The 55,812-nt window shown below is 68.0% G+C and carries 52 protein-coding genes, 1 rRNA gene and 2 pseudogenes; 29 read left to right on the forward strand and 26 right to left on the reverse strand.

The window, feature by feature from the left end; translation table 11 throughout:
- Positions 1-70: ribosomal RNA gene (locus tag ACZ54P_RS25450) — 16S ribosomal RNA — on the reverse strand; the annotation flags it as partial.
- A gap of 454 nt (positions 71-524) precedes the next feature.
- Between ACZ54P_RS25450 and ACZ54P_RS25455 the strand changes: the two genes are divergently transcribed.
- Entirely contained in the window at positions 525-1,322 is a 798-nt protein-coding gene (locus ACZ54P_RS25455; RefSeq protein WP_465464074.1) for an alpha/beta fold hydrolase, read from the forward strand.
- Between the two features lie 8 nt (positions 1,323-1,330).
- Positions 1,331-2,089 (forward strand): SDR family oxidoreductase, encoded by a 759-nt coding sequence (locus ACZ54P_RS25460; RefSeq protein ID WP_465464075.1) that lies wholly within the window; start codon positions 1,331-1,333, stop codon positions 2,087-2,089.
- Here ACZ54P_RS25460 and ACZ54P_RS25465 read toward each other — a convergent pair.
- Positions 2,028-3,629, reverse strand: coding sequence for an IS1634 family transposase (locus ACZ54P_RS25465; protein WP_465464076.1), 1,602 nt, complete (start codon positions 3,627-3,629; stop codon positions 2,028-2,030). The two genes, ACZ54P_RS25460 and ACZ54P_RS25465, sit on opposite strands and share 62 nt — an antisense overlap.
- Before the next feature lie 184 nt (positions 3,630-3,813).
- Here ACZ54P_RS25465 and ACZ54P_RS25470 point away from each other — a divergent pair, with 184 nt between their 5' ends.
- The 4 genes from ACZ54P_RS25470 to ACZ54P_RS25485 all read left to right on the forward strand — a co-directional run bounded on the left by ACZ54P_RS25470 (position 3,814) and on the right by ACZ54P_RS25485 (position 10,005).
- Positions 3,814-6,369, forward strand: coding sequence for a bifunctional FO biosynthesis protein CofGH (locus ACZ54P_RS25470; protein WP_465464259.1), 2,556 nt, complete (start codon positions 3,814-3,816; stop codon positions 6,367-6,369).
- Positions 6,370-6,518: 149 nt separating this feature from the next.
- Positions 6,519-7,370 (forward strand): HalD/BesD family halogenase, encoded by an 852-nt coding sequence (locus ACZ54P_RS25475; RefSeq protein ID WP_465464077.1) that lies wholly within the window; start codon positions 6,519-6,521, stop codon positions 7,368-7,370.
- A gap of 23 nt (positions 7,371-7,393) precedes the next feature.
- On the forward strand, positions 7,394-8,230 hold the full coding sequence (locus tag ACZ54P_RS25480; RefSeq protein WP_465464260.1) for a class I SAM-dependent methyltransferase: 837 nt from the start codon (positions 7,394-7,396) through the stop codon (positions 8,228-8,230).
- The gene (locus ACZ54P_RS25485; RefSeq protein WP_465464078.1) at positions 8,227-10,005 is read left to right on the forward strand and encodes a choline/carnitine O-acyltransferase; all 1,779 of its coding nucleotides are present in this window, start codon (positions 8,227-8,229) and stop codon (positions 10,003-10,005) included. The genes ACZ54P_RS25480 and ACZ54P_RS25485 overlap by 4 nt, the downstream gene beginning before the upstream one ends.
- Positions 10,006-10,439: 434 nt before the next feature.
- On the opposite strand, the gene ACZ54P_RS25490 is transcribed toward ACZ54P_RS25485, so the two are convergent.
- Both ACZ54P_RS25490 and ACZ54P_RS25495 read right to left on the reverse strand, forming a co-directional pair.
- A complete protein-coding gene (locus ACZ54P_RS25490) occupies positions 10,440-10,883 on the reverse strand; it encodes a hypothetical protein (RefSeq protein ID WP_465464079.1) in 444 nt (147 codons plus the stop codon).
- 14 nt (positions 10,884-10,897) lie between these two features.
- Positions 10,898-12,235, reverse strand: coding sequence for an LVIVD repeat-containing protein (locus tag ACZ54P_RS25495; protein ID WP_465464080.1), 1,338 nt, complete (start codon positions 12,233-12,235; stop codon positions 10,898-10,900).
- Between the two features lie 99 nt (positions 12,236-12,334).
- Between ACZ54P_RS25495 and ACZ54P_RS25500 the strand changes: the two genes are divergently transcribed.
- Positions 12,335-13,780 (forward strand): peptide ABC transporter substrate-binding protein, encoded by a 1,446-nt coding sequence (locus ACZ54P_RS25500; RefSeq protein WP_465464261.1) that lies wholly within the window; start codon positions 12,335-12,337, stop codon positions 13,778-13,780.
- On the opposite strand, the gene ACZ54P_RS25505 is transcribed toward ACZ54P_RS25500, so the two are convergent.
- Entirely contained in the window at positions 13,760-14,659 is a 900-nt protein-coding gene (locus ACZ54P_RS25505; protein WP_465464081.1) for a LysR family transcriptional regulator, read from the reverse strand. The two genes, ACZ54P_RS25500 and ACZ54P_RS25505, sit on opposite strands and share 21 nt — an antisense overlap.
- 71 nt (positions 14,660-14,730) lie before the next feature.
- On the opposite strand from ACZ54P_RS25505, the pseudogene ACZ54P_RS25510 reads away from it, so the two are divergent.
- Positions 14,731-15,724 (forward strand): annotated as a pseudogene (locus ACZ54P_RS25510) (SDR family oxidoreductase).
- Here ACZ54P_RS25510 and ACZ54P_RS25515 read toward each other — a convergent pair.
- From ACZ54P_RS25515 to ACZ54P_RS25525, 3 genes are all read right to left on the reverse strand, one after another.
- Positions 15,721-16,461 carry an SDR family oxidoreductase gene (locus ACZ54P_RS25515; protein ID WP_465464082.1) on the reverse strand — a complete coding sequence of 247 codons (741 nt, stop codon included), beginning with the start codon at positions 16,459-16,461 and terminating at the stop codon, positions 15,721-15,723. The pseudogene ACZ54P_RS25510 and the gene ACZ54P_RS25515 overlap by 4 nt on opposite strands.
- A 551-nt stretch (positions 16,462-17,012) precedes the next feature.
- Positions 17,013-18,908: a S8 family peptidase gene (locus ACZ54P_RS25520; RefSeq protein ID WP_465464083.1), complete on the reverse strand. Its 1,896-nt coding sequence runs from the start codon at positions 18,906-18,908 to the stop codon at positions 17,013-17,015.
- Positions 18,909-19,166: 258 nt separating this feature from the next.
- Complete coding sequence (locus ACZ54P_RS25525) at positions 19,167-20,057, reverse strand: alpha/beta fold hydrolase (RefSeq protein WP_465464084.1); 891 nt, start codon at positions 20,055-20,057, stop codon at positions 19,167-19,169.
- A gap of 73 nt (positions 20,058-20,130) precedes the next feature.
- On the opposite strand from ACZ54P_RS25525, the gene ACZ54P_RS25530 reads away from it, so the two are divergent.
- The gene (locus ACZ54P_RS25530) at positions 20,131-20,757 is read left to right on the forward strand and encodes a winged helix-turn-helix transcriptional regulator (RefSeq protein ID WP_465464085.1); all 627 of its coding nucleotides are present in this window, start codon (positions 20,131-20,133) and stop codon (positions 20,755-20,757) included.
- A gap of 50 nt (positions 20,758-20,807) precedes the next feature.
- Here ACZ54P_RS25530 and ACZ54P_RS25535 read toward each other — a convergent pair whose 3' ends face one another.
- Entirely contained in the window at positions 20,808-21,719 is a 912-nt protein-coding gene (locus ACZ54P_RS25535) for an NADP-dependent oxidoreductase (protein ID WP_465464086.1), read from the reverse strand.
- 100 nt (positions 21,720-21,819) lie between these two features.
- Between ACZ54P_RS25535 and ACZ54P_RS25540 the strand changes: the two genes are divergently transcribed.
- A complete protein-coding gene (locus ACZ54P_RS25540) occupies positions 21,820-22,281 on the forward strand; it encodes a GNAT family N-acetyltransferase (protein ID WP_465464087.1) in 462 nt (153 codons plus the stop codon).
- Here the strand turns inward: ACZ54P_RS25540 and ACZ54P_RS25545 are convergent.
- Positions 22,259-23,212, reverse strand: coding sequence for a helix-turn-helix transcriptional regulator (locus tag ACZ54P_RS25545; protein WP_465464088.1), 954 nt, complete (start codon positions 23,210-23,212; stop codon positions 22,259-22,261). The genes ACZ54P_RS25540 and ACZ54P_RS25545 overlap by 23 nt on opposite strands.
- A 63-nt stretch (positions 23,213-23,275) precedes the next feature.
- Between ACZ54P_RS25545 and ACZ54P_RS25550 the strand changes: the two genes are divergently transcribed.
- From ACZ54P_RS25550 to ACZ54P_RS25565, 4 genes are all read left to right on the forward strand, one after another.
- On the forward strand, positions 23,276-24,406 hold the full coding sequence (locus ACZ54P_RS25550; protein WP_465464089.1) for an epoxide hydrolase family protein: 1,131 nt from the start codon (positions 23,276-23,278) through the stop codon (positions 24,404-24,406).
- Positions 24,406-25,491: a winged helix DNA-binding domain-containing protein gene (locus ACZ54P_RS25555; RefSeq protein WP_465464090.1), complete on the forward strand. Its 1,086-nt coding sequence runs from the start codon at positions 24,406-24,408 to the stop codon at positions 25,489-25,491. Before ACZ54P_RS25550 ends, ACZ54P_RS25555 begins: the two co-directional genes overlap by 1 nt.
- Positions 25,492-25,567: 76 nt before the next feature.
- Positions 25,568-25,864 (forward strand): hypothetical protein, encoded by a 297-nt coding sequence (locus ACZ54P_RS25560; RefSeq protein WP_061981541.1) that lies wholly within the window; start codon positions 25,568-25,570, stop codon positions 25,862-25,864.
- Positions 25,865-25,916: 52 nt separating this feature from the next.
- Positions 25,917-26,291, forward strand: a complete 375-nt coding sequence (locus tag ACZ54P_RS25565; protein ID WP_465464091.1) for a PH domain-containing protein — start codon at positions 25,917-25,919, stop codon at positions 26,289-26,291.
- A gap of 516 nt (positions 26,292-26,807) precedes the next feature.
- Here ACZ54P_RS25565 and ACZ54P_RS25570 read toward each other — a convergent pair.
- Positions 26,808-26,990 carry a hypothetical protein gene (locus tag ACZ54P_RS25570; protein WP_457956910.1) on the reverse strand — a complete coding sequence of 61 codons (183 nt, stop codon included), beginning with the start codon at positions 26,988-26,990 and terminating at the stop codon, positions 26,808-26,810.
- A 50-nt stretch (positions 26,991-27,040) separates the two neighbouring features.
- On the opposite strand from ACZ54P_RS25570, the gene ACZ54P_RS25575 reads away from it, so the two are divergent.
- The gene (locus tag ACZ54P_RS25575; protein WP_465464092.1) at positions 27,041-28,510 is read left to right on the forward strand and encodes a P-loop ATPase, Sll1717 family; all 1,470 of its coding nucleotides are present in this window, start codon (positions 27,041-27,043) and stop codon (positions 28,508-28,510) included.
- A gap of 12 nt (positions 28,511-28,522) precedes the next feature.
- On the opposite strand, the gene ACZ54P_RS25580 is transcribed toward ACZ54P_RS25575, so the two are convergent.
- A complete protein-coding gene (locus ACZ54P_RS25580) occupies positions 28,523-28,993 on the reverse strand; it encodes an NUDIX hydrolase (RefSeq protein WP_465464093.1) in 471 nt (156 codons plus the stop codon).
- Between the two features lie 10 nt (positions 28,994-29,003).
- The gene (locus tag ACZ54P_RS25585; protein WP_465464094.1) at positions 29,004-29,747 is read right to left on the reverse strand and encodes a DUF5919 domain-containing protein; all 744 of its coding nucleotides are present in this window, start codon (positions 29,745-29,747) and stop codon (positions 29,004-29,006) included.
- A gap of 120 nt (positions 29,748-29,867) precedes the next feature.
- Between ACZ54P_RS25585 and ACZ54P_RS25590 the strand changes: the two genes are divergently transcribed.
- Positions 29,868-30,116 (forward strand): AMED_5909 family protein, encoded by a 249-nt coding sequence (locus tag ACZ54P_RS25590; RefSeq protein ID WP_465464095.1) that lies wholly within the window; start codon positions 29,868-29,870, stop codon positions 30,114-30,116.
- A gap of 41 nt (positions 30,117-30,157) precedes the next feature.
- Here the strand turns inward: ACZ54P_RS25590 and lpdA are convergent, their stop codons facing one another.
- From lpdA to pip, 4 genes and pseudogenes are all read right to left on the reverse strand, one after another.
- A complete protein-coding gene (gene lpdA, locus ACZ54P_RS25595) occupies positions 30,158-31,543 on the reverse strand; it encodes a dihydrolipoyl dehydrogenase (RefSeq protein WP_465464096.1) in 1,386 nt (461 codons plus the stop codon).
- Between the two features lie 50 nt (positions 31,544-31,593).
- Positions 31,594-32,367: a lysophospholipid acyltransferase family protein gene (locus tag ACZ54P_RS25600; protein ID WP_465464097.1), complete on the reverse strand. Its 774-nt coding sequence runs from the start codon at positions 32,365-32,367 to the stop codon at positions 31,594-31,596.
- 63 nt (positions 32,368-32,430) lie between these two features.
- A complete protein-coding gene (locus ACZ54P_RS25605; RefSeq protein WP_465464262.1) occupies positions 32,431-32,838 on the reverse strand; it encodes a nitroreductase family deazaflavin-dependent oxidoreductase in 408 nt (135 codons plus the stop codon).
- 66 nt (positions 32,839-32,904) lie between these two features.
- Positions 32,905-33,843: pseudogene (gene pip, locus ACZ54P_RS25610) on the reverse strand (prolyl aminopeptidase); the annotation flags it as partial.
- A 38-nt stretch (positions 33,844-33,881) separates the two neighbouring features.
- Here pip and ACZ54P_RS25615 point away from each other — a divergent pair.
- The 5 genes from ACZ54P_RS25615 to ACZ54P_RS25635 all read left to right on the forward strand — a co-directional run bounded on the left by ACZ54P_RS25615 (position 33,882) and on the right by ACZ54P_RS25635 (position 39,412).
- A complete protein-coding gene (locus tag ACZ54P_RS25615) occupies positions 33,882-34,922 on the forward strand; it encodes a LacI family DNA-binding transcriptional regulator (protein ID WP_465464098.1) in 1,041 nt (346 codons plus the stop codon).
- Between the two features lie 78 nt (positions 34,923-35,000).
- Positions 35,001-36,152: a dihydrodipicolinate synthase family protein gene (locus ACZ54P_RS25620; protein ID WP_465464099.1), complete on the forward strand. Its 1,152-nt coding sequence runs from the start codon at positions 35,001-35,003 to the stop codon at positions 36,150-36,152.
- Entirely contained in the window at positions 36,152-36,958 is an 807-nt protein-coding gene (locus tag ACZ54P_RS25625) for a sugar phosphate isomerase/epimerase family protein (RefSeq protein ID WP_465464100.1), read from the forward strand. The genes ACZ54P_RS25620 and ACZ54P_RS25625 overlap by 1 nt, the downstream gene beginning before the upstream one ends.
- Positions 36,959-37,161: 203 nt before the next feature.
- On the forward strand, positions 37,162-38,634 hold the full coding sequence (locus tag ACZ54P_RS25630; RefSeq protein WP_465464101.1) for an apolipoprotein N-acyltransferase: 1,473 nt from the start codon (positions 37,162-37,164) through the stop codon (positions 38,632-38,634).
- Between the two features lie 76 nt (positions 38,635-38,710).
- The gene (locus ACZ54P_RS25635; RefSeq protein ID WP_465464102.1) at positions 38,711-39,412 is read left to right on the forward strand and encodes a response regulator transcription factor; all 702 of its coding nucleotides are present in this window, start codon (positions 38,711-38,713) and stop codon (positions 39,410-39,412) included.
- 13 nt (positions 39,413-39,425) lie between these two features.
- Here the strand turns inward: ACZ54P_RS25635 and ACZ54P_RS25640 are convergent, their stop codons facing one another.
- The 3 genes from ACZ54P_RS25640 to ACZ54P_RS25650 are packed head-to-tail and all read right to left on the reverse strand — an operon-like array spanning position 39,426 to position 41,709.
- A complete protein-coding gene (locus ACZ54P_RS25640) occupies positions 39,426-40,541 on the reverse strand; it encodes an FtsX-like permease family protein (RefSeq protein ID WP_465464103.1) in 1,116 nt (371 codons plus the stop codon).
- Entirely contained in the window at positions 40,538-41,197 is a 660-nt protein-coding gene (locus ACZ54P_RS25645; RefSeq protein WP_465464104.1) for an ATP-binding cassette domain-containing protein, read from the reverse strand. The genes ACZ54P_RS25640 and ACZ54P_RS25645 overlap by 4 nt, the downstream gene beginning before the upstream one ends.
- On the reverse strand, positions 41,194-41,709 hold the full coding sequence (locus ACZ54P_RS25650; protein WP_465464105.1) for a P-loop NTPase family protein: 516 nt from the start codon (positions 41,707-41,709) through the stop codon (positions 41,194-41,196). The genes ACZ54P_RS25645 and ACZ54P_RS25650 overlap by 4 nt, the downstream gene beginning before the upstream one ends.
- Before the next feature lie 77 nt (positions 41,710-41,786).
- On the opposite strand from ACZ54P_RS25650, the gene ACZ54P_RS25655 reads away from it, so the two are divergent.
- Positions 41,787-43,160, forward strand: coding sequence for a sensor histidine kinase (locus ACZ54P_RS25655; RefSeq protein WP_465464106.1), 1,374 nt, complete (start codon positions 41,787-41,789; stop codon positions 43,158-43,160).
- Between the two features lie 220 nt (positions 43,161-43,380).
- Positions 43,381-44,013, forward strand: coding sequence for a TetR/AcrR family transcriptional regulator (locus tag ACZ54P_RS25660; protein ID WP_465464107.1), 633 nt, complete (start codon positions 43,381-43,383; stop codon positions 44,011-44,013).
- A 99-nt stretch (positions 44,014-44,112) separates the two neighbouring features.
- On the opposite strand, the gene ACZ54P_RS25665 is transcribed toward ACZ54P_RS25660, so the two are convergent.
- On the reverse strand, positions 44,113-44,850 hold the full coding sequence (locus ACZ54P_RS25665) for a TetR/AcrR family transcriptional regulator (protein ID WP_465464108.1): 738 nt from the start codon (positions 44,848-44,850) through the stop codon (positions 44,113-44,115).
- A 64-nt stretch (positions 44,851-44,914) separates the two neighbouring features.
- Between ACZ54P_RS25665 and ACZ54P_RS25670 the strand changes: the two genes are divergently transcribed.
- Complete coding sequence (locus tag ACZ54P_RS25670) at positions 44,915-45,793, forward strand: alpha/beta fold hydrolase (RefSeq protein ID WP_465464109.1); 879 nt, start codon at positions 44,915-44,917, stop codon at positions 45,791-45,793.
- Between the two features lie 367 nt (positions 45,794-46,160).
- Positions 46,161-46,349: a DUF5302 domain-containing protein gene (locus ACZ54P_RS25675; protein WP_126735540.1), complete on the forward strand. Its 189-nt coding sequence runs from the start codon at positions 46,161-46,163 to the stop codon at positions 46,347-46,349.
- A 616-nt stretch (positions 46,350-46,965) separates the two neighbouring features.
- Here ACZ54P_RS25675 and ACZ54P_RS25680 read toward each other — a convergent pair.
- From ACZ54P_RS25680 to ACZ54P_RS25695, 4 genes are all read right to left on the reverse strand, one after another.
- Entirely contained in the window at positions 46,966-48,036 is a 1,071-nt protein-coding gene (locus ACZ54P_RS25680) for a Glu/Leu/Phe/Val family dehydrogenase (RefSeq protein ID WP_465464110.1), read from the reverse strand.
- Between the two features lie 172 nt (positions 48,037-48,208).
- A complete protein-coding gene (locus ACZ54P_RS25685; protein ID WP_465464111.1) occupies positions 48,209-49,402 on the reverse strand; it encodes a DegT/DnrJ/EryC1/StrS family aminotransferase in 1,194 nt (397 codons plus the stop codon).
- Positions 49,399-50,181, reverse strand: coding sequence for a tryptophan 2,3-dioxygenase (locus tag ACZ54P_RS25690; protein ID WP_465464112.1), 783 nt, complete (start codon positions 50,179-50,181; stop codon positions 49,399-49,401). The genes ACZ54P_RS25685 and ACZ54P_RS25690 overlap by 4 nt, the downstream gene beginning before the upstream one ends.
- Positions 50,178-50,999, reverse strand: coding sequence for a PaaX family transcriptional regulator (locus ACZ54P_RS25695; protein ID WP_465464113.1), 822 nt, complete (start codon positions 50,997-50,999; stop codon positions 50,178-50,180). The genes ACZ54P_RS25690 and ACZ54P_RS25695 overlap by 4 nt, the downstream gene beginning before the upstream one ends.
- A 48-nt stretch (positions 51,000-51,047) precedes the next feature.
- Between ACZ54P_RS25695 and ACZ54P_RS25700 the strand changes: the two genes are divergently transcribed.
- From ACZ54P_RS25700 to ACZ54P_RS25715, 4 genes are read left to right on the forward strand one after another with little or no spacing between them, the layout of a single operon-like run.
- The gene (locus ACZ54P_RS25700) at positions 51,048-51,791 is read left to right on the forward strand and encodes a creatininase family protein (RefSeq protein ID WP_465464114.1); all 744 of its coding nucleotides are present in this window, start codon (positions 51,048-51,050) and stop codon (positions 51,789-51,791) included.
- A complete protein-coding gene (locus tag ACZ54P_RS25705; protein ID WP_465464115.1) occupies positions 51,788-53,290 on the forward strand; it encodes a benzoate-CoA ligase family protein in 1,503 nt (500 codons plus the stop codon). The genes ACZ54P_RS25700 and ACZ54P_RS25705 overlap by 4 nt, the downstream gene beginning before the upstream one ends.
- Positions 53,287-53,979 (forward strand): SDR family NAD(P)-dependent oxidoreductase, encoded by a 693-nt coding sequence (locus tag ACZ54P_RS25710; protein WP_465464116.1) that lies wholly within the window; start codon positions 53,287-53,289, stop codon positions 53,977-53,979. The genes ACZ54P_RS25705 and ACZ54P_RS25710 overlap by 4 nt, the downstream gene beginning before the upstream one ends.
- Positions 53,976-54,803, forward strand: a complete 828-nt coding sequence (locus tag ACZ54P_RS25715; RefSeq protein ID WP_465464117.1) for an enoyl-CoA hydratase family protein — start codon at positions 53,976-53,978, stop codon at positions 54,801-54,803. The genes ACZ54P_RS25710 and ACZ54P_RS25715 overlap by 4 nt, the downstream gene beginning before the upstream one ends.
- Positions 54,804-54,852: 49 nt before the next feature.
- Here ACZ54P_RS25715 and ACZ54P_RS25720 read toward each other — a convergent pair whose 3' ends face one another.
- Positions 54,853-55,791 (reverse strand): helix-turn-helix transcriptional regulator, encoded by a 939-nt coding sequence (locus ACZ54P_RS25720; RefSeq protein WP_465464263.1) that lies wholly within the window; start codon positions 55,789-55,791, stop codon positions 54,853-54,855.
- Positions 55,792-55,812: the final 21 nt, after the last annotated feature.

Genomic DNA, 55,812 nt, shown 5'->3' on the forward strand with positions numbered 1-55,812 from the left:
ATCGTTCGACTTGCATGTGTTAAGCACGCCGCCAGCGTTCGTCCTGAGCCAGGATCAAACTCTCCAACAATGTCTTCGAATTCAATCGAGGCAAAATTTTCTTGCACTCAAAGGAACCTCAAACGAGGTTCAAATACATAAGCTCTACTGGCTTAGTTCACTAGCACACTGTTGAGTTCTCAAGCAACACACCCCAGATCGCACCACAATCAAGCGGCCTTATCCGAAGCAGTCATTCCTAGCAGTTTTTGGTAGGACACCCACTCAATCGCGGTGAGCGAGAGCTTGGTTCGTGTCCCGGTCGGCCACCCGGTTTCCCTGGCGACTTGGAGAACTTTACATGGCCGGAAACCCCCGAAAACAGGGGGGTACCTTAACTGCGTTTCCGCAGGTCAAGGGCCCGAAACGGGCCCCGCCCCGGTGATCAGCCCGGGGTCGGGTCGGTGAACACCCGGAGAAGAACATTGCTCCGAGTACATTGCACCGTATTGATCTCGAATATTGCTCCGATTAGCTTCGGTCCCATGAGCACTGCGGAACTCGACGGCATCTCCGTCGCCTACGACGACCTCGGCACCGGTTTGCCCGTCGTCCTTGTCCACGGTCACCCCTTCAACCGCACGATGTGGCGTCCGCAGGCGGAACACTTCAGCCGGGAGGGCTATCGGGTCGTCACGGCGGACCTTCGCGGGTACGGCGAGACCTCGGTGGTCCCCGGTAAGACCGGCCTCGACGTCTTCGCCGCCGACATCGCCCGGCTCGCCGATCACCTCGGCCTCGAACGCTTCGTGCTCGGCGGCCTCTCCATGGGCGGGCAGATCGTCATGGAGTTCCAGCGCACCTACCCCCAGCGCGTCGCCGGTCTCCTGCTCGCCGACACCTCCCCTCAAGAAGAGACAGGGGAGGGCAAGCGCGTCCGCAACGCGATGGCCGACCGAGTCCTGGCCGAGGGCATCGGCCCGTACGCGGACGAGGTGCTGACGAAGATGGTCTCGCCGGAGAACGTGCGCACGATGCCGGACGTGGCGGCGCACGTCTTGGGGATGATGCGGACGACTCCGAAGGAAGGAGCGGCGGCGGCCCTCCGGGGCCGGGCCGAACGGCCCGACTATCGGGAGACCCTCGCGAAGGTCACCGTGCCGAGCCTGATCGTCGTCGGCACCGAGGACGAGTACACGCCCGTCTCGGACGCCGAGCTGATGCACGAACTCGTCCCCGGCTCCACCCTGGCGGTGATCGAGGGCGCCGCCCACCTGCCTAACCTGGAGCGCGAGGCCGAGTTCAACGCCGTCTTCGCACGGTTCTTGAAAGAAATCAGGTGATCGTCTCCATGTCCCACAAGACCGTCTTCGTGACCGGAGCCAGCGCGGGGTTCGGCGTCGAGATCGTCCGCCGGTTCGCCGCCGACGGCGCCAAGGTCGTCGCGGCCGCCCGCAGCAAGGACAAGCTCGCCAAGCTGGCCGACGAACTCGGCGAGAACGTACTGCCCTTCGCACTGGACGTCCGTGACGCCGACGCGGTGGCCGCGCTGCCGGAGTCCTTGCCCGAGGAGTTCGCCGAGGTCGATCTCCTGGTCAACAACGCCGGTCTCGCCAAGGGGCTTGAGCCCGCCCACCGGGCGAAGCTCGACGACTGGAACCAGATGATCGACACGAACATCACCGGCCTGGTGCACCTCACCCGCGCACTGCTGCCCGGAATGGTCGAGCGCGGCCGCGGGCACGTGATCAACATCGGTTCGATCGCGGGCACCTACCCCTACCCCGGTGGCAACACCTACGGCGCGACCAAGGCGTTCGTGCACCAGTTCAGCCTGAACCTGCGCGCGGACCTGCACGGCACCGGCGTCCGGGTGACCAACGTCGAACCCGGCATGGTCGGTGGCACGGAGTTCTCCGTCGTCCGGTTCGAGGGCGATCAGAGCAAGGCCGACAACGTCTACAAGGGCACGACGCCGCTGACGGCCACCGACGTGGCCGAGTCCGTCTTCTGGGCGGCTTCGCAGCCCGAGCACGTGAACATCAACGTCATCGAGCTGATGCCGGTGGTGCAGAGCTTCTCGCCGCTGCAGATCCATCGGGCGGAGTAGAGAGCCCGAAGAGGTCGAAGAGCGCCTGCTGCTCCGGGCTCCGCTCGGTCAGCAGGCGCCGCGTCCGCGGGCGGCCGCCGGTCGACGGGTAGCGCAGCACCGTCTCGCCGATCCCGGCCAGGTTGTCCATCAGTTCGCGGACCGAGAGGTTCATCCCGGCGCGGTCGGCCTCGCGCCGCATGAGGTGCGTGACCGTCGACGCGAGCACCGTGACCAGGGTGTGCACGGCGATCCGGTGCGGGGTCCAGGTCCAGCGTGGTGACGGCCCGGCGACGGCGGTGCCGGTCAGCCAGCGGAACGTCGAATCGAGGTGGGTTCGCGCGCGGTAGGCGGTGACGACCTCCGCGACCGGCCAGTCGTGGTCGGTGACCAGCACCTGTTTGCCGAAGAACTCCTCGCGCAGCCGGGAGACGGCGGCGGCGTCGACCTTCCAGGTCAGCCGGATCTCCCCCGGCCTGGTCCCGGTCAGCGAAGGTGAGAGCACCCGCTCGACCCGGCGGCCACGCGTGATCCTGGCGATTTCGGCGTTCACCTGGCTCCGGTCGCCCCGATAGGTACCGGTGGCCAGCGCGGCGTCGAGGCCGGCGAGTTCGCGGGTCGCGGTGCCGAGTTCGTCGCCGAACGCGCGGGCCTGCGCGTTGTGCAGGGTTTCCGAATGGGTCAGGATCACGCGCCGCCGCACGCCGGCGACCATCGCCCTGGTGTCGAGGGCGGTCAGCCCGGCGAAGCGTTCGGGGTCGACGGGTTTGCGCGCGGACGACGGTTTCGCCAGCAGGTCCGGATGGTCCGACAGGGGCAGGGCGCCGACGAAGTGCCGTCCGAGATCCACCTGCGCGGCCTGGCCCGCGGTGAAGACCAACGTGACGGGGTACAGCGAGCGGAGTTCCTCGGCGAGCACGGCGAACGGCGGGGCCCCTTCTCGCGGATAGCTGCGCGACGCGAGCGGGATCGCGCCGTCCTTGGTCACCACCAGGCCGAGTCCGGCGAGTTCGCAGCGGCAGGGGTCCGCCGTGGTGAAGGTGGCGAACTGCGGCACGTCGACGGCGAGCGCGGCGTTCCCCGTGCCCAGCCAAGCGAGTACGGCGTCGGCGACCGTGGTCTCGACGCGCGCGATCCGTTCCGGGGTGAGCCGGTGCAGTGCCCGCCAGTGGTTCGCCAGGTCGGCCTTGACGAATTCCCGCGCGACACCGTCCTCCCACCAGGTGGCCAAGGGTGTCTCCGGCGCGGTCGCCCGGTGCAGGACGGCGAGGGCGAGATGTGTCCCCAAGGTGGTCGCGGCGCGTTGGGCGCCGACGGCGTCGTCCACTCGGCGGACGAAGTCGAGCCGGTTCAGCGTCGTCCAGACCGCCGCGACGTCGCCGAAGGTGCGATGCCGCGCTTCGGCGGGGGCGGCGGTCTCGCCGTCCATCGCGCGCCCGATCTCCTCAGCCGTGCCGAGGTAGCGCTGGGACACCACGCGAGGCTCGCCGTCGACCCGCGCGGAGGTGACGAGGTAGTAGTACGTCCGTCCGCCGACCTTCTTGCCGATCACCGAAGCCACCTTTAGGTAATACACTCCGGCTCACTGATCGGCAACCAAGATCGGCCGCTGACCTGCGCGAACAGTGATCACAGCCACGTAAGTGAGGTGGTGGCCGGATGCACACTGGCCGCTGGAGCGAGTCCGGCCATAGCGTGCGGGAATGGCATCCGACGCTGACGCGACCGCCCCCACCACCTCGGCGATGCGCCGGGCGCTCGCCAGGGCGCGCGACGGGAAGACCCTCGACCTCACCGAGGCCGCGATCCTGCTCCAGGCGCGCGGCGACGATCTCAAGACGCTGTCCGACCACGCTTCCCGGGTCCGTGACGCCGGCCTCGTCGCGGCGGGCCGTCCCGGTGTGGTCACCTACAGCCGTTCGGTTTTCATCCCGCTGACCCGCCTGTGCCGGGATCGGTGCGGCTATTGCACTTTCGCGACCGTCCCCGGCCGGGTCGAGTCGCCGTTCCTCTCCCCCGACGAGGTCCTCGACATCGCCCGAAAGGGTGCCGCGATGGGCGTCAAGGAGGCGCTGTTCACCCTCGGCGACCGTCCCGAAGACCGCTGGAAGGCGGCGAAGGACTGGCTCGACGCGCACGGGTACGACGACACGCTCTCCTACGTCCGCGCGATGGCGATCCGGGTGCTGGAGGAGACCGGTGTCCTGCCGCACCTCAACCCCGGTGTGCTGACCTGGCAGGATTTCCAGCGGCTGAAGCCGGTCTCGGCGTCGATGGGCATGATGCTGGAGACGACCGCGAAGCGGCTCTACACCGAGAAGGGCGGCCCTCACTACGGCTCGCCCGACAAGGACCCCGACGTCCGCCTGCGCGTGCTGGAGGACGCCGGCCGCAGTTCGGTGCCTTTCACCACCGGCATCCTGATCGGCATCGGCGAGAACTTCGAGGAACGGGCCGACTCGCTGTTCGCGATCCGCAAGGTCGCCAAGACCTACGGCGGCATTCAGGAAGTCATCGTCCAGAACTTCCGCGCGAAGCCGGACACGAAGATGCGCGCGACCCCGGACGCCGATCTCGAAGAACTCGCCGCGACCATCGCCGTCGCGCGGCTCGTGCTCGGGCCGAAGATGCGCATCCAGGCGCCGCCGAATCTCATCGGCCAGCAGTACGAACTGATGCTGAACGCGGGGATCGACGACTGGGGCGGCGTCTCCCCGCTGACCCCCGACCACGTGAACCCCGAGCGCGCGTGGCCGCAGATCGACGAACTCAAGCGCCGCACCGAAGCGCTCGGGTTCACCGTGCGCGAGCGGCTGCCGATCTACCCGGAGTACGTCAAGACCGGTGAGCCGTGGCTGGACCCGCGGATGAACGCGCATCTCGCGCCGCTCACCGACGCGGAGACCGGGCTGGCGATCGAGGAAGCGATCCCGGTCGGCATTCCGTGGCAGGAGCCGGACGGCGGCTGGAAGGAGGCCGGGCGGACCGATCTGCACGTCGAGGTCGACACCATCGGCCGCACCGAAGACCGGCGCAGCGACTTCGATTCGGTCTACGGCGACTGGGCGGAGATCAAGGGCAACATCAAGACCGCGCCGCAGCGGTTCGACCTCGATATCCGGGATGCCTTGCGCAGCGCGGAAAAGAACCCGGCCGGGCTTTCCGACGACGAGGCTTTGGCGCTGTTGCACGCCGACGGCCCGGAACTCGACGCGTTCACCCGGATCGCCGACGACCTGCGCCGCGAGGTCAACGGCGACGACGTCACCTTCGTGGTCACGCGGAACATCAACTTCACCAACGTCTGTTACACCGGTTGCCGGTTCTGCGCGTTCGCCCAGCGGCGCACCGACGCCGACGCGTACACGCTTTCACTGGAGCAGGTCGGTGACCGGGTCGACGAGGCGTGGGCCGCGGGTGCGACCGAGATCTGCATGCAGGGCGGCATCCATCCGGATCTGCCCGGCACCGCGTACTTCGATCTCGCTGCCGAGGTGAAACGCCGTCAGCCGGACATCCACCTGCACTCGTACTCGCCGATGGAGGTCGTCAACGGCGCTTCGCGGACGAATCTCTCGATCGAGGACTGGCTGGCCCGCGCGAAGGAGGCCGGTGTCGACTCGCTGCCGGGCACGGCGGCGGAGATCCTCGACGACGACGTCCGCTGGGTGCTGACGAAGGGCAAGCTGCCGACGTCCGAATGGATCAACGTCGTCACCACCGCGCACAAACTCGGCATCACGACGACGTCGACGATGATGTACGGCCACGTCGACACCCCGTCGCATTGGGTCGGGCACCTGAAACTGCTGGCGAAGCTGCAGCGGGAAGGCCTGGAACGCAACGGGCGGCGCGGGTTCAGCGAATTCGTGCTGCTGCCGTTCATCCACCAGAGTTCGCCGATCTACCTCGCCGGGCTGGCCAGGGCCGGGACGACGCTGCGGGAGAACCGGGCGGTGCACGCGCTGGCCCGGCTGCTGCTGCACGGGATGATCGACAACATCCAGAGTTCGTGGGTGAAGCTCGGTGAGGAAGGCAGCCGCGCGGTGCTGCGGGGCGGGGTCAACGACATCGGCGGCACGCTGATGGAGGAGACGATCAGCCGGATGGCGGGTGCGGCCAACGGGTCGTACAAGACGATCAGCGACATGCGCGCGATGGTCGAACCGCTCGGCCGGCCACTGCGGCAGCGGACCACTGAATACGGCACGCCGACGGCGGAACGGATCGCCGCGGCCGAGGCGTCCGACGGGGTCGCGACCGCGGTCCGGCGGCCGCTGCTGCCGCTTGTCACCAGCTGACGAAAAATCCGTACTCACCCCTTGACTCGCGTACAGCGCGAGTCAAGGGGTGATCACGTTCCGTGTGTCGCCGCTCACAAGGCGCGGGGGCTTCGGGCGTTTTCTGTGCTAAACCCGAGAATCACTTCCGGGCAGGCGAGAGGACGTCGATGATCGCGAGCGCAGTCCAAGTGGCCGATACCGCCCGCTATCCGTTGTCCGAGCCCGGAAGCCCGGCCTGGCGCGAAATCGTTTCCCGGACCCGCGCCGAACTGCGGGAAACGGGTTGCAGTGTCCTGGCCGACTTCGTCCGCCCGGAGTTGCGCGACGTCCTTCGCCGCGAAGGCGCGGAGATCGCTCCGAAGGCGTACGCGAAGGTCGAACGCGTCAACGCCTACAACATCGCCGTCGACACCCCGTTCCCCGAAAGCCATCCCGGCCGCACGATCATGGAACGCGGCAACGCCTTCGTGGCACGCGACCAGATCCCGCCGACCGCGATCATCCAGCAGCTGTACGCCAGCCGCGAGTTCCAGCGGTTCGTGGCCGACTGTTTCGAACTCCCGGCACTCCACGAACTCGCCGATCCGTTGTCCGGCTTGGTGCTCAACGTGATCGAACCGGGCCGCTCGCATCCGTGGCACTTCGACACCAACGAGTTCACCGTCAGCATGCTCACGCAGGAGGCCACCGACGGCGGTGTCTTCGAGTACTGCCCGAACATCCGCTCGGAGAAGGCGGAGAATTTCGACGACGTCCGTGCCGTCCTGGCGGGCGAAGGTGATCACTTGATCCGGCGGCTCACTCTGCGTCCCGGTGATCTTCAGCTGTTTCGCGGACGCTTCGCGCTTCACCGCGTGAGTAGTGTTCTAGGAGCAACAGCACGCCATTCCGCGATCTTCGCCTACAGCGAGCGTCCTGGGGTCATCGGCAGTCCGGAGCGGACTAGACAGCTGTTCGGCCGGGTCCTGCCCGAACATGTCGCTTCAGCGGCCGTCCGGGGCGATCAGCTGCTCGACTAAGTCAGGAGCATTGGCCCGTGCCTTTGGATTCGACCGGCAAGATCTCCTTCGACCACATCTACACCGAGCCCGACCCGCGCGCCTTCTTCGGCACCTTGCGCAGGCTCGACTACGACATCCCCCAGCAGGCCAAAGCCTATTTCGCGAAAGTGATCGACGAGTACCGCGCCGAAACCGACGTCAAGGTGCCGACGGTCCTCGACCTCGGCTGTTCGTACGGCGTCAACGCGGCGCTGTACCGCTGTGACCTCTCGATGGAGCGCCTGTACGACCACTACGCGCACGACGCGTCGCTGAGCCGGGACGAGCTGATCGCCCGGGACCGGCGGATGCTGGAGGGAGTCGCCGACGGAGTTCGCTTCATCGGCCTCGACACCTCCGCACCGGCCCTGGACTACGCGCTCAAAGCGGGCTTCATCGACGACGCGATCCACGCGGATCTGGAGAGCGAAGAGCCGACAGAGGAGCAGCGCGCGCTGCTGGCCGAAGTCGACATCGTCATCTCGACCGGCTGCATCGGCTACGTCACCGAAAAGACCCTGGTCCGGATCGCGCGGGAAAGCCGCCCGTGGATGGCGCATTTCGTCCTGCGGATGTTCTCCTACGAACCGGTCGCCGCGAACCTCACGGATCTGGCGTACGACACCGCGGGGGCCGACGGCGTCTTCCAGCAGCGAAAATTCGCGTCGGAAGAAGAACGAAGGCAGATCCTCGACAACCTGTCCGTCGCGGGCGTCGACCCGCGGGGGCTGGAGTCCGACGGCCGGCTGTACGCGCGGCTGTACGTCTCCCGCCCGGACGGCGCGGCGGCCGACCTCGCCGCCACGCTGAACGCCCTTCCCCTTCGAGATCAAGGATGATCGTGAGCAGTCCGGAACTGTCCACCCGCACGTTCGGCAACGAGGACCTCCTGCCGAGGGTCCCCGTCCCCGCCCTGGAGGACACCTGCCGCCGGTTCCTCGAATGGTGCTCGCCGCTGCTCACCCCGGGCGAGCTCGCGGAGACCGAAGGCGCCGTCGCCGAGTTCCTCGCGGAAGGAAGCCTGGCGCACGAACTCCAGAGCGCGCTCGAGACCTACGACAGCGGCGAAGGTGTGCGGAGTTGGCTCGACACCTTCTGGCCGTATCGCTACCTCGGCCGCCGCGACCGGATCGCGCTCAACGCCAACTTCTTCTTCCTGTTCTCCGAATCCCCGCTGGGACAGCTGGAGCGGGCGGCCGAACTGGCCGCGTCGGCGGTGGACTACAAGCTGAAGCTGGACGAGGAACTGGTTCCGCCGATCGTGGTCCGCGGACAGCCGCAGTCGATGGTGCAGCACAAGTACCTGTTCTCGGCGACGCGGATTCCGGGCGCCGTGCAGGACACCGCGCGGACGCCGTACAGCGAGGACTGGCCGGGGCCGTCGAGGGCCCGGCACATCGTGGTCTTCCACCGCGACACCCCGTTCCGGATGGACGTCATCGCACCGGACGGGCGGCCGTACTCCCCCGAACAGCTGGTCGCGGGGCTGCAGACGATCATCAAATCGGGGAACTTCGTCGAGGACCCGGAGAGCGCCGTCGGGCATTTCACCACCAAGGCCAGGGCCGAGTGGGCGGCGACGCGCGAAGCGTTGCTCGCCGCCGGGAACGCGTCCGCCCTCGACGACATCGAGACGGCGTTGTTCTGCCTGTGCCTGGAGGATTACACGCCGGCGGACACGCAGGAGGCGTGCGACAAGCTGCTGCACGGCGACAGCGGCAACCGCTGGTTCGACAAGGCCGTCTCGCTGATCGTGTTCGAGGACGGAGCGGCGGGGATCAACGTCGAGCACTGCGAACTGGACGGGACCACGATCCTCGGGTTCACCGACGAGCTGCTGAGCGGTTCGCGACTGGACCGGCCGCCCGCCGACGGGGTCCCGGCGTCCGAGGTCATCGAGTTCGTCCTGGGTGACGCGCTCCGCGAGGACGCCCGTGCCGCGGCCGCGTCCTTCGCCGCATACGCCGACGCGACCGCTACGAAGACGGTGTCCTTCACCGACTTCGGCGCGAAGCGGGCGAAGGAGCTGGGGATGTCCCCTGACGGCTTCGCGCAGATGGCGTACCAGCTCGCGCACAAGCGGGCGAAGGGGATCACCGGCGCGACGTACGAATCGATCGCGACGCGGCAGTACCAGAACGGGCGCACCGAAGCGATGCGGGTGGTGACACCCGAGGTGCAGTGGTTCGTCAAGGTGATGGACGACCCGAACGCGGACCGGCAGACGCGTCAGGCGGCCTTCCGCGCGGCGGCGGCGAAGCACGTCACGCGGGCGAAGGAGTGCCAGGCGGGCGACGCGCCGGAGCAGCACCTGTGGGAGCTGCAGCTGATCCAGAAGCGTCGCGGCGTCGACGAGTCCCCGGCGCTGTACTCGTCGCCGGGGTGGCTGAAGATGCGCGACGACTACCTGAGCACCAGCTCGGCGCCGTCGGTGAACATCCAGTACTTCGGCTTCGGGTCGACCAGCCCGCAGTGCATCGGCGTCGCGTACGTGCTGCTGCCGGACAGGCTGAACATCTACCTGTGCACGCCGAAGCACGTGGCGCACGAGATGGAGCTGTTCGCGGCGGAACTCGCGACCGCCATCCGGGAACTGCAAGAGTTGCTGGCTTAGAGATCCGTGAAGGCCTCCTTCCCTACGCTCAAGGTCAGGGGTCCCGGAAAGCCGGGATATTGCCGGCCTGATTCCGGACGCCGATCAGGCTTTACTGTCCACAATGGACAGCACTTGACGATTGGTCGTCCGGTTGATGTCCTTATGTACGATTTCGACGGGGGGTCACGAGTGGTATGAGGGTTATCGAGAGGTAAGGCAAACGTGGCGTGTTGCGTACGACGTCGGCGCGCGCCGCGGTTTGCTGTCTCCGATGCGGCATTGGGAACGCTGACTGTCTCCAATGCCACATCGGGGACATGACCGGCTCCCTCAACGAGGTGTCGAGGGGAACGCGCAACGCAGAAGTGCCGACCAGCATTTAGGTGACTTCGCCGGGACCCTGACGCTCAAGGCACGGACGCCTTCACGGACTTCCGTTCCGCACGGCTTTGTCACATGGTCTGGGCGATCAAGACGGCTTCCGCGGAACCGGGTACCACGTAGACGGTCCTGGACCTGGTGGTCGTGGGCAGGTCACAGGAGAGCCAGGAAACCTTGGCGGGGATGAGCGGCTTCAGTCGTTCCGGTGCGTCCGGCAGCTGTCCCACCTGCGAGCACTTGTAGCTGCTCAGTACCTTCGGGACCGCTTCGGGACCGAGCTTCACCAGGGCGGTCAGCCGGAAGTCGCTGGGCCCGGGCGCCTCGACCCGGCCCTCGGGGGTGCCCATCTTCTCCTCGACCCAAGACGCCTCGACGACCTCGCCCACCTCCGGGAAGGTCTCGGCGACCGGCCCCGGATCGGTGGACACGGGCGGTGCTTCGGGCGGTGGCGGAGCACAGGCCGCGATCAGGACGACCGCGACCGTGCTCCCCAGCATCTTTCCCATGGTGCGCATGGGGACATCTTCGCTCAGGCAGTGAGCTTCAGGATGTCGATTCCGCGAGTGTTGTCGGCGACATAGACGTAGCCCTTGTGCCAGTAAGGCGCCCACGCGCTGGCGTCCGCCGGGCGGAAGTAGGCGATCTGCTTCGGGTCGGTCGGGTCGCTGACGTCGAGGAAGCGCGTGCCCTGTGAGTAGAAGGACTGCACGAGGATCTTGCCGCGGACGTCGAAGTAGTGCGCGGAGCAGTCACCCGTCGTCGGGTCGCTGCCCTCCTGCCCGGCGACGCTCCAGGTGCCGACGGACTTGAGGCGGAACGGCTTCTCCGGCGTCGAACGCCAGCCTTCGCCGTGGTAGGAGTTCTGCAGCGACGAGATCGTCAGCACGCCGTCACCGGCGCAGCCGTCGAGGAAGCTCTCCTCGACGGCGTAGATGAGATCGCGGCCGCGCCAGCGCTTCGAGTCCGCTCCATCGGCCGAGCGGTGCCCCGCCGGGTGGAAGCTGTTGTGCATGAACTTCGACGGCGCCGCCGTCTCCTCGATCCCGCCACCGGCGTAGGGAACCGGGTCGAACGCGGTCGCCCGGCGAACCTTGCCCTGCACGGGATCGCGGTGGTAGCCGCTGGTCCAGTAGCCGCGGACGCCGCCGCGTCCGGACACCCAAGCCACGCCCTCGTCGTCGACCTGGACGTCGTGCACGTAGTCGGTCTTGCCGTCGTTGCGCGCTAGTTCGATCGGGTTCGGGAAGGTCTTGGGGTTGCGCGGATCGCGGATGTCGGTGACCCAGATCGGGCGGCCGCCCCACTCGGCCGGCTGGTTCGCGGCCTTCGCCGGGCCACCGGTCCAGAGGTACCGGCAGTCGTCGACGCAGCTGGTCGTGTGACCGGCGGGCACCTTGGTGTAGCTCAGGATGGCCGGTTTGTCCGGGTTCTTCAGATCGATGATGTAGATCCCGGATTCACCGGTCTGCGTGGTGCCGCCGTAAGCGCGCGGATCCCGCGCGAGGAAGACGAGCTTGCGTTTGACGTCGACCTCGGTGTCCTCGGTCTCCCACAGGCCGGGCAGGCTGACCTCGCCGATCAGCTTCGGCGCCGTGGGGTTCTTCGTGAGGTCGTAGACCTTCAGGCCGAACTCGCCGGACACGGCCATGACGTCGCGGTGCCCGTACTGCAGGAAGCCCATGGCGATGGCGCCTTGCGCGTCGGGCACGTTGCCGACGGCCTTGACGTTCTTCACCGCGCCGGGCTCGCCCGAGACCCGGACCTTCTCACTCGACGGCTTGTCCTCCTCGCCGCAGGCGGCGGCGGGCAGGCCGGTGGCGATCAGGGTCGTGGTGACCGTGGCGATCGCCAAGCATGAACGAAGCAACCAGTTTCCTCGCACAGAAACCTCCCAGGCTGGTCCCCGCACCCTATGACCACCACTTTGCCCGCACAACCGCCGATGGTCGTGCGGGACTGCTATGACATGACCATGCGCTTGCGTCTTCTGGCCCCGCTCCTCGCCGCCGCCCTGGTCACGGCGGCCTGCACGGAATCCGGCGAATCGCCCGCACCGGACGTTCTTCGCGTCGGGCTGGCCGCTCCGGCGACCCTGTTGCCCGCCGACGTCCGCGACCAATCCGGACGGCTCGTCACGGGCGCGCTGTGGACACCGCTGGGTGATTACGACCCCGCGACGGGAAAAATGACGCCACGGGCGGCGGAATCGGTCACCAGCGCCGATCGGACCACGTGGACGGTCAAGCTCAAGGACGGCGGGAAGTTCCACGACGGCACCCCGGTCACCGCCCAGTCCTATGTGGACACGTGGGCGGCCATCGGCAAGGAGAACTGGCGGGCGTCGCGAGTGGTGAAGGATCTCTTGCGGGCCAAGGAGATCACCGCGCCGGACCCACTGACCATCCGGCTGGTGCTCGACCGGCCGTCCGGGCAGGTCCCGGCGCTGCTCTCCTCCCCCGCGCTGGTCCCGCTCCCCGCGTCGGCGCTGGCCTCGCGGGACTGGGCGGGGTTCGCGCTGCACCCGGTCGGCAACGGACCGTTCCGCCTGGACGGGGCCTGGCAGCCGTCGGGCGGCAAACTGGCCCGGGTGGCGGACGCGCCGGGCAAGGCTCGCGTGGTCGAGCTGAAAACCGGGGACGCGGCGGCACAGTACGACGAGGTCAAGGCTGGGAAACTCGATCTCTCCACCGTGGTCCCCGGTGACCGGCACGAGGCCATGCACGCCGATTTCGCGCAGCGGCACGTAATGTGGGCATTGCCCCACGTCTCGTACCTCGGTTTCCCTATGACAGCGGAACATTTCTCCGACGCCACGGTCCGGCACGGCTTCGCGCTCGGGATCGACCGCGCCGCGCTGGAGGCGGGCGTTCTCGGCAAACAGGTGGACCCGGCGAAGTCGCTCTTGCCGCCCGCCGTCGCGCCCGGCGAACGCAGCAGCACCTGCCGCCCCTGCACCTTCGACGCCGGGGCCGGGAAATCCCTGCTGACCCAGGCGGAGTTCCCCACCGGTTCGGCGGTCCACTTCGGACAGACGGGGGCGAACTGGCTGCGGCCACTGGCCGATCAGGTAGGCGCGGCGGTCGGCGTGCAGGTCGCCGCGGATCCCGGCAAGGGACCGTTTTCGCTCGACTTGAACCTCATGACGCCGAGTCCGCAAGAGGTCTTGAGCGAGATCGTCAAGGCCACCGGCTATCAGAGCGACGGATTCGCCGACCTGCTGAAATCGGCCGAGGAGACCGAAGCGGGCGACAGCGGCGAGGTCTACCGGCTGGTGGAGAACCAGCTGCTGCGGGACCTGCCGGTCGCTCCGCTGTGGTCCGGGCACGGGCACGCCGTCTGGGCCGAGCGGGTCGGCGACGTGAGGGCGACGCCGTTCGGGAGCGTGGACCTGTCAGCGGTTTCCGTGCGCTGACCCGAGGGTGCACTCCCCCGCCACGACGTCGATGAAGGCCGAGGTCAGCGGGTCGGGCGTGCTCCGGCAGTAGGCGGCGAGCGTGCGCCGGATCGACGGCTCGGGCCGGAGGACGCGGCCGGGGAAGCCTTCGGGCAGCACGTTGGCGGGGACCAGCGCCGGGCCGAGTCCAGCTGCCGCGAGCACCGGCGCGGCCGCGGTCTGCTCGGTCCGGACCGCCGCCCTCGGCTGGAATCCCGCCGCGGCACAGGCCTGGTCGACGAGATCCGCCAGGCCGTTGCCCGGCGCGTAGTGCACCCAAGCGCAGCCGGCGAGGGTCGCGAGGTCGACGACGCCGGTGCCGTCGTCCTCACGCGGACCGTCGATCGGCAGGACGACGACGAACTCCTCGGTGCCGAGTTCGCGCACCGGGCCGTCCCAGCCCGGCGGAACCGGGCCGACCGCGACGTCGGCCTCCCCCGCCGCCATCGCGTCACGCAGTTCGTCCGCGTGCCGGAACTCCACCAGCGTGACGTCGACGTCCGGCCGCTCCCTGCGCCACACCCGCAACGCCGACGGCAGCACGCCGAGACCGACCGAGTAGACCGTGGCGATCTGCAGCTCGCCCGCCTCCAGCCCGGACGCCTGGCGGGCCGCGCACCGCGCGCGTTCGGCGTCGGCGAGGGTGGCACGGGCGTGCGGCAGCATGGCGCGCCCCATCGGGGTGAGCCGGACACTGCGCGGCAGCCGTTCGAGCAGCGGACCGCCGACGCCCTTCTCCAGCGCCCGCACCTGATGCGACAGCGCGGGCTGCGTCACGTGCAGCAACTCCGCCGCCCGCGTGAAGGAACCGGTGTCGACGACTGTCACCAGGTACTCGAGCTGCCGCAGACTGGTCATGCAGGGAGTTTATCGGAGCGGTGATATCTATGCCTTGGACTTATCACCACGCCGGCGCCAGGCTCGGTGACATGAACGAAGAACGGAAGGTCGCCCTGGTCGCCGGAGCCAACGGGGTCATCGGCAAGAACCTGATCGAGTACCTGGAGAACCAGCCCGGCTGGCGGGTCGTCGGCCTGTCGCGGCGCGGCGGCCCTGGTCAGATCGCCGTCGACCTGCTCGACGCGGACGACACGCGCGCGAAGCTGAGCGGCCTGGACGACGTCACGCACGTGTTCTACGCCGCCTATGTCGACAAACCGACTTGGGCCGAGCTGGTCCCGCCGAACCTGGCGATGCTGACCAACCTCGTCGACGCGATCGAACCGGCCGCGCCCGGGCTGCGTCACATCAGCCTCATGCAGGGCTACAAGGTCTACGGCGCCCACCTCGGCCCGTTCAAGACCCCGGCGCGTGAATCCGACGCCGGGCACATGCCGCCCGAGTTCAACGTGGACCAGCAGGCCTTTTTGGAGCGACGGCAGGCGGGGAAATCCTGGACGTGGTCGGCGATCCGGCCGTCGGTGGTCGGCGGCACGGCGCTGGGCAACCCGATGAACCTCGCCCTGGCCATCGCCGTCTACGCGTCGATCTCGAAGGAACTCGGCCTGCCGCTGCGCTTCCCCCGCCGGACTGCTGGCGAAGGCCACCGTCTGGGCCACCGGCTCGGAGAACGAGGCGTTCAACATCGCGAACGGCGACCTGTTCCGGTGGAGCGAAATCTGGCCGCGGATCGCTCGCTACTTCGACCTGGAGGTGGCGCCGCCACTGCCGATGTCACTGGACGTCGTCATGGCGGACAAGGAAGAACTCTGGACGTCGATCGCCGCGAAGTACGGCTTGGAGGTGCCGTACAGCGCCGTCTCGTCGTCGTGGACGTTCGCCGACTTCGTGTTCGGCTGGGACTACGACATGTTCGCGGACGGTTCGAAGGCCCGGCGCGCCGGCTTCCACGAATACGCGGAGACGTCGGCGATGTTCTTCCGGCTGTTCGACGAGTTCCGGAAGGCGAAGGTGATTCCCTAGCCCCGGCCGACGTAGGGCATGGTGGTCGCCGTGATGGTCAGGAACTGGACGTTCGCGTCCAGCGGCAGCCCGGCCATGTAGAGCACGGCGTCCGCGACATGCCGGGCGTCGAAGGTCGGTTCGGCCTTCACGCTCCCGTCGGCCTGCGGGATACCGTCGGCCATCCGGAGGGTCATCTCGGTAGCGGCGTTGCCGATGTCGATCTGTCCACAAGCGACATTCCAGGCCCGGCCGTCGAGGGAGATCGACTTCGTCAGCCCGGTGACCGCGTGTTTCGTCGCCGTGTAGGCGATGCTCGCGGGACGCGGGGCGTGGGCGGAGATCGAGCCGTTGTTCACGATCCGGCCGCCGCGCGGGTCCTGCGCCTTCATCAGCCGCACCGCCTGCTGCGCGCACAGGAACATGCCGGTCAGGTTGGTGTCGACGGCACGTTTCCAGTCCGCGAAGGACAGCTCGTCGACGGTCCCGCCCACCGACACGCCCGCGTTGTTCACCAGCAGGTCCAGTCGCCCCCATTCGGCGCGGACCGTCTCGAACAGGGCGGCGACGGAATCGGGATCGGCGACATCGGTGGGCACGGCGAGCGCGTTCGCGTCCCCGCCCGCGGTTTCGGCCAGTGCGTCCGCGCGACGTCCGGCGAGGGCGACCCGGTAGCCCGCGCCGAGCAACGCGCGGGAGATCTCCCGGCCGAGCCCGGAGCTCGCTCCGGTGACGACCGCGGTCCTGCTGTTGCCCATCGAACCTCCTCGCAGACCGCACCGGACCGATCCGGCGCGGTGATCCGTTCAGCCTAGCTGGACACCGCGAAGGAAATTCCTTCGCAACGATGAATAGCGCCGAGAAATCCCCACGTTGTGCAATTGGTGACCACATATTGACGGGTAAGCCAGGTAGTGGGGTCCGTGAAGGCCTCCTTCCCTACTCTCAAGGTAGGAAAGGAGGCCTTCACGGACTTTCCGACTTAGTGAGGGGTAAGGCAAAGGTGGCGTGTTCGGGCGGGATGGTGGCCTGGGTGACGTGGCACCGCACTCGCGTGCTCAGAGCCGGGTCTCGCGTGCTTGAAGCCGGAACTCGCGTGCTCAGAGCCGGGCCACCCGAGTGCGGGATCCAAGCACGCGAGTCCCGCGTCTGAGCACGCGCGTTACGCCTTCGCTCTGCCCGCCACCCCGGCGAGCGGGCAGCCCACAATCACGACACGCGTGGCTTACCCGCACCGCCCCGTACACGCGTGAAGGCCCCCTTCCCTCGGCTGAGCCAAGGGGAGGGGGCCTTCACGCGCGATCAGGAGTTACTGCTTGGGGGCGACGCCCAGCGCGGCCAGCGCCGGGCCGGTCATGATCACCCCGGCCCCGGTGACCGGGTCGAAGCCCGGGGCGCCGAGGTCGATCGCGGTCGACGTCAGCGCCGAGCGGATCTGCGCCGGGGTCGCGGTCGGCTTGCCCTGCAACAGCAGCGCGGCGATGGCGGCGGCACTCGGCGCCGCGGCGGAGGTCCCGAAGAACGGCTGGAAGCCGCTCACCGAGGTCGCCACGCCGTCGGCCGCGGTGATGTCCGGCTTGTTCCGCGTCGCACCACCGGTGGAGGACACGTTGCCGGGCGTGATCACCGAACCGTCCGGGTGGTAGAACTGGTGACGCAGACCGTCCGAAGTGAACCGCTCCCACTTGCTGGCGCCGGTGAACAGGCCCGGGTACGGACCGGTCGGGTTCGCCGGGTCGCCGGTCTCGAGCGCGCGGCCGAAGGCACCGGCGGCCGGGGCGGCCGCGACGCTGAAGGCGTTGACCGCCGCCGAGTGGCCGGAGGTGACACCGTTGGTGCTGAAGGCTTTCAACGAACCCGAGGCGACGAAACGGCCGCGGATCACGTTGAGCGCGATGAACCGGTCGGCGCCGCTGTACTTGACGACGGCGACCTTGAAGCCCGAGCCGCTGGCCGGGACCTGGGCGATCTCGTACGGGTTCTGGGTGCCGTTCTGCGCGCCCTCACTGGAGGCGACGACCGAACCGGACGAGTTCAGGACGAACAGGTCGTAGTCGCTGGTGGCCTTGCCCCACGGGTCGGACCAGAACAAGGTGACGTAGCGGCCGAGCGAGCCAGGCGAAAGCGCGTTGTACAGCTGGGTCGTGCCGCTCGGGTCGAAGTCGTGCGGCGTACCGGTGATCCCGGAGATCGTGCTGCTGGAGCCGCGGAAGTCACCTTCGTAGTAACCGCTGGTGCCGTCGGTCAGGTTGCCGGAATTCCCGGCGGAGGAGAAGTAGAGCACGCCCGCCGCGGTCACGTCGTTGACGGCCTGCGCGACCGGGCCGTCCTGGAAGGGTGACTCGTCGAAGTAGGAGACGTCGTCGACGATGATCGTGCACTTGCCGGTGGTGCGCAGGGCGCGGATGTTGTCGGCGAAGCTCTGCTCGCTGGTGAACGCGGTCGCGAAACCGAGCGCGGCGCCGGGCGCCATGTCGTGGATGATCTCCAGCATCGCGGTGCCCTCGTCACCGCTGCCCGCCTGACCGGCGAGGACGTCGACGGCGGGGAGTTCACCGGCGGTCTGCGAAGCCTTGAGCGACTTGACGCCGTCCGAGAGCACGCAGACCTTCTGGCCGGCACCGGTGACGCCGTACTTGGTGCGGGCGGTGTCGGCGCCGTGCGCCTTGTCGCCCTCGGCGACCTGCAGTGCGGCGGCGGCCTGCTTGGCGGCGGACTGCCCGCGGTTCTGCGGCGTGGACTCGTTCCAGGTCATCGCCTGCGAGGCGGCCTTGACCTCGGCGACGTCCCCGCGTCCGGCGATCGCGTCGACGGCGTTCAGCGGGAGGTCGGCGCGGAGCGCGCCGGCGGGCGAGGCGTAACGGACAGTGCCACCCGCCGCCTTGACGGCGTCCACGAGGGACTGCCCCGCGCCCTTGATGTCCACCGCGACGGTGCCGGCGTCGCTGACGCCCAGCCCGGTCCGGTACTCGGACAGCTTGCCGGCCAGACCCTTGTCCGCGCGGAGACGCTTCTCGATGACGAGCTGGCTCGACTGCTTGCGCTCAGCCGGGGTGAGGCTCTTCTTGATGCTCTGCAGTGCGGTGATCCCGGCCTGCGTGCGCGCCTCCTCCGACGGCTGGGCGCCGGAAACGGCGGTCGACAGCAGCAAAGCGCCGACCGCGACCGGAACCGAGCAGGTGACCACCCGGCTGAATCTGCTCATCGAATTCTCCCTGGTTCAACCCAGCGCTCCGGCTAAGTGCGCTGACGGCGTGACACCCCGTCGCAGGAATCTCTTCGGTTACCCGAATGAATTACCCTGACCGGGTGTAATGGGAGAATCTAAAGAGCTATCGGTGAGAAGACCACCGACCAAAGTCTGGAACGGTCGGTGATCCACATCGTGGGAGTGCATTCAGTCCGAAAAGACCGAAATTTTGGTTTGAACCATTTAGGCGGCGTGACTACGGTAATCAGCCATTCAGCCGCGTTCGCCCGCCATCCAGTCGCGTATCGCGGCGACGAACTCGCCGGGTGCGTCGGACTCCACGTAGAGGCCGGCGCGCTCGAAGATCACGGTCTCGTGCTCGGGAAAAGAAGCTTCCAGTCGCTCGCGCTCCCGAGGCCGGAAGCCGATCTGGGCGTTACCCCACACGATCAGTGTCGGCACGTGGGCGAAGTCGGCAAGGCTTGCCTCGATCTCGATGAAGAAGGCCTGGCTGCCGGTGATCCGGCCGGGAAGGACGGCGGAGGCCTGGCGTCGCTCGGGCGTGTCCATCGCGCGGCGGTACTGGGTCAACTCGGCCGCGGTCGGCTTGCGCATGCGGTGCCCCATGGGGATGAACGCGTTGACGACGAGGTTGAACCGCCTGGCCAGGAAGCGGATCGGGGGCCCGCCCGCGATGCGGGCGAAAGCCTCGAAGTAGAGGTCGCCGTTGACCGGCCAGGCCCAGCCGTTGACGAGCACCAGCCGATCGAAGACACCCGGCAGCCGCCGCGCGGCGGACAGTCCGATCGGCCCGCCCCAGTCCTGTCCGACCAGCGTGACCCCTTCGAGGCCGAGGGCGTCGACGAACGCGGTGACCACGTCCGCGTGCTCCTCGGGCAGGAAGCGGTAGCCGGGCTTCGGCGTCGACAGCCCGAAACCCGGGTAGTCGAGGGCGACGCACCGGAAGTCGTCGCGCAGCGCGCGGATCACGTCGCGCCAGAGGAACGACCAGGTCGGGTTGCCGTGCAGGAACAGGAGCGTAGGTCCCGACCCCTCGTCGACGTAATGCACGGTGTGCCCGTCGATATCGACGAAGCGGCTCGCAAACGGGAACAGGTCGTCGTCGACCCAAGCGGGCCGGGCGCTCCTGGTGGTATCGGCCATGGAGGGTCCCTCTCGGCTCGCGGTAGGCTTGAGTTTCTCAAGTGCGCTTGTGATCGTCAAGCAGAGGAGAGGGATGCGTAGCTACGGCCAGTACTGCGGGCTCGCCCGATCTCTCGAAGTCGTCGGCGACCGCTGGAACCTGCTCATCGTCCGCCAGCTCCTCATCGCCCCCGCCCGCTACCGCGGTCTGCTCGAGGGCATACCCGGCATCGCGACCAACCTGCTCGCGGACCGGCTCCGCGACCTGGAGGCGTCGGGCGTGGTCGAGCGGCGGCTGGCGGAGGAGGGCAACGTGGTCGAGTACGCCCTCACCCCATGGGGTGCCGAGCTGCGTCAACCGATCGAGGGGCTGATCCGCTGGTCGGCCCCGCTGATGGCCCGCGGCCCCGAGGGCGACTCCTTTCGCCCCGAATGGCTCGCCCTCGCCGTCCCCGCCTTGCTCGGCACCCGGGTCAAGCTCCGCGACCCGGCGACCGTCGGCCTGGAAATCGGCGGCCCGTCCTTACTTCTCCGTGCGACACGCTCCGGATTCGCGGTCGGCCCGCACGACGGCGGCGACCACGACGCCACCGTCCGCGCCGACCCCGCCTACGTCCTCGCCCTCGCCGCCGGCGCCCTCACCCTCGACGACGCCCGCGCCCTGGGAGCGGTCGAGATCGACGGCGACGAGTCCGTCGTCCGCGCCGTCTTCGCCGCCTGACGGGGCGCGACGGCTTCCTCCCTCACCGCCGCGCCCCGGCCGCACCCCCGTCACGGGAAGGTCAGCACGACCTTTCCCCGCCCGTGCCCGGTCTCGATCTCCCGATGCGCCGCCGCTGCTTCACCGAACGGGTAGGTCCGCCGCACCAGGAACCGCAATTCACCCTTGACGTACAGCGACGCGAGCATCCCCAGCCGCTCGGCCGACCGTGTTCCGGTGACCACTCGCGCACCGGCTCCGGCCGCGCGTCCATGCTCGACGAGGGTGAGCACCCGGTCCGGGTCGGCGACCAGTTCCAGCGACAGGTCGAACGCGACCCCGCCCGCCCCGTCCAGCGCCGCGTCGATCCCGGACGGCGCGAGGGCGCGCACCCGTTCGGCGAGGCCCTCGCCGTAGACGACCGGCTCGGCGCCGAGCGAACGCACATAGTCCTGGTTCGCCTCACTCGCGGTGCCGATGACCTTCGCACCGCGCAGGACGGCGAGCTGGACGGCGGCGGTGCCCACCGCCCCGGCCGCGCCATGGATCAGCAGCGTCTCGCCCCCGACGATCCGCAGCGCGTCCAGGGCCAAGGACGCCGTCTGCGTTCCGGCCGTGAAGCCGCCCGCGACCTCCCACGGCATCTCCGGCGGTTTCGGCGTGACGTTCTCCGCGGGCACCACGATGTACTCGGCGTAGGCCTGGACGGCGGTGAAACCGAGCACCTCGGTGCCCGTGGCCAGGCCGGTCACCCCGGACCCGACCTCGTCGACGATCCCGGCGAACTCGTTCCCCGGAACCCGCGGCCACCGCAGTTCGAGCCCCGCGGGTTCCCAGCCCGCCCGAACGGCCGCGTCGTACGGCTGTACTCCCGCCGCCTTCACCCGCACCCGGACCTCCCCCGCCCCGGCGTGCGGCTCCTCCAGCTCCAGCACCCGGAGTACTTCCGGGCCACCGGCTTCCGTGAACGCGGCCGCTTTCATCTTGTTCCTCCAGTTCGTTCCCCCGCTGTCGGCACCTACTCTCATACCTCCAGTTATCTGGAGGTCAAGAGTTGTCGGTGTGGGGTTCTAAGCTGCGGGCGTGACGAGTTATCGCATCTCCAGGGCAACCGCATCCGACGCGGACAAGGTGACCGAGCTGCTGCGGGAATCGGCCGCCTATCAAGGGGAATACGCGTCAATTCTCGAGGGCTACCGGGTCACCGAGGACTATCTCGCCACCCATCCCGCGTTCGTCGCCCACGCGCAGCGGGAAGTGGTCGGCTTCTACAGCCTGATCGAGTATCCGGCCGAGCTGGACCTGCTGTTCGTCGCCGATTCCGCACAGGGAACCGGCATCGGCGCGTGGCTGATCGAGCATATGCTCGGCCAGGCCGCGGACCACGGCATGACCGAGATCCGCGTCGTCTCCCATCCCCCGGCCACCGGGTTCTACGAGCGGATGGGCGCGCGCCGCGTCGGTGTCGTGCCGCCCCAGCCGCCGAAGATCACCTGGGAGCGCCCGGAACTGGTCTTCGACGTCAAGCGTCCACCGCACGGCTGAACCGGTCGATCAGCTTGCGCAGGTGCCCGGCGAACTCCGGGGAGTCGACGACGTCGAAATCGGTGTCGAGCAGGCCGAGGTAGAGCGCCAGGTACTCCAGCGTGTCGGCACCGGCCTTGAGCAGGCAGGTCCGCTCGTCGACGGCCTCGACCACGACGGCGGGCGGCACCTTCGCCGCGGCTTCGGCGGCCGGGGCGTGCAGCCGGATCGTCGCGTGGTGCCGCCACAGCGCCGCGCCCACGCCACGCTGCAGGTAGGCGACCACCCCGCCTTCGGGTGGTTCGCGCGGCTCGAACCGGCGTCCGTTGGGGGTACGCGGCCGCATCCGGTCCGCGCGGAAGGTACGCCAGTCCTGCCGGTCGGCGTCCCAGCCCACGAGGTACCACCGCCGGCTCATATGCACGACGCGATGCGGTTCGACCTGCCGCCGCGTCTCGGATCCGTTGTGCCCCCGGTAATCGAACCGCAGGGTCTCGCGGTCACGGCAGGCGTTCGCGATGACCGTGAGCACCTCGGCGTCGACCGTGGGGCCGCCGCCCTGCACCGCGAGCGTCGCGGAATTCAGCGCCTCGACGCGGTGCCGCAGCCGTGACGGCAGCACCTGTTCCAGTTTCGCCAGCGCGCGGACCGACGTCTCCTCGATTCCCGCGATCGTCCCGCCCGCGGCCGTGCGCAGCCCCATCGCCGCCGCGACGGCCTCCTCGTCGTCGAGCAGAAGCGGCGGCATGGCCGCGCCCGCCCCCAGGGTGTACCCACCCGAGACGCCGGGAGTCGCGTCGACCGGATAGCCCAGTCCGCGCAGCCGCTCGACGTCGTTCCGGATGGTCCTCGTCGTGACCTCGAGCCGACCCGCCAGTTCCGGCCCGGTCCAGACGCGTCGCGTCTGCAGCAGGGAGAGGAGGCGCAGCAGTCTCGCCGAAGTTTCAGCCATGAATCCCACCTTGTCCGCAATCGCGGAACGATCCTTTCCGCAATCGTCCCTAACGTAGCCCCCATGACCGAGATCAAGCCCTTCCGCATCGCCATCGACCAGGCCGAACTGGACGACCTCGCCGACCGACTGGGCCGCACTCGCTGGCCGCGCGAAGTCACCACCGACTGGAGCCGGGGCGTTCCGGTCCCCTATCTCAAAGAACTGGCCGAGTACTGGGCCGACGGGTTCGACTGGCGGGCGCAGGAGGCGGAGCTGAACGAAATCCCGCAGTTCACCACCGAAATCGACGACCAGACCATCCACTTCCTGCACGTCCGCTCCACCCGGCCGGACGCGCTGCCGCTGCTTCTCACGCACGGCTGGCCGAGTTCGCCGTTCGAATTCCGGAAGGTCATCGACCTGCTGGCCGACGAGTTCCACCTCGTCATCCCGTCCCTGCCCGGTTACGGCTTCTCGACCCCGGTGCGGAGCCCCGGCTGGGGCAACCTGTTCCGTGTAGCCCAGGCGTGGACGACGCTGATGGACCGCCTCGGCTACGAGCGTTTCGGCGTCCACGGAACGGATGCCGGTGCCGGGGTCGCCGGCATCCTGTCGATGATCGCCGCGCACCGCACGGTGGGCGTGCACCTGACCGGCACCAGCGCGGGCATGCCGTTCGGCCCCGCCGTCGACCTGGCCGGGCTCTCCGAAAAGGACCGCGAACGCGGCGAACGCTTCAACCGGTTCCAGTCCGACGGCCTCGGTTACCTGCACCTTCAGGCGACCCGTCCGCAGACGCTGGCGTACTCGCTCAACGACTCCCCCACCGGCCAGCTCGCGTGGATCGTGGAGAAGTTCGCCGAATGGACGGATCCGGCCAAGGCGCTGCCGGACGACGCCGTCGATCGCGATCATCTGCTGGCCACGGTCAGCCTGTTCTGGTTCACCGGCGCGGGCGAGTCCTCGGCACACGCCACCTACGAAGGCATGGAGGTCTACCGGCAGATGTCCCAAGGCGGCTGGGACGGCGAGGCACCCGCCGGGCCTCCTCGCGGCATCGCCGTCTTCGCCGGGGACACCACGATCCGGAGCCTCCAGGACGGCCCGGTGGAACATTGGTCCGAATACGACACCGGTGGCCATTTTCCGGCGATGGAGGTCCCCGACCTGCTCGCCGGAGATCTCCGCACCTTCTTTCGGAGGCACCGCTGATGAAGACGGGAACCTTGAGCCCGCGCGCGCTCAACCGCGCCACCCTGGCCCGGCAACTTTTGCTGGAACGCGCCGATCTCCCCGCCGTCACCGCGATCGAGCGACTGGCCGGCCTCCAGGCGCAGGCACCCGACTCGTCCTACGTCGGCCTGTGGTCCCGGCTGCGGGATTTCCAGGTGGACGAACTGGCGAAACCGCTGGCCGCCCGCGAAGTCGTCCGGTCGACGCTGATGCGCGGCACCGTGCACCTGGTGACGGCCGAGGACAGCCTCGCGCTGTGGCCCACGATCAAACCGGTGATCGAACGCGGTTTCCTCGGCCACTACTCGCGGGAGATCACCGGGCTCGACCTCGCCGCCATCACCGAAGCGGGACGGGACCTGCTGACCGAACGACCTCGCACCCGCGCCGAGATCCGGGTCGCGCTGGCGAAGCGGTGGCCCGACGCCGATCCGGTCACCCTCGCCTACGCGGTCAACAGCCATCTCCCCCTCGCGCACGTGACACCGCGGGGACTATGGGGCCAGAACGGGCCGGTGGCGTTCTCCTTGCTCGAGAAGTGGGTCGGCGGTCCGATCACGGACGGCATCTCCCTGGACGATCTGGTGCTGCGCTACCTCACGGCTTTCGGCCCGGCGACCGTCCGCGACGCGCAAGTGTGGTCTGGGCTGACCAAGCTCAAGGAAGTCTTCGAGCGCCTCCGGCCACGGCTGCGGACCTTCACCGACACCGAGGGGAAGGAACTGTTCGACCTCCCGGACGCGCCACGACCCGACGCGGACACCCCGGCGCCCCCGCGATTCCTGCCCGAATACGACAACGTCCTGCTCTCCCACGCCGACCGCGCGCGGGTGATCCCGGACGGCCGCCGCGTGCCCTTGCCGCCCGGTAACGGCGGCCGCCGGGGCACCCTGCTCGTCGACGGTGAATTCCTGGCCATTTGGGCGATCAAAGGGGCGATACTGACGATCGAATCACGGAAACCGTTGCGGGATCAGGATTCGATAACCGAAGAGGGCCTTCGGTTACTGGAATTCGTAGCGCCCGGCCAGAGCCACGACGTACGTTTCGGCATCGGCGGGTAACGGTCCGGCCTTTTGCCGTAACGACGGGCGGCGTTCGGGCGAAGCATTGCCTTGAAGAGCCTGAAGGGAGCGGGCGATGGGCAAGAACTACGGATTCATGACGGTGGTGGCCGGACTGTGCGCGCTCGCGGTCATCGCGGTGGCGGCGGTCATGCGCTACCCGAACACCTCCGACGTCACGGCCGTGATCACCGCGGCGGGAACGGTGATCGGCACGGTGGTAGGCGCCTTCTTCGGCGTGAACGCCGCGTCGGCAGGACGCGTGAAGGCCGAGGAGAGCCGGGACCAGGCGACGGCGGCACTGGTGAAGGTCGCCGGGGAAGCGGACAAGGGCAGTGACGTGGCGAAGGCGGCCATGGAAGGCGTCAACTGATCGTCCTTTATGGACTCGCCGTCGTCGCGCGGAAGTCCGTACTGTGGAGACCATGATTGACTTCTCCAAGGACACCGTCTTCAAGCTCACGCCGTGCAAACCGGGGGACATCGCGCCGACGGTGCAGCCGATCATCATCCCGGGCGAGCAGATCCTCTCCTCGTTCAAGGCGATGCGGGACTTCGTCGTGTTCACGAACAAGCGGCTCATCGCGGTGAACATCCAGGGCATGACAGGCAAGAAGAAGGACTTCACTTCGCTGCCGTACAGCAAGATCCAGGCGTTCTCCATCGAAACCGCCGGCACCTTCGACATGGACGCCGAGCTGGACCTGTGGTTCAGCGGGCTGGGCAACGTGCGGCTGGAGTTCCGGGGCTCTTCGGACATCCGGGCGATCGGGCAGCTGATCGCCACCCACACGCTTTAGCTCGCTTCCGCTTTTGGTCGGCTGCTTGCGGCTGGCTGGGGGGTGACGATGTAGGAATCGGGACGTTGCGTGTCCCGATTCCCACATCGTCGCTGGGCCGTTTCGCCCACGGATGCACCCGAGCGGGGAAGATTTCGGGCGTTGGGCGTCCGGAATCTTCCCCACTCGAGTCACTACATGTTGATCTTCTGATGTCGGGGTTTCGCTGACCTCGGCATGATCGCTGTTCTTAGCCGCTGACCTGCACGGATAGGGCTGGACACTTCTCGCGTGTTCTCACCCCTACCCGACGTCTGACGGCCTGGAGACGGCCTGGCACTCGCCCACTCCTCCCCCATCCCCCCGATACGAAGCCATCCACGCGGCCGTCGCGTCGGGGCAAGGCGCGCTTACCCGCCTTGCCGCGGCGTGACGGCCGTTGTGACGATCTGGCATCGGGGCGGTGGCTCCGCGTAACAGCCGTTGGTCCGTTCGCGACCTCTGGGCACGATCGTCTGAGCGAGGAGGCCGACGTGCTCATTGGCGTACCTGCGCGCCGCTGGCGGCGGCTACACCTGTCCACGGCTTCAGCGGGCGCACCGCCCGGCCGGTGGGCGGAGCGGAGCGGCAGCCCGCCGTGTCGGGCAAGGTGCGCCCGCAGGCGAGACGCGGACGCAAGGTGACCAGCGCGCCGCCGACGGCGGCGCGCCTTGATCCCATAGAGCCAAGTTCGGCAGCAAAACTAGACGATAAACCAGGAGTAGTTTTCGATGGATTTCACAACCGTCAAGAACTTTGGTGGAATTGACGCAGATGCCGACATACTACTGAATGAATGCTTTCAAGATCACGGAGCTTACATTGACGCAAGAAATCATGAGCGTTTCCTTATCACCGGCCGCAAAGGAAGCGGAAAGACGGCGATATTTAAACGGTTAATTTCCGAGCGATCACACAACCTCTTCAGCGACGGTCACACTTTCGACGATTATCCGTGGCACCATCACGATTTGCAGGCTCAATCGGGCGTACCAGAGGAACGACGATATATCCAGAGCTGGAAGTACCTAATGCTACTCAGCTTGGCAAAAATCGCTTTAAATCAAGATCAATCACTGGGATTGCGCGAGGAATCCTTCGACTCGCTTGAAGTCATTGAATCATTCGTGGTCGACTCATATGGCTCCCGAAATCCTGACTTGACGCAGCTTTTTTCACCAAGTAAGGAAATTAAACTTAAAGGTGGGCTCAGAACCCCTCTAGCCAGACTCGACATAGAGAGAATCCGCGTCAAAGATCTTCCAACTCATATCCAAGAAGTGAACCGACAGCTCGCGAAGCACGTCATGCGCAGCTTAAATCCGGAGCATGACTACTACATTTGCTTTGACCAACTAGACCTGGGCTTCAATCCGTCAGACGCGGCGTACAACCATCGATTAATAGGCTTGATCCTAGCCTCAAGGGAACTCAACCGAATCGCACTTGACCACGGAAAACGTGCCTCGATTGTAGTGTTTCTTCGAGATGACATCTACGATCTTCTTCACTTTGAAGATAAGAACAAGCTTACCGAGAACCATCTATCAAGGATAGAATGGAAAGAAAGCGGGACCGGTCCAACACTAAAGAGTCTAATGGAGCGCCGATTCGGTCAGGTTCTTAAAGGTGGCGGCACTGTCCCGTGGGACGAAGTATTCAACGAGGATCGCGAGATGCCCCACCGAAAAACAAAGTACGTCTATATTTGCGATCGAACATTTATGCGCCCTAGAGATATGATCAAGTTTTGCAACCAAGTGCTTGCTAGCCATAAGGATCCAAGCACCACAGATGGCACACGGTTCGACAATGAACACCTACTTGCTGCCAGGCCCTCATACTCGGAGTACCTCAAGAACGAACTGGACGATGAAATTGCTAAGCAGGTCCCAAACTACAAAGAGTACCTTGAGGCACTGAAGAGTCTTGGCACGATGCAGTTTACCGCTTTGTCGTTCGACGCCGCCTGGAAGCGACTAGGCCTGGACTCGCTTGGCCGAAGCAGGGAGGCCCTGCGTGAACTTTTTGAGTTTTCCGTTGTTGGCTACTTGAAGCCTGGTGGCCAAGGTGGCGGATCACAGTATGTTTGGCGTTACTCTAGCGGGAACACTAGATTCAACCACGAAAGTGACACATTTCGGGTCCACGCTGGCCTCAAAGAGGTTCTTGACCTAGTGGCCGGAACTGGTCGATCGTAGAGGCAAGTAAACCTACGAGAAATCCGCCTCTGGTTTCTCAGCCAGGGCACGTTCAATCCGCCGAAGAATTGATGGGTGAATTTGAAGCTTTGATACTTTGACCGGTTCCACCCACTGCACCTCAGAGCTCTCATCGCTTAAGCGTGGCATGCCACCTACTTCAGTGGCGCGAAAGCAGATCGAAAACTCTTGCCGAACCTCGCCATCGTCGTACGCGATGACGTGGTTCGGGTTCGAGTACAGGCCGATGACGCCGATCACCTCGCACTCAATACCGGTCTCCTCCCGCACCTCCCGCACGGCAGCCTGCGACAACGTCTCGCCGAGTTCGAGCTGTCCACCAGGGATCGAGTAGAGGTCGTTGTCGGTGCGCCGGATCATGAGAATGCGGCCTTCGCCGTCCTGGATGAACGCGGACACCGCGACCGCAATGCTGTTCGCCTTCGGCGCGTTCGGGTCGTTGTAGTAGTCGACGCGTGCCATGAGTGGCCTCCTAGAAGGTGGCGGGCTTGGCGAGGTTCCAGACGGCTTCGAAGCTCTCCGAGTAGGTCTCGAAGAGGTCCCCGGCGGATAGCCGGCGGAGGTGCAGGGAGGGGGCGTGGGCTCCCTGGAAGCCGTAGACGTGCGTGTTGATGATCATTTCGTCGTCGAAGCGGAAGATCGAGTTGTAGAGCGTGGTGTTGTGGAAGCGCATCTCCACCCCGTCTACCCCGATCAGCGGTCGGTAGAACGCGAGTGCGTTGCGGATGCGCGCCGCGAGCGTCCCGTCGCCTAACTGCTCCTCGTCACCGCGCAGAGCGACGCTTTCCCCTTCGGGATCTCCGAAAATCAGCCGAATCTTGGCCCCGGCCTGAGCCTTTGCTGTCAGGTCCTTGATGAACCGCGGGCGCTCCACCAGGAACAGCGCGGCGTGGACCAGCACCTCGACGGTGTCCGACGCTTCCTTGATCAGCCGGTCCCACAGCTCGACGGGGATGGCGTTGCGGTGCGGGAACACGCGCACGACCTCGGCGGCGGCCGTCTCGGCCTTGCGTTCCGGGGCCACCGAGTCCGGCCACAGATAGGTCTCGGACTCGCGCACCATCGCGGCGATCTTGTGCCGGTGCTTCGGGTACGGTGTCCGCCCCTTGGCGATCCACCGTTCCACGGTCTTCTGATCGACCCCGGTGGCGTCTGCGACCTGCTTCGGCGTGAGGCCGTTGCGCAGCAGGGCGTCCCGCAGACGTTCGTTCGGCATCCGCCCTCCAGGGACTTTCAGGGACGTCTTCGACGGTACCAAGGACGTCCGCAGAAGTCCTGCCGTGTGGTGATCACGTCCCGCGTCCCGAGGCAAAGTGACGAAAGCAGGAGGTGGTCGATGAAAACGGTCGGCGAACAGAAGCCGCAGACCCTCCGTGACGCGCATGCCGTCGCGGCGGTCCGGCGTCCTCACGCCGAGGCGGACCTGGGCGAGTGGCTGAGCTTCCACCGAGCCAACGCGCGCATGTATCGAGAGGTGTCCGATGTAGACCGAGGACACCATCATGAACTGAAGTATTGGGTGAGCTACGAGGAGCGCAAAGCCGAGGAGATAGCCGCACGAATCCGGTCCAGCACAGTCTCGTGAGTGGTAATGACGGTTAGACCGTCATTACCACTCACGAGTCACTACATGTTGATCATATGGCCCGCCAGTCCGTGCACGGCTTCCTTGACCGCTTCCCCGAGGGTCGGGTGTGCGTGCACGTTTCGCGAGATCTCGTGCACCGTCAGGTCCCACTGCTGCGCCAGAGTCAGTTCCGGCAGCAGTTCGGTCACTTCGGGGCCGATCAGGTGCGCGCCCAGCAACTCACCGTGGGTGGCATCGCTGAGGATCTTCACGAAGCCGACGGCCTCGCCGAGGCCGTGCGCTTTTCCGTTGGCGGTGAAGGGGAACTTCGCCACCTGGACGTCGAAGCCCTTTTCGCGGGCCTGTTCCTCGGTCCAGCCGAAGCTGGCGATCTGCGGCTGGCAGTAGGTCGCGCGCGGGATCATCACGAAGTCGAGTTCCATGGTCTCGGCGCCCGCGATGGTCTCGGCGGCGACGACGCCCATGGACTCCGACGCGTGCGCGAGCATCAGTTTCGCGGTGACGTCGCCGATGGCGAAGATGTGCGGGACGTTGGTGCGGCCGCGCGAGTCGACGGCGATCGCGCCGCGGTCGGTCAGTTCGACGCCGGTCTTGTCCAGGCCGTATCCCTCGACGCGCGGCTGGAAACCGATGGCTTGCAGCACCTTGTCCGCTTCGAGGACGCGTTGCTCACCGTTCTTCGACACGGTCACGAGCACCTGCTCGCCGGTGTCGTCGATCGTCTCGACCTTGGTGGAGGTCAGCACCTCGATGCCGAGCTTCCGGTAGCGGCGGGCGAGTTCGGCGGAGACCTCGGCGTCTTCGAGCGGGACCATCCGGTCGAGGTATTCGACGATGGTCACCTTCACGCCGTAGTTGTGCAGCACGTAGGCGAACTCGACGCCGATGGCGCCCGCGCCGGCGATGACGATGCTCTCCGGCAGCTCGTTTTCCATGATCTGCTGTTCGTAGGTGACGACGCGGTCGCTGCGCGTGGTGCCCGGGAGCAGGCGCGCGGTGGCGCCGGTGGCGATGACGCAATGGTCGAAGGTGATCTGCTCGCCGTTGACCTCGATGGTGTTGGCGTCGAGGAAGGTGCCGTGCCCATCGTATTCGGTGATCTTGTTCTTTTTCATCAGGAAGTGCACGCCCTTGACGCGACCGTCGGCGACCTTGCGGCTGCGGTCGAAGGCGGCTTGGTAGTCGAAGGTGATCTCCCCGTCGACCTGGATCCCGAAGGACTTCGCCTCTTTGGTCACGATGTGCGCGAGTTCGGCGTTGCGCAGCAGTGCCTTCGACGGGATACAGCCGACGTTGAGGCAGACCCCGCCCCAGTATTTCTCTTCCACGACCGCCGCGCTCAGCCCCAGTTGCGACGCCCGGATGGCCGCCACGTAACCGCCGACCCCGGCGCCCAGAACAACGACGTCATAGTGTGCGCTCATACCTCGAAACTACCCCTCACCGGGACGCTCCGAAGGGTGAGACCGCCTACTCAGGCGGGCGGCCGGGCGGCCCTGATCTCGACCAGCAGGTCGGTCACCGCGGTCATGATCCGCTTGGTCGCCTCTTCCAGCACTTCACGAGACGGCGAAGGGGTCACGAGGTCCGAAAGGTCGACCGGCGGACCGGCGACCAGGTTCACCGTCTTGCGCGGGAAGCCGCGCGGGAGGACGGCGTCGGAGGGCAGCAGGTGGTGCGTGCCCCAGTTCGCCAGCGGGATCACCGGGACACCGGTCTCCAGCGCGATCCGCGCGATTCCGGTCTTGCCGCGCATCGGCCACCCGTCCGGGTGATCCGTGAAGGTCGCCTCGGGGAAGATGACGACGCACTCGCCCTCACGCACGGCTTTCACGGCATCGCGGTACGCGCCCGCCGCCGTGGGCGCCCCGCGGTGGACCGGGATGTGCTTGCCCGAGCGCATCACCGAGCCGACGAGCGGCGCGTCCCACAGGCTCGCCTTCGCCAGGTAGCGCGGCACGCGCCCGTGCGCGAGGCAGTACGCCGTGACCGTCGTCGGGTCGGCGAACGAGAGGTGGTTCGACGCCACCAGGAAACCGCCGGAAGCAGGCAGGTGCTCCCCACCGCGCACCCGGAACCGGGTGAACAGCACCAGGAACGGCCAGACCACGTTGATCGCGAGGCTGAACCAGGCGCCCCGGCCGACGCGGTTGAAGCGCCGGCCGAAGGCGATCATCTGGCGGAAAGTCAGCAAGTCACCCGAAACGGGCCTCAGTGCGGTCCAGCGTTCACGAGGTCTCAGCGCCATGGACGTAATTCGTAGCCGAATCCGCCCCGGTTCGGCCGAAACCAGCCGTGAACGCGGCGCGGATCACACGCGTTCGAGAACCACCACGGGGATCTCCCGGTCGGTCTTCTTCGCGTACTCGTTGTAGTCCGGCCAGACCGCGGCCAGCTTCTCCCACAGCTTCGAGCGCTCTTCGCCCTCCACCGTCCGGGCCCGCGCGGTGAACTTGTCCGCCTTGACCTGGACCTTCACCTCAGGGTTCGCGAGGAGGTTCTTGTACCAGCCCGGGTGCTCCGGCGCGCCGCCCTTCGACGCCACGATGACCGGATTGTGCTCACCGTCGAACTGGTAAATCAGCGCGAACTTGCGGTCCTCGCCGGTCTTGCGGCCCTTGGTGGTGAGGACCAGGCAGGGCGCGCCCTTCTGCCAGTCGTGTCCCACCTCGCCGTCGGTCTCCTCGTAGCGGCGGACGTGCTCGTCACCGAAAAGCATGTGTGCGTTCCTCTCCTGGTCCTGACGTGTAGCGGCGCCCTGCCAGTTTGACGCGAACCGGTCGGTCGCGCTGATCAACTCGTGCAGGGTGCCGGGTTCGTCGAACGCGTGACCCGAGTCGCCGACCATCACCAGTTCCGCACCGGGGAACACCTGGCTGAGCTCCCAGGCGGTGATGGCCGGGGTGACCACGTCGTAGCGTCCCTGGACCAGAACGCAGGGAATGCCCTCGAGCTTCCCGGCGTCGCGGAGCAGCTGATCCTCCGCGAGCCAGCCGCCGTGCCGGAAGTAGTGGTTCTCGATTCTCGCGATCGCGAGCGCGAACTCCGGCTCGGAGAAAGCGTCGATCACTTCCTCCTGCGGACGCAGTTTGACCGTTTCCCCCTCCCACCGGCTCCACGCGATCGCGGCGGGGCCGTGCACCGCGGGGTCCGGATGGTGCAGGAGCTCGTGATAGACCTCGATCAGGTTCTCCTGGCGGCGCGAATACGGCACCGGGTCCAGGAAGCGCGACCACGCTTCGGGGAACAGGAAGGCCGCTCCCCCGCCGAAAAGCCATTGCAGTTCCTTCACCCGCAATGTGGCCACACCGCGCAGGACGAGTTCCGTGACCCGCTCCGGATGGGTCTCCGCGTAGGTCAGCCCGAGCACGCTCCCCCAGGAGCCACCGAAGACCATCCAGCGTTCGATGCCGAGATGCTCGCGCAGCCGCTCGATGTCCTCCACGAGATGCCAGGTCGTGTTGACCGAAAGATCCGCCTCCGGTGTGGCACAGTTCGGGGTGCTGCGCCCGCAGCCGCGCTGGTCGAAAAGGACGATCCGGTAGCGCTCGGGATCGAACAGCCTGCGGTGTCTCGGGCTCGAACCACTTCCCGGGCCACCATGCAGGAAGATCACCGGTTTGCCCGCAGGATCGCCGCATTCCTCCCAATAGATCTCGTTGCCGTCACCGACAGGCAACATCCCTTGGACGTAAGGTTCGATTTCCGGGTAAAGGCCGAGCATGTCCGCCACTATGCCCGAAACGCCAGCTTGGAGGATCGATGAAGGCCCGCCCCCACGTGACGCTGGAAGATGTGGCGCGCACCGCGGAAGTGTCGCTCGCGACGGCGTCCCGCGTACTCAACGGCACCGCCACCGTCCGGGGGGATCTCCGCGAACGGGTGATCGCCGCGGCCGCCGACCTGTCCTATACCCCCAATGCTCACGCTCAGGCATTGGCCGGTGGCTCACAGGCATGCGTCGGAGTGATCTGCCACGACGTCGGCGATCCCTACTTCGCCGCCATCGCGGGCGGGATCATGCGTGTCGCGAGTGAGAACGACCTTCTGGTGATGCTCGCGAGCACGTTCCGCGACCCGGCCAAGGAGGTCGCCTACGTTTCCACGCTGCGCGCCCAGCGCGCGTCGGCCATCCTGCTGATCGGCTCCGCCTTCCAGGACAAGGGCTGGGAGAAGGCGATGGCCGCCGAACTCGAGCCGTACCGGCGCGGCGGCGGGCATGTCGCCGCGGTCAGCAGGCATCGCGGACTCAAAGTGGACACCGTCCAGCCCGACAACCGGGGCGGCGGCGCCGCATTGGCGAAGGCCCTCCTGGAGATGGGACACCGGCGGTTCGCCGTCCTCGCCGGGCCGAGGAGCTTGACCACCGTCGTCGACCGCCTCGACGGCTTCGCCGCGGAACTGCTGGAGAACGGTGTCGAGTTGCGCGAGCACGACGTCGCCGAGGCGGCGTTCACCCGCGACGGCGGCTACCAGGCGATGGAGAAGATCCTCGCCCGGCCGCGGAGGCAGTGGCCGACGTGTGTGTTCGCGGTGACCGACGTGATGGCGATCGGAGCGATGGCCGCCTTGCGCGACGCCGACGTCTCCGTGCCCGGCGAGATGTCGATCGCCGGCTTCGACGACATCCCGGTAGTGCGCGATCTCACGCCGTCACTGACCACCGTCGCGCTTCCGCTGGAGAAATTGGGCGAACGAGCCATGGACCTGGCGCTCAAGGCCGCTCCCGGCACCCGGCCGCGGGTGGTGCGGATGTCCGGCGAGGTCGTCCAGCGCCGCAGCACCGCCGCCCCCACTCGCTGAAACCCTTGTGTGTGGCCCGCGGGGTGACTTACCGTGGCATGAGAAAGCGCTTTCTCACGCTCGCGCCACGGAGACCCGATGACCTTGATCGCCTTGCCCACCGCCGATGGCGGACTGGTGGAGTGGACGCCGCAAGGGGCCGAAACGCCCGCGAAACCAGCGTCGCCACCCACCTCCCGGATCGCCTACGCGGCCGCGCACGTGGTCGCCGACCCGCTCGCCGCCGCCGACCCCGAAGAAGGCGCGGTCCTGGACTGGGACACGACCCTCGCCTTCCGCGAGCACCTGTGGTCCTGCGGACTCGGTGTGGCCGAGGCGATGGACACCGCGCAGCGCGGGATGGGCCTGGACTGGGGCAGCACCAAGGACCTCATCCGGCGTACGGGCGCGCTCGCCGCCGGGCGGCCCTGGGTCGCGGGGGTCGGGACCGATCAGCTTCCCCCCGGCGACGCGACCGCAGAGTCCATTGTGGACGCCTGGCGTGAGCAGCTGGACCTGGTCGGTGCAGCCGGGGCCGTCCCGGTCGTGATGGCCAGCCGCGCACTGGCCGCGTCGGCGTCCGGCCCCGAGGATTACCATGCCGCGTACGGGAAACTGCTCTCCGGCGCGGACCGGCCGGTGCTGTTGCACTGGCTGGGCGAGCAGTTCGACCCGGCGCTGGCCGGATACTGGGGGCACGCCGACGTCCGTGCCGCCGCCCGCGAACTGGGCAGGCTCTGCGCCGACCACGCCGGGGTGATCGCGGGGGTCAAGGTTTCGGTGCTCGACGCCTCGATCGAGACCGAGTTCCGCCGCGCGCTGCCCGAAGGCGTCGCGTGCTACACCGGTGACGACTTCAACTACCCGGAATTGATCGCCGGGGACGATCAGGGCCACAGCGAAGCACTTCTCGGCATCTTCGACGCTGTCGCGCAGGTCGCGGGCGCCGCGCTCGCCCGGCTCGACGAGGGTGACACGGCCGGATTCCGCGACCTGCTGGACCCGACGGTGGCGCTCAGCCGAGCGATCTTCCGCGCCCCCACCAGGAACTACAAGACCGGCGTCGTGTTCCTCGCCTACCTCAACGGGCACCAGAACCACTTCCGGATGGTCGCGGGCCGCGAATCGGCCCGGTCCATCACGCATCTGGCCGAACTGCTGCGCCTGGCGGACGCGGCCGGGGTACTCGCCGATCCCGACCTCGCCGTCGCGCGGATGCGGCCACTGCTGGCCGCGGCGGGGGTGTCCTGATGGACCGGTTGAGCCTGAACCAAATCACCACAAAAGCGTGGTCGCTGCCGGAGGCGGTGGCGGGCTGCGCCGAGGCGGGCGTCCGCTGGATCGGCCTGTGGCGGGACAAGGTCGCCGAGACCGGCGTCGAGGAGGCCGCCCGGCTGCTCAAGGAGTACGACGTCGGCGTGTCGTCGTTGTGCCGCGGCGGTTTCTTCACCGGGCTCACCCCGGAAGGGTCCCCTGTGGACGGTGTCGCGCAGACCCGAGAGGCGATCGACGAGGCCGCCGCGCTGGGCGCGGACGTGCTCGTCCTGGTCGTCGGGGGTGTGCACGGTGCTCTCACGACGTCGAGGCAACGCGTCGCCGACGCGGTCGGTGAGCTGGCACCCTACGCCGGTGAGCGTGGGGTCCGGCTGGGGCTGGAACCCCTGCACCCCATGCAGTGCGCCGAACGGTCGGTTCTGTCCACAGTGGATCAGGCGCTGGCGATCGCGCTGGAGCATCCGGCCGAGCAGGTCGGCGTGATCGTCGACGAGTTCCACGTGTGGTGGGATCCGCGGATCGAGGAGTCGATCGCCGCGGCGGCCGGGCGGATCGCCGGGTTCCACGTGTGCGACCAGAAGGTGCCGTTGACCGACACCCTGCTCGGTCGCGCGCTGCCCGGCGACGGCCCGATCGACCACCGCCATCTGAAGGCGTGCGTCGAGGCCGCCGGGTACACCGGGCCGATCGAGGTCGAGGTGTTCGACGCGGACCTCTGGCGCCGTCCCGGCGGCGAGGTGCTCGCGGAGACCATCGAGGCCTATCGCGCCCACGTCGCCTGACGTACGTCCAAAGGTGGAGTGTCCGTGAAGGCCTCCTTCCTACTCTCAAGGTAGGGAAGGAGGCCTTCACGGACTTCCTGGCTTGTAGCGTCCGGTGAGCGCGCCCACGCCACTATCCCCTCCGACAGGACCTGACGAAAGTAAGGGCCGCGCCTTCCCTTGGTGCGATGTCCGGGCAGGCGTTGTTTCCTAGCCTTCGCGGTATGAATCAAAGGCTGCTTTGGTGGCTGGGCACCGCGTTGCTCCTGCTCGCCGTCCACACCGACTGGAACGTCCCCCTCGCGGCCTGGGTGTTCCCGATCTTCTTGCTCCACTACGCCCGGCGGGCACCTCTCCGCCGCGCGGTCCTGATGGTCGGGCTGTCCCTGCTGATCGGGCAGATCTTCTGGCTCGGTGTCACCGGACTGCTGTTCGTCTTGCCGGCGTTGCTCGCCTTCACCCTGCTCGTCCTGTTGCAGACGGCCGCGTTCGTGGCCGACCGTCTGTTCGCCGAACGCGCCGGTGCGCTGAGGACCTTGGTGTTCCCGGTGACGCTCGTGGCGGCCGAGTACCTCTTCACGCTGATCACCGGATTCGGCGACTTCGGCGCGCTCGGCAGCACGCAGTCCGGGAACCTGCCGCTGCTCCAGGTCGCGTCCGTGACCGGCGTGTACGGCCTCACCTTCGTTCTCGCGTGGTTCGCCTCGGTGGTGAACACCGGTTGGACGGAAGGGTGGCCGCGCGTCAAACGCACGGTCCTCGTCCACGTGTGCCTGCTCGGCCTGGTGTTCGCCGCGGGCGGCGCGCGGTTGCTGTTCGACGCTCCCACGACCCAGACGGTGCGGATCGCGGGGATCAGCCCCGCCGCGGAGGCCGACAAGGCGAGTTCCGACGCACTGGAGCGGATCGGCGTGAAATATTGGCGTGCCCAGGAGGTGAGCGCGGCCGATCCCGCCGCCGTCGGCGCCGCTTTCGCCCCGGTCACCGAAGACCTCGTCAGCAGGACGCGGCAGCAGGCGTCGGCGGGCGCGAAGATCGTCGTCTGGCCGGAAACCCACGCCCGCGTACTGGAACGTGATCAGGCGGCGCTGCTGAACCGGGTCGGCGCCGAAGCGAAGCGTGCGGGTATCCACGTCGCGCTCGCTTACGCGCTCTATATCCCGCAGGCTCCCCACATCCGGAACGTGGCGGTGCTCGTCGATCCCTCCGGCGAAGTGCGGTGGAACTACGACAAGACACATCCGACGCCGATGGAGCCGATGACGCCCGGCCCCGGCGTCGTGCCGACCGCGGATTCGCCGTACGGACGACTCGCGACGGTCATCTGCTACGACGCGGATTTCCCCGCATTGACCCGCCAGGCCGCGGACAAGGACACCGCGCTGTTGCTCGTCCCCGCGAACGATTGGGAGGGCTTCGGGGCTCTGCACGCCGAGAAGGCGACGTTCCGCGCCGTGGAAAGCGGTTTCCCGGTGTTCCGGCATTCTACCCACGGAATCTCCACAGCTGTGGACAGCCAAGGCCGAGTGCTCGGGAAGGCGGACTATTACCGCACCGACCAGCAGACCCTCGTCGCGGATCTGCCGGTACAACCGCGAACACACACCGTGTACAGCACGATCGGGGACGTGTTCGCCTGGCTGTGCCTCGCCGCGGCCGCGCTCTGTCCTTTATGGACATACCGACGGAACCGTTAGCGCCCTGTTACAGAACGGGTGGCCTTCGTAACTTCTTACCCGAAAAGAACAGTGTTCAACGGTTAAGCTCCGACGCATGCCGAAGCTGCTGGTGGTGGAAGACGACGACGCGATCGGCGGCGTCCTCGAATCGACCCTGCGCCTGCACGGTTACGAGGTTTCCTGGCAGCGTGACGGGCGCACCGCGCTGGCGGCCGCGGCGGCCGGGGACATCGACTTCGTCCTGCTCGACCTCGGCCTGCCGGATCTGGACGGGGTCGAGGTCTGCCGTCGGCTGCGCGCCGAACTCCCCGGCGCCGTCCTGGTGATCCTCACCGCCCGGCAGGAGGAGATGGACGTCGTCGTCGGTCTGGAGGCCGGGGCCGACGACTACCTCACCAAACCCATCCGCCTCGGCGAACTGCTCGCCAGGGTGCGGGCGCATCTGCGGCGCGGGACGGCGCCGCCGGAGAGCAGGCCCGCGATCGCCGTCGGACATCTGCGGGTGGACACCGCCGGACGGCGGGTCAGTGTCGGCGGACGGGAGATCCCGTTGCGGGCCAAGGAGTTCGACCTCCTCGCCCGGCTGGCCGAACAGCCGGGTGTCGCGGTCAGCCGGGACACCCTGATGTCCGAGGTGTGGGACGCGCACTGGTACGGCTCCACGAAGACCCTCGACGTCCACATCGCCGCACTACGGCGAAAGCTGACCGAATCGGCGCCCACCCCCGAGCAGGCGCCGCGGATTTCGACGCTGCGCGGCCACGGCTACCGGCTCGAACAGCCCTTCGAAAGCTGAGCGGCGAAAGGCGTCAGTAGTCACGGAGGTCGGAGACCTCGTCGCGGGCGGCGAGCTGCGCGATCCGCGCCGACGCGGCCACGCACGACGCGATCACCACCGCCGCCAGCAACCCGAAATAGCCGTGCGGCGAAGGCCTCCCCTCCACCTGGGCGAAGAGCACGAACAACACGCCGAGGAGATGCCCGGCGATCAGCCCGCCGGCGCCGACGATCAGCGCGTCTCCCGCGATGAAGGCCGCCACTTGACGGCGTTTCCCGCCGAGCGTGCTCACGATCAGCAGGTCGCGACGCCGTTCGTTGAGCGCCAGCCCGAACGACGGCCCCGCCGCGGCGGCCGCGAGCACGAGTGACGCCAGCATGTCCACAGTGGCCGCTTTGCAGCCGTCCTTGGTGAAGGCGGTGGAGATCGCGAACGCCACGGCCAGCGCGACGAGCACCACCGACCGCGCCAGCAACGCGCTGCGCCACGAAATGGACAACGCGAGCACGCCCGCGAGTCCCGAGACGAGCGGCCTCAGCGCCCCGCCGATCACCCGCTTTCCCTTGCGCAGTCCCAGCTCCACCAGCCGCCACAGCAGCATCGTGCCGCCTGCCCAGCCGAGCAGCGGCCAGAAGAACGAGAGCGCGAGCAGGATGAAGTCGAGGCCGTAGGGCGCCCACCAGGGCGGCCCGTCGTCGGCAGGGACGAAATACCACTCCCGAAGCACCGGGGGCAGGATGGCGAGAGCCGCGACGAGCGGCCCGGCGACCAGTAAGAGAACGATTTCCCAGGCGAAGGTCAGCCCGGATCCGGTGAGGAAACCGCCGGCCAGTGACAGCGCCACCCCGGCCACGCCACCAGCCAGCCCCGCGACCACGGCTTCCGCCGACGCGAGTGCGAGTACCTGTCCACCGGTCGCGCCGCGGGCGCGCAGCAGGTCCTGGTCCGAGCGCAAGGAACGCTCCGACGGGGTGGCCAGCAGCACCACGAGCACCATCGCGGGAATCCACTGCGGAGCCGGGGATCCGGTCCAGCCGTGCACCGCGAGCAACGTGATCACGATCGCGACCCCGGCCGCGGACACGCCGAGCCTGGCGGGACGCACCCGCGCGATCCCGCCGACCCACAACGCCATCGCGTTGATCACAGGTCACGCACCAGCTTCCCGTCGACCATCGTCCAGCTCTCGCCGAACAGCCCGGCCGGGGCGGGCTCGGCCGTGGCCACCAGCAGCCCGGCGGCCAGCCGGTCCGCCGCGCGCACGAGCCTGCCCAGCAGCCGCTCCCGCGCGGGCCGGTCCAGCCAGCCCGCCGGGTCGTCCGCGAGGATCAGTTTCGGCGCCGGCGCGAGTGCCCTGGCGATCATCGCCAGCCGCATCTGCTCGCCGGTCAGGTCACGGGGCGCCCTCTTGGCGAATCCGGCCAGGCCTACCAGATCCAGGGCATCGTCGACGGCGTCGCGGACCGCGATGCCGGTGCGGCCCGCGAGGACCAGCGGCAGGGCGACGTTGAGCCGGACGTCGAGATCGCGCAGTAGGCCACCGTCCTGCAGGACCAGTCCGATCAGGTCGGGGCCCGGCGGGACCGGCTCGAACGCGGGCCATTCGATCGTGCCTGCCGTCGGCTTCTTCATCCCGGCGAGCAGATGCAGCAGCGTGGTCTTCCCGGATCCGGCCCGGCCGGTCACCACGGCGCGGGTCTCCTGGCGGAGCACACAGCTGACGCCGTGCACGGCCACCACCGCGGTCAGGCCGGTGCCATAGGTGTGCGCCAGCTCGTCGGTCCGGACCAGCGGTGTCGTCACGCCACTCTCACGATCCGGTGCGCGGCCGCCGCGATGTCGGGATCGCGGGTCGCCACGACGACGGCCGTCCCGCGCCGCGCGACGGCGCACAGCAGGTCCATGAGTTCGAGCGCGGCGAGCCTGTCGAGTTCGCCCGCCGGTTCGTCGGCGAAGAGGACGCCGGGTGCTCCCGCCAAGGCGACGGCGACTCCGGCTCGCGCGCCTTCCAGTGCCGACAGCGTGCCCGGGTAGGCGTCACCGCGTCCGGCCAGCCCGGCCAGTTCGAGCAGGACGGCGGCGTTCTCGGGAGCATGCCGGGCGGCGAGCCTGCCGGCCAGCACGACGTTCTGCTCGACGGTGAGGTGGCCGAAGAGGTTCCCCCGCCTGAGCAGCACACCGACACCGCGGCCACCGGCCGGCACTTCGCCTCCTCCGGCGGGCAGCACGGCCACACAATCGCCCGGGACGGCGAACCGGACGAGGGGGACGGATCCGGGCCCCGGGCCTGCCATGACGGCGGCACGTCGGCGCATGGCCCCAAGGTAAGGCGAAAGGGGTCAACATCGCCTTGAACTCAGGTCAACGGACGGCAAAATATCGCATCCGGCGGGTGATCCTTTCCACCGTCGGCCACACTCTGTCCGTGCGCCGACGGATCGTGACCCTCACCGTGCTGGCCGCGGTGCTGGCGATCACCCTGTTCGGGGTGCCGCTCGCCCTCGCGGTCGCCAAGTTCCACGAGAGCATGTCCACCCACGATCTCGAACGTGCCGCCGACAACGTCGCCCTCGAAGTGACCGGCGACCTCGCCAATGGCCGGATCCCGGAGCTCAGGCCCATCGTGATCGTGGAGGAGGGAGAGGACCGGATCCGGGGCATCGTGATCGCGGTCTACAGCCCGACCGGCAGGCTTCTCGTCGGCGAGGGCCCGGCGCACGCCGACGACTTCGTCCGCAGCGCGCGCGACACCGACCGGGCGAGCGGAACCGTCGGCGACGAGGTGGTCCTCGCCGAACCCGTGGTCAGCGGCGCTTCGGTGGTCGGGGTGATCCGTGCCGCGCATCCCCGGTCCGAACTGGACGACATGATCCGGTTGACCTGGTTGAAGATGGCCGGACTCGGGGGTGTCGCGATCGGCGCCAGCTGGCTGATCGGGCTCCGGATCTCCGCCCGGCTGGCGCGGCCGCTGGAGGATCTGGCCGTCACGGCCGAACGCCTCGGGGAAGGCGACTTCACCGTGCGCGCCGGCCGCACCGGGGTCCGCGAAATCGATCAGGTCGCCGAAGCGCTCGACGTCACCTCCACGCGGATCGGCGAGACGCTGGAACGCGAGCGGACGTTCTCCTCGGACGCCTCTCACCAGCTGCGGACGCCGTTGACCGGGCTGCGGCTGCAACTGGAGGCGGCGCTGGAGAGCCCCGGTCGCGACCCGTACGCGACGATCCGTGACGGCATCGCGTCGGCCGACCGGCTGGAACGCACCATCGACGACCTGCTGGCGCTGGCCAAACAGAGCAGGGCCCCCCGTGCGCTGCTCGACCTGGGCAAACTGTTCGAAGAGGTCCGCCAGACCTGGCACGGCCTGCTCGCCGGACGCGGCCGGGCGCTGCGGATCAGCGGCCGTGAGGCCCTGCCGGCGCGGGCGGCGGACGCGGCAGTGCGGCAGATACTCGCCGTACTGCTGGACAACGCGGCGACGCACGGCACCGGCACGGTCACCGTCCTCGCCCGCGACGCCGGGGACGCGCTGGCCATCGACGTCAGCGACGAGGGCGCCATCGCGGACGGGAGCGACCCGTTCGTGACCAGGGAAGAAACCGGGGAACGGCAAGGCAACGGGATCGGGCTGCGGCTGGCGCGGAGCCTCGCCGAGGCGGAAGGCGGGCGGCTGGGGCTGACCAGCCCGTCGCCGACGACGTTCACGCTGCTCCTGCCCGCCGAACGCGCCGTACCGCGGAAAGAAAGCCCGGGCCTGGCGAGCTAGGGGGGGTTACTCGCCAGGCCGGGCCGGTAGGAGGCAAACGCGCCCCGACAGCGCGCACGGCATGCCACCTGGAAGAAGACGGTAAAGAACAGCGAGCCAACAGACGGTACACGCCGGATTAACTGACACTTTGCTTTTTGATGTCACAGGTCAGCGTCCCGGCCGGCTCGTCAGCACGACCGTCCAGCCGGGCTGAATCGATCGTGGGAAGATATGACGTATGACCACGGAGCCGGCGCCGAGATGGCGGAGACTGGAACCGGACGAACGCAAGGAACAGATCCTCGTCTGCGCCGCCCGCCTTTTCGGTGACCGCCCCTACTCCGAAGTGTCCACTTCGGACATCGCGGCCGAGGCCGGGGTGGCGAGGGGGCTGATCAACCACTACTTCGGTACCAAACGCGAGCTGTACCTGGAGATCATCCGGCGGGCGCTGACCGTGCCGCGGCTCGCGGTCGAGATCCTGCCGGAAGGCCCGCTCGAACTGCGCGCCGACGTCGCCATCGACTGGTTCCTGGACATGGTCACCAGTCAGGAGAAGATGTGGCTGGCCGCGATCGCGCCCGAGGGCATCGGCCGGGACCTCGAAGTCGAGCGGATCCTCGAAGAGGCCGATCGCGAATCGGCCGACCGGGTACTGGAAGCGGTCGGCCTGTCCCGGGAAAGCGAGCACGGGCCGGAGCTGAACGCGCTGGTCCGCGCGTTCGGCGGAATGGTCAAGGCGGCGGGCCGCGAATGGCTCGTCCGCGGTGCGCTCAACCGCGAGCAGGTGCACACCCTGCTCAGCAAGTCGCTGGTCACCCTGGTCGGCGAAGTCTTCCCCGAGATCCAGCGCGCCGCGCCACGGAGCTGACGGGGAGAAGCCCCCGGCACCTCGAGGGGGAGGTGGGCGCCAGGGGCTTCGGGACCGGTGACGAGCACCGGTGTTCCTCCACACTACGCCGGTCTACTGTCAGGGCTCTGTCAAACTTTCGAGAGCACGCAGCTGGGTGAGCCGATGATCCAGCCCGTCTAGGCAGCGCTCGACCGCGTAGGCGTAGAGCCGTTCGTAATAGCCCGCCGCGAGATCGGGATCGGCGACCAGCGCCGCGATCGACTCGCCCAGCGCCGCCATCCCCGGCAGATCCTCCCGGTCGCGATAGGCCGCGTAGCCCTCGGACCGGTCGAGCTGCAGCGCGATCGCGCTCTCGCGGTCGTCCTCCATCGCGACGAACTGACAGGCGGTGGCGAGCAGCAGGTTGTAGGCGAACGGCGCCTCGGCCCCGAACCCGGCCGCCAGCAGACGGCCGATACCGGTGTCCATGGTCGGCACCGCGGCGGCGACCGACGGCCCGAACAGGGCCAGCCGCCGCGCCGAACCGGGATAGCGACGCAGCACCGTCCGCACGGTCGGCAGGAACTCGTCGAACCAGGCCCGCCACGGCAGCGACTTGTCGGGCAAGGTCAGCTCGCCGACCACGCGGTCGAGTACCGCGACGACGACGGCGTCCCGGTCGCCCACGTGGTGGTAGACCACCGCGGGGTAGGCGCCGACCGCGGCCGCGAGCTGCCGCAACGTCCAGTTTTCCAGGCCCGACTCGGCCGACAGCTCCAGCGCGGCGTCCACGATCCGGTCCCTGGTGACCGCGGGCCGCCCGGAAGCGGCGCGCGACCGGGACCGGGAACCCACGTCTTCGGGGAAAGTCGGCATGCGGAACACCGTATCCGCCTCCGGCCGGTGGCAGGGCGGGGGACATCCAGGCAGGATCGGCGTCATGCCCCGCGCTCGTGTGAACGGTCTCGAACTCGAGTACGACACCTTCGGCTCCCCCTCGGATCCGCCGCTCGTGCTGGTGATGGGGCTCGGCGCCCAGATGGTCACCTGGGAGGTCGGCTTCTGCGAGCTGCTCGCCGAGGGCGGATTCCACGTCGTCCGGTTCGACAACCGCGACATCGGCCTGTCGACCTATCTGGACGATCTTCCCGCCCCGGATCTCGCCGCGCTCGCGGCCGGCGACCTGACCACGGCCCCGTACCTGCTCTCGGATCTCGCCTCCGACGTCGCCGGACTGTTCGACGCGCTCGGGTTCGACCGCGCGCACGTCGTCGGCGCGTCGATGGGCGGGATGATCGTGCAGCAACTCGCGATCGATTCCGCAGAGCGGCTGCTCAGCCTCACGTCGATCATGTCGACCACCGGGGACCCGTCGGTCGGGCATCCGGAGCCCGCCGCGCTCGCCGGGCTGACCCGGCCGCCCGCCGCCACCCGCGAGCAGGCGATAGAGGACGGCGTCGAGTGGTTCAAGCTCGTCGGTTCGCCAGGCCATCCCTCCGACGAGGAGTTCCTGCGGATGAAGGCCGCGCGCAACTACGACCGGGCGCATCACCCGGCGGGCGGATTGCGCCAGGCCGCCGCCGTCGTCGCTTCGGGAGACCGCACGGCGAAGCTGCGCGAGGTGCACGTCCCGGCACTCGTCATCCACGGTGAGAGCGACCCGCTGATCAACGTGAGCGGCGGGAAGGCGACCGCGGAAGCGATCCCGGACGCCGAACTGGTGCTGTTCCCCGGAATGGGGCACGAATTGCCGCGGCAGCTGTGGCCCGCGATCGCCGAAGTGATCATCACTCACGCCCGCAAAGCCGTTGGTGGGTGAGCTGGGTCAACCCTGGCGTGGCTTTCGCGACGCGGCAGGCAGAGTGAAGGCGTAACGCGCGTGCTCAGACACGAAACTCGCGTGCCTGGAACCGACACCAGGGTGTTCCGCCTCCAAGCACACGAGACCCCTCTCTGAGCACGCGAGTGCGGTGCCACGTCGGCGCCGCTCGGCTGCGCCGCCTGCGAACGCCGCGTCGAAGCGACGTGCTGTGCGACCACTGCCGGCGGCCGCTGCTGCGGGACCGGATCCGGTTCGGCGGGCCGGTCCCGCTGCCCGCGCCCGCCGGGTGACGTAAATCGACTCGCCAACCGTGGTGGTTCCTGACAGGCTGGGAACGTCACATGTCGTCACCTCGGAGGTAGCAATGACTGAACCGGCACCGTCCCCTGCGGATGGCGAAGAGGACGACACCAAGCGCAAGTTCCGCGAAGCACTGGAGCGCAAGCAGGCGCAGGCCCGCACCGGCTCGGCCCACGAGAACGCGGGCGGGAAGAACCTGCACGCGCACGGTCCGGCCGCGAACAAGCGCACCTTCCGTCGCAAGAGCGGCTGAGTCGGTCCCGGCCGCCGGGCCGCGGGGCCCGTAGCTGCAATGAAGGGGCCTTTCATAGCAAATTTTGCGATGAAAGGCCCCTTCATTGAGCCTTTTCCATCCTGAGGTTCCGAGGGTGTGGGGGCGTGAGTGGTGATGACGGTTCTGGCGGACCGGTACTTGCTGACCTGCTGGAACCTGATCTCGCCTTGGTGCCGCTACGTCCGAGTGGGGAGGATTCCGGCCGTCCAACGGCCGGAATCCTCCCCACTCGGCTGTGTCAGCCGCGGGGCCCGAGCGGCACGACGTCGATCAACGGAAGATCGGGGACACTCAACGTCCCCGATCTTCCGTTGATCAACATCGGGACCGGGGCAACCTCACGACGATGTGGGAATCGGGACACTCACTGTCCCAATCCCCACATCGCCACCCCGACCCGACCGAGTCAAACCCTCCAGCCGCCTTACGGAAAGGCAAAGGACACCCCGGCCAAGCCTTACCTCACAGTCGACTACCTGCGAAGTAAGACCTGCTCGTGAATGGCGAGTGACGTTAGAACGACACTCGCCACTCACTACCTCCCTCCCCCAGAACCTCAGGAGGAAAAGGCCCCTTCATTGCATTCGAGGGAGACCTACACCGTCAGGATCGAACGCAGCCCGCCGACCTCGGCCATCCGGCGCTCGGCGAGCCGGTCGGCCGCCGTCGCCGGCGGCACGCCGTCGGCCTTGGCCAGCGCGAACACCGCCTTCGTGGTGTCGAAGATCGCCGTGGTCTTGCGCTTCGCCCGCGCGAAGTCGAAACCGCGCCGCTCGTCGTCGACCTGGATCACGCCACCGGCGTTGACCAGGTAATCCGGCGCGAAAAGGATGTCGCGGTCGTCGAGCTCCTTGCCGATGCCGGGGTGCGCGAGCTGGTTGTTGGCCGCGCCGCAGACGATCTTGCTGCGCAGCAGCCCGACCGTCTCGTCGTTGAGCACGCCGCCCAGCGCGCACGGCGCGAAGACGTCGAGTTCGGTGCGGATCAGCGTGTCGAGGTCTTCGACCACCTCGACGCCGGGGTACGCCGCGCGGGTGCGCTCGATCGCCGCCGGGGAGACGTCGGTGATGACCACCTGCGCGCCCGCCTCGATCAGGTGTCCGACCAGGATGTGCCCGACCTTGCCGACTCCGGCGACGCCGACCTTGCGGCCCGCGAGGTCCGGCAGGCCCCAGACGGCGTCCGCGGCGGCACGCATGCCCTGGTAGGTGCCGAAGGCGGTGAGCACCGAGGAGTCGCCGGCGCCGCCGTTCTCCGGCGAGCGGCCCGTGACGAACTCCGATTCGCGGGCGACGATGTCCATGTCCTGCACGTAGGTGCCGACGTCGCAGGCGGTGATGTAGCGGCCGCCCAGCGACTGGACGAACCGGCCGAAGGCGCGCAGCAGCGCCTCGGTCTTGTGCTTCTGGGGGTCGCCGATGATGACGGCCTTGCCACCGCCGAGGTCGAGCCCGGCGAGCGCGTTCTTGTAGGCCATGCCCTTCGACAGCGCGAGGACGTCCGCCAGCGCGGCTTCCTCCGACTCGTAGGGGTAGAACCGGGTTCCGCCGAGCGACGGCCCCAGCGCCGTCGAGTAGATCCCGATGATGGCCTTCAGGCCGGTGGCCTGGTCCTGGCAGAAGACGACCTGTTCATGGCCGGTGCCTTGGCCGAACACTTCGGTCACTGTGGTGACTCCTTGTCGTGGAGTGCACGCTGCTTGTGGCACACGTGCGAAGATCCTGGATCAACGGCACAGTCCCCGCACGAAGGTCATCCGGCGGCGACGGTGCCACATCGCAAACCTAGATCTCCCCGGTGCGTTCGCCAAGCCGGGGATGCGACGTTCTCGATACAGGTCAGCCCCGGACGACCTCGTCGAGGACGCGGAGCGCGGAGTCCAGCTGCTCGTCGGACAGGTAGGGCGCGGGCCCGAACCTCAGGTAAGCGCCGCGGCTGTCGGTCCGGACGCCTCGTGCGGCGAGGGCGGCCTGCAGCGCACCGGCGTCGGCGCACTTCAGCGACAGGAAGCCGCCGATGCGGTCCAGCGGCGTCTCCCGGTCACGGGTGATGACGTCTTCGGGCAGGCCGAGCTTGTCGAAGCTCTCGGCGAGGAAGCCGACCTGATGCCGCGACACCTCGCGCAGGAACTCCGGCGTGAGCCCCTGTTCGGCGAAGAACCGGAAGACGCGCGCGCCCCGGTAGTGGCTCGTCGGGTCGTAGGTGGCGCCGGCGAACCTGTCCGATCCACTGGCGTAGGCGACCTGGCCGGGCCGGCGCTCGTCCGCGAGGGTGCCGAACTCGGCGTACCAGCCGGTGACGACCGGGCGCAGTTCCTGCGCGTGCGCCGGCATCCGCAGGAAGCAGTTGCCTTCACCGAGCTGGAGGTACTTGTAGCCGCCGCCGAGTACCCAGGCGTTGGTGAGCCCGAGGTCGTGCAGCGCGAAGGGGACGGCGCCGAGCGCGTGGTAGGCGTCGACGACGAGGTTCACCGACTTCGCAAGGCAGACGTCGGCGAGGTGGGCCAGTCCCGGCACGAGCCGGGAGGTCTCGAACAGCACGGCCGAGACGAGCACCGCGGCCGTGTCTTCGGTGACTTCGGCAGCGACGCGTTCGGCCAGCGTGGTGACGGGCGTCGCGGGGACACGGACCACCTCGACGCCTTCCTCGGCCAGCCGGGCCAGCTGACGCCGCAGCGTGTGGAACTCGCCGTCGGTCGTGATGATCCGGGGACGCCCGCGCAGGTCCATCGCCGACAGGAACCGGATCACCAGGTCATGGGTGCTGGCGCCGAGCGCGATGTCACCGTGCGGGTCGCCGAGCAGCGCCCGGAACCCGGCCCGCATCTCGTCGGCCTTCGCGAAGGCGCGGTCCCACTTCGTGTCGACCTCTTCGGCCGCGTCGGCGAAGGCTTCGAGAAGGCCTTCCTGCGCGACGTCCGGCCACGCCTGGTGCGAATGCCCGGTCAGCAGGATCCGGTCCGCCACCCCGAATTTCGTGTAGTGCGCCGCGAGCGCGTTGGGGTCGCCGCGGAGTTCGTCGAGGGTGGTCAAAGTCGGCTCCGCACTGCCCAGAGGTCCGGGAACATAGGGTGGAAAAGCGTCGAGCGCAGGTAATGCGCTCCCGACGAACCCCCCGTCCCGGTCTTGTCTCCGATGGTGCGCTCGACCATCTTCACGTGCCGATACCGCCACTCCTGCATCCCTTCGTCCAGGTCGACCAGGTGCTCCGCCACGACCGACGGCCCGGTGTCATCGCGATATACCTGCAGCAGAACCTCTTGGAGCGCCGGAGAGGGTTCGAGTGGCTTGGTGAGGTCGCGCCCGGTCGGAACGTCGTAGTCCTTCACCGCGAGGTACGTGACGAAGGAATCGAAGAGCGACGGCCGGGACATCGCGTCGGCGATCTGGGCGCGTTGTTCACCGCCTTCGGGGTAATGCGCGAACACCCGCTCGTCCCGGCGGCCGAGTACGGCCTCCAGAACGCGGAACTGAGCCGACTGGAACCCGCTCGAAGCGTCGAGTCGCGCACGGAAACTGGTGAACTGGCTCGGAGTCATCGTCTCGAGCACATCGATCTGCGCGACCACCACCTTGAAGATAGTCAGAATCCGCCGCAGTGTGCGGATGGCGTGAGCGGTGTTACCCGCTTCGAGTTGCTCCTGCAGGTAAAGCGCCTCGTGGAGAACTTGTTTGAACCAAAGTTCATACACTTGGTGGATGACGATGAAGAGCATTTCATCGTGTTCGTCGGAGCGGGGACGCTGGGAGTCCAGCAATTCGTCCAACGAAAGGTAGGACGTATAACTCAATGCCGCCTGCGTGTCGTTCATTTTTCTGTCACCTCATCGAAATGGCGTTGCGCCGCCGGAGCCAAAGCCTGGTAAAGATCGTGGAAGACTTCGACCGCGGCGGCCCGGCTCGGCGGAGCCGGCACGAGTTCGACCGGGAGTTCCGGATCGAGCGACGGGAAGGCGCGGAAGGTGTGCGTCAGCCAGGTTCGGACCCGGAACGCCTCGGCGTCCGGCAGCTCGCCTGAATATCCGCTGAAATCCCGGACGAACGCTTCGTAACGCGCCGCCAAGCCGTCGAGGTTCCAGGCACGTTCGGCGAACCGCCGCACGTCGAGCGCGAGCGACGGTCTGCCGAGCATCAGCCCGGCGTATTCCGAGACGTCGAGTTCGGCCAGCAGGGCGAGCACCTCGGCCTCGCGGTCGTGCGGGGCGATCCAGGTGCCGTCCTGCACCGGACCGAAGCCGAGGAAGCGCAGACGGCGGACCAGCCGCTCTCTCGCCTGACGGCGGGTTTCCGGGATGCTCTGCCACAGCACGGTCCACTCCCCGACCGCGCGTTCGCGTCTGCCGAGGGAGAAGATCCGGCGGTCGCCGTCCTCCAGCAGCGCGATCGTGCGGCGGGTCAGCGAGTAGTGGACCAGCCGCCCCGCCTTGTGCCGGGCGAGCAGGTCGCGGCGAGCGAGCCTGGCGAGCGCGATCCGCGCCGCGCCGTCGGAAAAGCCCAGCCCGGCCAGCACGCTGACAAGGCCACCGGACCACACACGGCGGCTCTCGCGTGGCGACACGTAGGTGCCGAGCAGCGTCATCACCAGCTCTTGGGGAGCTGGATCGCCGTGGAGCGAGGACGATGCGGGCATGGGCGCAACTCTATACACCTCAGGGCGCTGCGGTGTAGCTTGATTCGGGTGACGTACTTCGCGGATTTGAGCTCACGTCAGGTCGCGGCGCTCGCGTCGCACGAGCGCGTTCCGGTGCTGCTGCTCCCGGTGGGCGCCGTCGAACCGCACGGACCGCACGCCCCGCTGAACACCGACCCCCTGATCTCACGGGGAATGTGCGAGCGCGCCGCGGCGCGGCTGGCCGGTGATCCCGGTATCCGCGTGCTGATCCTGCCCGAGGTGCCCTACGGCGTGACCCGCTTCGCGGCGGCGTTCGCCGGCGGCATCTCGATCGGCGAAGAGACCTTGCACGCACTGCTGACCGAGATCTGCGGCGCGCTCATCGACCAGGGGCTGCCCCGCGTCCTGCTGGTCAACAACCATTTCGAGCCTGCCCATCTGGTCGCGCTCCGGCGGGTGGTCAAGACCGTGGAAGCGAAGCACGGCGTCGGGATCGGTTTCGTGGACCTGGTCCGTCGCCGGTACGCGGCGCGGCTCACCGACGAGTTCCGCTCCGGGGCGTGCCACGCCGGGCGATACGAGACGTCGCTGGTGCTGGCCGACCGGCCCGACCTGGTCGACGTCACGATTCAACGCGAGCTGCGCCCCGTCCACGCCGATCTGGCGCGCGGCGATGCCACGGATTTCGTCTCGGCCGGGATGACCGACGCCTACTGCGGGGAACCCGCCTTGGCGACCGCCGAAGAAGGCGAAGAGACCTTCTCCGTGCTTACCGACATCCTGGTCGAGGCGATCCGGGAGCTGGTATGACCTTCAACCTGGCGACCCATTTCGTGGATCGCCTCCCCGGTGAGCGGACGGCGTTGCTGTGCGGTGACGAGGAAGTCACCTACGCGGAACTGGCGGCACTGGTGAACCGGGCCGGGAACGTGTTGCGGGACCTCGGTGTCCGACGTGGACAGCGAGTGCTGCTGGCGCTGAACGACAGCGTCGAATTCGTCGCCGTCTGGTACGCCGCGCAGAAGATCGGCGCGGTCACCGCCGAGGTCTACTCGTTCCTGCGGCCCAAGGATTACGCGTACTACCTGAACTACACCGAGGCCGTGGTGGTCATCGCCGACGCGTCGACGCTGCCCGCGCTGCGCGAGGCCGGGGCGCGGAACCTGCTGGTCATCGGCGATGTCGTCCTGGAACCCGGCGAGCACTCGTTCGACTCGCTGGTCCCCTCTGCTTCTCCTGAGCTTGAAGCCGCTCCGACCACCTTGGACGACGTCGCGATCTGGAAGTTCACCACCGGCAGCACCGGCTCGCCCAAAGCCTGCGTGCACCCGGCACGGAGCGCGCTGGAAAGCTTCGAGCGATACGCCCTCGGCGTGCTCGACCTGCGCGAGGACGACCGCGTACTGGCCGTGCCGAAGCTGTTCTTCGGCTACGCGCGCGATCTGACCGCGCTGTTCCCGTTCGGGGTCGGCGCGTCCGGGGTCGTCTTCCCGCGGCGCAGCACCGCGAGCCTGCTGTTCTCCCTGATCGAGCGCTACCGGCCGACGATCCTGGTGAACGTGCCGACCATGATGAGCGCGATGATCGCCGATCCGGCCGCGTCTACTGTGGACATGAGTTCCCTCCGGCTCGCGACCTCGGCGGGCGAGGCGCTGCCGTCGGAGCTGCATCGCAAGTGGGACAACCTGTTCGGGGTCCCGGTGGTCGACGGCATCGGCTCGTCGGAGGCGTACCACATCTATATCTCCAACGTTCCCGGCGATCAGCGGGTCGGCAGTCTCGGCCGCGAGGTGCCCGGCTACACCGCGCGGATCCTCGACGAAGCCGGGGAAGCCTTGCCGGACGGCGAGATCGGCACCCTGGAGGTCACCGGGCCGACCATCGCCCGCGAGTACCACGGCGACCCGGAGAAGACCGCGCGGACCTTCCACGGCGGCACCCTGCGCACCGGTGACCTGTTCAGCCGGGACGCCGACGGATACTTCCACCACCACGGCCGCGCCGACGACCTGCTGAAGGTGTCCGGCGTGTTCATCGCGCCGAGCGAGATCGAAGACTGCCTCATCGGTCATCCCGCCGTCATCGACTGCGCCGTACTGGGCGCGACCGTCGACGGGCTGGTGGTCCCGCGGGCTTGCGTCGTCCTGGCGAAGGGCGCGTCCGTGACCGCCGATGAACTGAAGGACCACGCACGGGCGCATCTGGCGAAGCACAAATATCCGCGCGAGGTGGTCTTCGTGACCGAACTTCCCCGCACCGCCAACGGAAAACTCGATCGGCGCGCGCTGCGCCGGGTGGAGGCGCAGTGAGCAGGATCGTCGTCGTCACCGGCGGGACACGCGGCATCGGCGCGGCCGTCGCCGCCCGGTTCCGGGCCGCGGGCGACAAGGTGCACGCGCCCGGCCGGGCCGACTGCGACGTCACCGACGAGGACGCCGTCGCCCGGTACTTCGAGGCTCTCGGCCCGGTGGACGTGCTGGTGAACAACGCCGGGATCTCGGCGAGCGCCCCGCTGGCGAAGACGTCGCTGGAGCAGTGGCGTACCCAGATCGAGGTCAACGCGACCGGCACTTTCCTTTGCACGCGGGCGGTTCTGCCCGGGATGCGGGTACGGGACACCGGCCGGATAGTCACGGTCGCCTCGACGGCGTCGCATATCGGCTACCGCTACACGGCCGGCTACACCGCGTCGAAGCACGCCGCCGTCGGACTGATGCGGGCCACCGCCGCCGAGGTCACCGGCACCGGCGTCACCGCGAACGCCGTCTGCCCGGCCTTCGTGCGCACGGACATGACGGCCGCTTCGGTGGCCAGGATCCGGGAGCGGACCGGCCGGGACGAAGCCGGCGCGGAAGCCGCCCTCGCGGCCGCGTCGCCGCTCGGCCGCCTGCTCGAACCCGACGAGGTCGCCCACGCGGTGGCCTTCTTCGCGGCGCCCGAAGCCGCCGCGATCAACGGACAGACACTCGTCCTCGATGGAGGTGGGATCCAGTCATGAGCCCGTTCCGCGCCACACCGCCGATCACCGCGAACTGGGAACATTTCGAGTTCACTGTGGACGACGGCGTCGCCACGGTCACCTTGGACCGACCCGAAAAGCTGAACGCGCTCACCTTCGACGTCTACGCGGACCTCCGCGACCTCCTGGCCGAGTTGCCGCACCGCGGTGACGTCCGGGTGCTGGTCGTCACCGGACGCGGACGCGGGTTCTGCTCCGGTGGCGACGTCGAGGAGATCATCGGCGAGCTGCAGAAAATGGAGACCGCTGAACTGTTGGAGTTCACCCGCATGACCGGTGCGGTGGTGAAGGCGCTGCGCGAGTGCCCCATCCCGGTGATCGCCGCGGTGAACGGCGTCGCGGCGGGCGCGGGTTCGGTGATCGCGCTGGCGAGTGACTTCCGGCTGCTGGCGTCATCGGCGAAATTCGCGTTCCTGTTCACGAAAGTCGGGCTGGCCGGGGCGGACATGGGCTCGGCGTACCTGCTGCCGCGGCTGGTCGGCCTGGGGCGGGCGACGGAGTTGCTCATGCTGGGCGACAAGATCGACGCGGCTCGCGCGGAGGCGATCGGCCTGGCCTCGCAGGTCGTTCCCGACGATTCGCTCGCTTCCGAGGCTTCCGCTTTGGCCCGCCGTCTCGCCGATGGACCGGCGTTGGCTTACGGGACCACGAAGGTTCTGCTGACCCGTGAGCTGGACATGGACCTGGGCAGTTCCATCGAACTCGAGGCGATCACGCAGGCTCTGCTGATGACCGCGAGGGACCACGGCGAGTTCTACGCGGCCTGGACCGCTGGACGAACCCCCCAGTGGACCGGACGCTGACCCCTCACCTCTCGTGAGTGGTAATGAAGGTTAGAACCGTCATTACCACTCACGAGACGGGACCGGCCGCGCCCAGTAGCCGCTCCCCCAAAACCCGGCACCGTTCCCGCAACTCCACCGGCTCGACCACCTCGAAAGCGTGGCCCAGCACCACCACGTGCATCAGCAGGAAGTCGAGATCCCCCGCCCCGCTCAGCACCTCGCACCGCGCATCCCCCTTCGGCCGCACCACCGCCGCCGACGCCGGAATCTGCGCCCGCACGACCTCGGCGGGCGCGTGCACCAGAAACCGCGCCTGATACCGATAGACCCGGCTGGTCACGCTCTCCTGCACATAGGCCGCGGCGTTGGGCGCCGGACGTGGCCGGAACCGCCACGCCCGCGCGGAAACCTCGGACATCCGGTCGACGCGGAAGGTGCGCCAGCCTTCGCGATCGAGGTCGTAAGCGAACAGATACCAGCGCTTTCCGGAGGCGACGAGGCGGTAAGGCTCAACCCTTCGCCGTCCGGAAGACGGATAGTCGAAGCCCGCTTCGACCTCGTCCCGGCAGGCTCGTGCCAGGGTCATGAGGACGTCGGGGTCGATCGAAGCGCGGCTGCCGTCGAAGGCGACCACCGAGCCCGACAGCGCGCGTACCTCGTGCCGCAGCCGGATCGGCAACACCCGGTCGAGTTTGGTGAGCGCCCTAAGCGCGGCGTCGCCGTCTCCCGCCCCGGCCAGCAGCGAGACCGCGGTGGCGATCGCTTCCTCGTCGTCCAGCAGCAGCGGCGGCATGTCCTGTCCCGGACCGAGCCGATATCCGCCGCCGACCCCGTTGCCGGCCTGCACCGGATACCCGAGCGACCGCAGTCGCTCGACGTCGCGGCGGATCGTGCGCGGCGTGACCCCGAGCCGGTCGGCGAGTTCGGGACCGGTCCAGACCTGGCGCTGCTGTAGCAACCCGAGCAGGGTGAGCACCCGCTCCGTGGTCCCTCGCTCGTCCTCCATGTCACCCACTGTGTCAGACAT

The sequence above is a fragment of the Amycolatopsis sp. NPDC034160 genome, from assembly GCF_055575355.1.

Coding starts and splice junctions, on each gene's coding strand:
- ACZ54P_RS25455 (WP_465464074.1), top strand. CDS start 525: ATGAGCACTGCGGAACTCGACGGCATCTCCGTCGCCTACGACGACCTC.
- ACZ54P_RS25460 (WP_465464075.1), top strand. CDS start 1,331: ATGTCCCACAAGACCGTCTTCGTGACCGGAGCCAGCGCGGGGTTCGGC.
- ACZ54P_RS25470 (WP_465464259.1), top strand. CDS start 3,814: ATGCGCCGGGCGCTCGCCAGGGCGCGCGACGGGAAGACCCTCGACCTC.
- ACZ54P_RS25475 (WP_465464077.1), top strand. CDS start 6,519: ATGATCGCGAGCGCAGTCCAAGTGGCCGATACCGCCCGCTATCCGTTG.
- ACZ54P_RS25485 (WP_465464078.1), top strand. CDS start 8,227: ATGATCGTGAGCAGTCCGGAACTGTCCACCCGCACGTTCGGCAACGAG.
- ACZ54P_RS25490 (WP_465464079.1), bottom strand. CDS start 10,883: ATGCGCACCATGGGAAAGATGCTGGGGAGCACGGTCGCGGTCGTCCTG.
- ACZ54P_RS25500 (WP_465464261.1), top strand. CDS start 12,335: ATGACCATGCGCTTGCGTCTTCTGGCCCCGCTCCTCGCCGCCGCCCTG.
- ACZ54P_RS25505 (WP_465464081.1), bottom strand. CDS start 14,659: ATGACCAGTCTGCGGCAGCTCGAGTACCTGGTGACAGTCGTCGACACC.
- ACZ54P_RS25515 (WP_465464082.1), bottom strand. CDS start 16,461: ATGGGCAACAGCAGGACCGCGGTCGTCACCGGAGCGAGCTCCGGGCTC.
- ACZ54P_RS25520 (WP_465464083.1), bottom strand. CDS start 18,908: ATGAGCAGATTCAGCCGGGTGGTCACCTGCTCGGTTCCGGTCGCGGTC.
- ACZ54P_RS25525 (WP_465464084.1), bottom strand. CDS start 20,057: ATGGCCGATACCACCAGGAGCGCCCGGCCCGCTTGGGTCGACGACGAC.
- ACZ54P_RS25530 (WP_465464085.1), top strand. CDS start 20,131: ATGCGTAGCTACGGCCAGTACTGCGGGCTCGCCCGATCTCTCGAAGTC.
- ACZ54P_RS25535 (WP_465464086.1), bottom strand. CDS start 21,719: ATGAAAGCGGCCGCGTTCACGGAAGCCGGTGGCCCGGAAGTACTCCGG.
- ACZ54P_RS25545 (WP_465464088.1), bottom strand. CDS start 23,212: ATGGCTGAAACTTCGGCGAGACTGCTGCGCCTCCTCTCCCTGCTGCAG.
- ACZ54P_RS25550 (WP_465464089.1), top strand. CDS start 23,276: ATGACCGAGATCAAGCCCTTCCGCATCGCCATCGACCAGGCCGAACTG.
- ACZ54P_RS25555 (WP_465464090.1), top strand. CDS start 24,406: ATGAAGACGGGAACCTTGAGCCCGCGCGCGCTCAACCGCGCCACCCTG.
- ACZ54P_RS25560 (WP_061981541.1), top strand. CDS start 25,568: ATGGGCAAGAACTACGGATTCATGACGGTGGTGGCCGGACTGTGCGCG.
- ACZ54P_RS25565 (WP_465464091.1), top strand. CDS start 25,917: ATGATTGACTTCTCCAAGGACACCGTCTTCAAGCTCACGCCGTGCAAA.
- ACZ54P_RS25570 (WP_457956910.1), bottom strand. CDS start 26,990: ATGGGATCAAGGCGCGCCGCCGTCGGCGGCGCGCTGGTCACCTTGCGT.
- ACZ54P_RS25575 (WP_465464092.1), top strand. CDS start 27,041: ATGGATTTCACAACCGTCAAGAACTTTGGTGGAATTGACGCAGATGCC.
- ACZ54P_RS25580 (WP_465464093.1), bottom strand. CDS start 28,993: ATGGCACGCGTCGACTACTACAACGACCCGAACGCGCCGAAGGCGAAC.
- ACZ54P_RS25585 (WP_465464094.1), bottom strand. CDS start 29,747: ATGCCGAACGAACGTCTGCGGGACGCCCTGCTGCGCAACGGCCTCACG.
- ACZ54P_RS25590 (WP_465464095.1), top strand. CDS start 29,868: ATGAAAACGGTCGGCGAACAGAAGCCGCAGACCCTCCGTGACGCGCAT.
- lpdA (WP_465464096.1), bottom strand. CDS start 31,543: ATGAGCGCACACTATGACGTCGTTGTTCTGGGCGCCGGGGTCGGCGGT.
- ACZ54P_RS25600 (WP_465464097.1), bottom strand. CDS start 32,367: ATGGCGCTGAGACCTCGTGAACGCTGGACCGCACTGAGGCCCGTTTCG.
- ACZ54P_RS25605 (WP_465464262.1), bottom strand. CDS start 32,838: ATGCTTTTCGGTGACGAGCACGTCCGCCGCTACGAGGAGACCGACGGC.
- ACZ54P_RS25615 (WP_465464098.1), top strand. CDS start 33,882: ATGAAGGCCCGCCCCCACGTGACGCTGGAAGATGTGGCGCGCACCGCG.
- ACZ54P_RS25620 (WP_465464099.1), top strand. CDS start 35,001: ATGACCTTGATCGCCTTGCCCACCGCCGATGGCGGACTGGTGGAGTGG.
- ACZ54P_RS25625 (WP_465464100.1), top strand. CDS start 36,152: ATGGACCGGTTGAGCCTGAACCAAATCACCACAAAAGCGTGGTCGCTG.
- ACZ54P_RS25630 (WP_465464101.1), top strand. CDS start 37,162: ATGAATCAAAGGCTGCTTTGGTGGCTGGGCACCGCGTTGCTCCTGCTC.
- ACZ54P_RS25635 (WP_465464102.1), top strand. CDS start 38,711: ATGCCGAAGCTGCTGGTGGTGGAAGACGACGACGCGATCGGCGGCGTC.
- ACZ54P_RS25650 (WP_465464105.1), bottom strand. CDS start 41,709: ATGCGCCGACGTGCCGCCGTCATGGCAGGCCCGGGGCCCGGATCCGTC.
- ACZ54P_RS25660 (WP_465464107.1), top strand. CDS start 43,381: ATGACCACGGAGCCGGCGCCGAGATGGCGGAGACTGGAACCGGACGAA.
- ACZ54P_RS25665 (WP_465464108.1), bottom strand. CDS start 44,850: ATGCCGACTTTCCCCGAAGACGTGGGTTCCCGGTCCCGGTCGCGCGCC.
- ACZ54P_RS25670 (WP_465464109.1), top strand. CDS start 44,915: ATGCCCCGCGCTCGTGTGAACGGTCTCGAACTCGAGTACGACACCTTC.
- ACZ54P_RS25675 (WP_126735540.1), top strand. CDS start 46,161: ATGACTGAACCGGCACCGTCCCCTGCGGATGGCGAAGAGGACGACACC.
- ACZ54P_RS25690 (WP_465464112.1), bottom strand. CDS start 50,181: ATGAACGACACGCAGGCGGCATTGAGTTATACGTCCTACCTTTCGTTG.
- ACZ54P_RS25695 (WP_465464113.1), bottom strand. CDS start 50,999: ATGCCCGCATCGTCCTCGCTCCACGGCGATCCAGCTCCCCAAGAGCTG.
- ACZ54P_RS25705 (WP_465464115.1), top strand. CDS start 51,788: ATGACCTTCAACCTGGCGACCCATTTCGTGGATCGCCTCCCCGGTGAG.
- ACZ54P_RS25715 (WP_465464117.1), top strand. CDS start 53,976: ATGAGCCCGTTCCGCGCCACACCGCCGATCACCGCGAACTGGGAACAT.
- ACZ54P_RS25720 (WP_465464263.1), bottom strand. CDS start 55,791: ATGGAGGACGAGCGAGGGACCACGGAGCGGGTGCTCACCCTGCTCGGG.